Origin of the sequence: Embleya sp. NPDC059237 (genome assembly GCF_042754105.1) — a bacterium.
Lineage (GTDB): Bacteria > Actinomycetota > Actinomycetes > Streptomycetales > Streptomycetaceae > Embleya.
Genome location: NZ_JBHZAE010000002.1, coordinates 377,627 through 435,297 on the forward strand (window position 1 = coordinate 377,627; position 57,671 = coordinate 435,297).

A 57,671-nucleotide genomic window follows, 5' to 3' on the forward strand; every position below is an offset into this window, starting at 1 on the left:
TGGGTCAGCCCCCCCCCCGCCCCCCCGCCTCCGCCCCCCCCCCCGGGGGTCGTTGCAATTATCCGCGGGGCGGGGGGCCCCGGGCGCCCCCCCCCCCCGCCCCCACGTCTCATCCTGTCCCGCTCACTTTTCCACGAATGAGATCACGATCTCGTTGCTCGAATTGTCCGGGCCGATTCCGCTCTGATCATCGGCCGTCGAAAGATAGGCCGTTCCGGCGCCCGTAATGAGATCCTTGGGGCGATGCTCGACCCGGGCGGCCCTGCCGACATCCTCCCCCCTGGCGGGGGCAATGCACTTGTTCTTGTTCTTGTCCGTGAAAACGGCCCAATTGACCAGGCCCAGGTGCTCGCCTTCGAAAGTCACCGGACCGCCCTCCTCCACGTCCGGAGGCTCGACGGTGACAATCTTCGGGATGGTCATACTCTGCTCCTTGCTCGATGACATTCCCACATCCGGGGGAATGCTGATTGCCCGGTCAGACGACCCCGGCGACACGCAACATGTCGGACATGTAGAACGTGCCGGCGGTCCGGCCGAGCGTCGGCTGCCACTTCGGGGCCGCCGAGAAATTGTTCGCGATGTAGGACCCGGGATCGGCCTTGACCATCGCGAAGATCACTTCGCCGACGATGGCGCTTCCGACGGCGCCGAGTTTGAGGCTGCCGACATCGGGATGCCCGGCCTTCACCTCGTCCAGCGCGCCCTCGCCGAGGATGTAGTACCAGAGCGGAACGCTTGCGAAGTCGTTCGTGAAGCCGTCCGCCTTGGTCAGCTTGAAATCCTTCACCGTGTACGGGTCGCGGCTGATCGCGTAGGCGTTGAACACGGCCCGAGCAACGTCTTCCCCTGAAGGAAGCCCCTTGCCCTTCGGCCCGTCGAAGCTGTTCGCTCGCATCAGATTGCGGATGGCGATGGAACACAGCGGGGCGTAGTCCTGGTCCTGGTACGGAGTGGTCTTCGGCAGTGGCTTTCGGTCCGATGAGCTCTCCAGCCAGTTCAACGGGCTGTCGATCGGCGGTGGCATCTGCAGAAATCCGTGGATGATGCGCCGATCGAACCGCTTCGCGTACTGGGTCTCGACGGCGTGGCCCGTTTGATCCTTCGCCCCGGGAACGACGAAGTACCGCCGCCAGTCGATGACCCGACTGGGCCGCAGACGAGAGAACGGCCTGCGCAGGTCGAACAGATGCCCGGCCGTGACGTCGTTCAGGGTGTATTCCTCGACGGGGAGGGAGTGCAGGCGGTAGGCAGCCGCGGTGAACTCGACCGGTAGGTCGACGGGTTTCCCGAACGCGGGGTTGAAAAGCGGGAACGTGGCCTCGCGGTCCTCGGCGGCCTTCTTGAGCTTCTCGTAGACGTCCTTCGCCAGAATCCTCGGTAGCCAGTCGTTGAGGATCATCCACTGGTAGTGCCAGACGACCTGTCGCTTCGCCTCCGTGAACAGGGAGACGTCCGGGACCGATCCCTTCAGCATGTCGACCACGGCGTTGTGGAACTTCATGAACGCCAGGTGCAGTTGGATCGTGATGATCGTATTGTCGTCGCGCGGATCCGCGACCAGTGGTACGTCCTGGGGGTTTCGCGGAACGTCGTACTCACGGTCCGGGTCGATCCAGAACTTCCCCGTGTCGACGTTGTCGTAGAACGCGAACGACTGTGTCTTGGGGCCGAGGCCGTAGACGTGTGAAAGGTCGACCCGGGCATCCCGATAGTTCGTCGTGGTGGCCGGATCGTTCCGGTCGAAGTCGGCGTCGGCCTGGAAGGTGATGTTGTGGTCGAGGAATTGTCCGACGTAGGTGTATCCCGCCGGGATGCCGGCATCCGCCGGGGACGTCTTCGACGGATCAGTCGGCTTGGCGAGGAGAGTGTCCGCGATCCTCTCCCCCGGTTGGGCGCACTTCTTGGTCTTCGGATCGGGGCGGTTGACGTCCATCGGGCCACCGGGGGCGCCGAGTTCCTCGATCGCGTCGTTGGTCGGGGTGTACGGCGCGAGTGTCGGGAAGAGGCGTCTGTACACGCCGGTTTCCACCACCGGCCCGCCCGGACCGGTGCCTCCGACACCCCCCGCGCCGGGACCGGCTCCGTCGAGCGAGGGCAGCCGTAGCGGGCATCCGTGGCTCGTGAAGGTCGGGTCCGCGACCAGGCCGTGTACGAGGCCGAGGGGGGTTCGCCCGTCGCCGTCGCCGTCGCCCAGGAGTTGATCGAGGAGTCGGGTACGTGCCTGCTCACGGAGGGCGGTGCGGTCGTCGGGGGCTTCGGTCGAGATGTCGAGGGCCATCGCAGATGTGCCTTTCGCATGCGGCAGCGCGTGTGCGGCGGGGTGCGTGGGAGAGGGCTCGGCAGTCGTGCGCCGGGCGCCGAGACCTGTTCATCGTCACCCGGGCTTCCCGCGCGGTGTGGCAATGGGAGGCATCACTTCACTACAACGAGTTGGTTGTTTGCGCCGTATGGCGGCCGAAGGTGGCCGCTGGCCCGTTACCCGGCGCAGGCTCGGAACGGTCGCGCCCGCAGCCGGCGCCGCTCGCCCACCCGCACATCGGAGGATCAGATGGCCACGACCCTCGCCGAACCGTCACTCGCGGAGCGGATCGCCCGTCACGTTCTGCGAGACGACGTGAAGGACTGGCAGAAGGAGATCAAGGATCAGCTGCAGTGTGCGATCGAGTTGGAGCTCACCACCATTCCGGCCTACCTCTGCGGTCTTTGGTCGATCAAGAACAAGGACGACAAGAAGAGCAGGCCTGCGTACGACCTGATCAGGAGTGTCGTACTGGAGGAGATGCTCCACATGGCACTGGCCTGCAACATGCTGACCGCCGTCGGAGGGGTGCCGACGATCAAGGCCCCCGTGTATCCGACGGCCCTGCCGGGCGGAGTCGGCGCGGGCCTGAACGTGCGCCTCCAGGGATTGACACGGGAATACGTACAGGGCACCTACATGGCCATCGAAGCCCCGGAGATCCCGTCCCTGCCGCCGCCGACGACCGGCACTCCGGTCACGATCGGGGCCTTCTACGACGTGCTCCTGACCCGACTGCGACGCCACACCCCGGCACTCGTGCGCACGTCCCAACTCGGCGATGTGGGTCTCGGCCTCTTCGAGATCCAGGACTTCGCGGACATCGAGCGGGCGATCGCCGAGATCAAGGCACAGGGCGAGGGCACCACCACCGTCCCCGGCATCTCCGACGACCCCGATGAGCTCGCCCACTACTACAAGTTCGCGCAGATCGTGGCCGGCGGTGAACTCATCAAGAAGGGCACGGGACGGTGGGAGTACAGCAAGGCTCTTCCCGTGCCCTTCCCCGACGTCTGGCCCATGGCCGAAGTGCCCAAGGGCGGCTATGCGAAGGACCCCGGCTCGTACACGGTGAGCGCGGGAGTCCAGAAGCAGCTGACCGCGTTCAACGACGCGTACAAGAAGGTCCTCGAACTCCTGCGCGACGCGTGGTCGCCCACCGGGGGCGGCCGGAAGTCGTTGGGCGCGGCGGTCGTGGCCATGAAGGGTCTGGAGAAGTTGGCGACCCCACTTCTCCAGGAGCAGAACCCCAAGAACACCGCGCAACACTTCGGTCCGGAATTCCTCGCCTCCTGAGCCCCCGCGCTCCCATCGACTGGCGGCGGTTCGCCGTGTGCCGGCACTTGTCACATCACCCCGACGCCAAGGAGCCCGTAGCATGACGACCACATCCCCGCGCAAGACCGCCACCGCCCACACGGACGCCGCGCTCGCCGAGAGTGTCGATCGGGCGGTGGCCCTGGAACGCCTGCGGCGGATCGCCGACCCCGAGGAACGCCTGGTCGCGTATACCCGGATCGTCACCGAGGACGTGTTCAATCTCGGTATCGCGAACAACGTCCTGCTGTTCGACCTGCTGAGCAAGGAGGTCTTCGCCAAGGTGCAACTCACCGAGGCGGACGCCGAGTACGTGTCACCGCCGTACGGGGTGCAGGAACTGCTCGACCCGATCACCACGTTGCTCCGGCGCAGGTTCTCCCCCGGCATCGATCCCGAGTACGACGTGTACGCCACCGCCGGCGGCTCGGGGGCCCTCGAGTCGTTGGCGTTCGCGCTGCTCCACGGCGGCGTGCTGAACCCGGGCGACCAGGTTCTGCTGCCGGCACCCTTCTGGCCCGGCTTCCTGTGGTGCTTCGAACAGCGACCCGGCCTCAAGTGCGTACCCGCACGCCTGGACGGCGATCAGCAGCTCACCCTGACCGTGGACGCACTGAAACGGGCCTACGAAGCCGCACCGGATCCCAAGCCCAAGCTGTTGGTCCTCACCAACCCGCACAACCCACTGGGCGTCAACTATGAGAAGAAGCTGCTCGAGGACGTATGCCGCTGGGCCCTCGACCGGCAGATGCACATCGTCTCCGACGAGATCTACGCGCACTCCCAGAGCACGGGCACCGACGGATTCACCAGCGTCCTGTCCCTGGACGCCTACGCCACCGCCCCCGACCGCATTCACCTCGTGTACGGACTGACCAAGGACTTCGGCCTGTCCGGCTTTCGCATCGGCTTCCTGATCTCCAAGTCGAACGACGTCCGCAAGGTCATGCAGGGCGACGAGACCTGGAAGTCGCTGTCGTGGTTCGGTCCGTTGGACTCGCTCAAGACGGCGTACGTCCGCAAGTTGTTCGGCACCACGACCAAGCCCAGCGACTTCCCGGCGAAGCTGATGAAGGATTACGCCGACCGTCTCAAGGACGCCCACGACAAAGCCGCCGCGAGCCTCGACAAGGCGCAGATCCCCTACGTGGGCAAGGGCGACAGCAAGCGCAACGCCGCCCAGTTCTTCCTGCTCGACCTGAGCAAGTACCTGGACAGCGCCAAGCTCCCCGGGAATCTGCCGCTGTTCAACCACGAGATCGATCCGCGTGAGGCACGCCTGGACGCGTTCATCCGCACGGACGCCAAAGTGCTGCTCCTGCCGGGTGGGGAAATGCACTGCCCCAAGGCCGGGTACTTCCGGCTGTGCTACACCGCCGACACGGTGGACCGAGTCGACAAGGCGATCACCGCCCTGGCGACGTCACTTGCGAAACTCTGAGGACACATCATGAACATTCCCCGAATTCTCGGTTCGTTCCTGACCGCCGCGGCCGTCACGGCCGGGGGTCTCCTGGTCGCCGCGTCACCCGCGGCGGCCACCCCCGACGGGTGCGAGGTGACCAAGTACACCGAGAACCTCGCGCTCGCCGTCGTCGTCGGCGACTGTTACGGACGTCCCCACGACCAGCGATTCCGTGTGGTGGCCCTGTGCAAGCGCATCGACGGCTCGGTGTACGAGGACAAGTCCGCCTGGACGTTCGCCACGAGCAACAACGCCGCGAACTGCCAGGCAGGCGAGGCGCTCGTCGATGGCGACATCGAACTCGGCTGATCACCCGATCGGGCCGCAGGCTGTCCCGGAAAGGGGGGTGGGCAGCCTGCGGCTTCGTGGGTTCTGCCGAAGTACCGGCTCACCCGGGATCCGGCAGATCCATCAGGGCCAGCTTCGCCGGGTCGACCACGGCCCTGATCTCGGTGATGCGGCCGTCGACGACGGTGAACGCGAGGACCGAGAGCGGAGAGCCGTCCTCGTGCCAGGAAACGACCCCGGGGAGGCCGTTGACGAACGCGGGCCGCCCCAGGGCGACCCCGCCCCCGGCCAGTCGCGCACCCGCCGCAACCTGGGTGGCGCCGAGGGTGACGACCGTACCGCCGGGGGTGTCGACAACCAACCGCACCTCGGGGTCGAGCACTCGCAACAACTCCTCGAAGGCGCCGTGGCGAGCCGCCGCCAAAAACGCGTGGACCACCTCGCGCTGCTCCCGGACGCCGTTCGCCGGCCGTTCGGTCTCCTGTACCTTCCTGCGCGCCCGGCTGGCCAGCATCTTGGTGGCGTCGGCGGACTTGCCGAGGATCCGGCCGATCTCCTCGAACGGCACCGCGAACAGGTCGTGCAGCACGAACGCGAGCCGTTCGCTCGGCCGGAGCGATTCGAGCACGACCAGGAGCGCGAGGCCGACCGAGTCGGCGAGCACCGCCTCCTCCTCCGGCGCGCGGCCGTCGTCGATCGTCACGACGAACTCCGGCAACTGCTCGTCGTAGGACGCCTCGGGACGGGCCTGCCGCGAGCGCAGCACGTCCAGGCTGATCCGGCCGACCACCGTGGTCAGCCAGCCGCCGAGGTTGTGGATGGTCGCCGGGTCCTGGCGGGACAGCCGCAGCCAGGCTTCCTGGACCACGTCCTCCGCGTCGGAGTGCGACCCGAGCATGCGATACGCGACCGCGCGCAGGCGGTCGCGCTGGGATTCGAATGCCTCGACCATCGGGTCCGCGGGGCCGGGCCCGGGGTCGGGGTTGGTGCCGGACATGTTGTTACCTTCCTCGAATCCGCTCCGTCATGGGTGATGACGGGCCCGAAGGGGCGCAGGTAACCGATGAAGGAGCAGGACCCATGGAAGCACGGCTGAAGAGCGCGCCGAGCCCCGATCTGACCACCGCTTTCCAACACCTCTTCAAGGCGATCCACGCCGGGGGCGTCGAACCGCGCCTGCTGGCGGTGATCCACCTACGGGTCAGCCAGATCAACAGCTGCAGCCCGTGCGTCTACGCCTCGATCGAGGCGGCGAAGAAGGCCGGCGAGTCGGACGAGCGGCTGCACCACGTGGCCGTCTGGCGCGAGACACCCTTCTTCACCGACGAGGAACGAGCGGCGTTCGCGTTGACCGAGGCCGCCACCCGGATCCAGGACGGCGCGGCGGGCGTCACCGACGAGATCTGGGAGGCCGCCGCCGGCCACTTCACCCAGGAACAACTGGGTGCAATCACCCTGGAGATCGCCCTGACCAACTTCTTCAACCGCATCAACCGCACCACGAACGAGCAGGCCGGCAAGACCTGGTAGCGGAACGGAGCGTCATCCGGGGGGAGGCCCACGCCTCCCCCCGTCGCCGAATCCGGGTTGCCCGTGCGCCGAGAACTGTGCGAGCCTCACGTGTCATCTCTCCACCACGTCCCTGAAAGGGCTGGTCGTGACGCTAGGCATGGTTCTCGGCGACCTCTCCTCTCGCGCTTCGACGCGGGAGCGGTAGCCCTGCCTGCCCCGATACACGCGCCTGTGCCGTCGTAGCACGCGCGTCGTTTTCTCCTGCTCCTCGTCGAAGTGCTCTTCGTGCCCTGCACGTTCGATCACGAGGAGTACGTGGTGTCCACGATCCACTGGACCGAAACCGACACAGTCCGATCCGCCCGTTGGCACTCCGAGAGCGCCGCACCGCTTCCGCGACGCGTCGTCGTCGCGGACGACCGGATGAAAGCCGGTACCGCATATCGCTTGGCCTGCGAAGGCACGGCGATGTTGTGGCGCGGCGACTACCACAACGCACGTCAACTGCTGCGCGCGATGAACCACCGTCTCGACCGAAAGCCTCCCCGTTCGGGTGAGGGTGACAGCCCGGCCGAGTCCTTCCATCTCCACCGCCGCACCCAAGGCCACCGCGCCCGGGTTCTGGGCAAACTCCTCGTACTGCTGGAGGACGACCACTCCCTGGCGCTACGCAGAGCCCCCGACGTCCGTCGCGCATGCACCGAGGCATACGGCCCACCGCACGGCCGGTCGGCGGTCTCACTCACCGAACTGCTGGGCGTGATCGGAGCACGGCAGTGGCGCGAGAAGGGCGTGGAGATTCCGGCGCTCGCCGCCCGGATCCACCCGCACTACGGCGTCTTCTCGCCGATCAGGGGCGAGTACGTCGACCTGGTCGCCCAGGCGCCCCTCCCCGGCAGCGGCCCCGGCCGCACCGCCTTCGACCTCGGCACGGGAACGGGCGTACTCGCCGCGGTCCTGGCCCACCGAGGAGTCGACCACGTGGTGGCCACCGACATCAACCCGCGAGCACTGTCCTGCGCCCGCGAAAACATCCACCGACTCGACCTCACGGCCCGCATCGAAGTAGTCGGCCCCTGCCTCTTCCCGCAAGGCCGCGCCGACCTGATCGTCTGCAACCCACCCTGGATCCCCGCCCACCCGACATCCGCAGTGGAACAGGGCGTCTACGACCCGAACAGCACCATGCTCCGAGCCTTCCTGAACGACCTGCCCTCCCACCTCACACCGAACGGCGAAGCCTGGCTGATCCTGTCGGACCTCGCCGAACACCTGGCCCTCAGAACCCCCCACGAGGTCCCCACCGCCATCAAGGCAGCCGGCCTCAAGGTGCTGGACAGAACCACCACGAAGCCCCGACACCCAAGAGCAGGCGACCCCAAAACCCCACTACACGCAGCCCGCGCCGCAGAAACCACATCCCTATGGCGCCTGACGGGCATCTGACCCCAACTCCCCATCAGCGAACGCCCTTTGTCCCCGATGCGCATCGGGGACAAAGGGCGATTCGCGCCCAGCTGCCAGTCAGCTTTTGAGAGCTTCCGCCAGGCAAGTCCACGCGTCGTGGGGGATAGCGAGAGTGCCGACAGTGCGGTCCTTGCTGTCCCGCACAGCGACGGCGGCTGTGGCCGGCGCGGTCTCGACGCAGTCGCCGTCGTTGTGGCTGTACGAGCTCTTCCGCCAGGCGAGACGGGCCTCAGGGCGAGTGTGACGCAGGGTCATGTCAGTTCTTTCTGATCGTGGCAATCAGTTCACGGCTATCCTCCGGGCTCAGCGCATGTCTGGCCAGGTTCCTGAAGAGCCGAGTGATCCGCCGCACGTCACGGGGATCGTCCATGAACGTGCTCCCGCCGACGCCCTGCCCGAATGCCACGGAGGGCTCGCCTTCACCGTAGGAGAGGATCTGGAAGGGATTCGACTGGGTCCCTCCGGCTCCGGCTGCGAAAGGAATCACCCGCACCTCCACGTGGGGCAACGCAGTCATCTCCAGCAGGTGTCGAAGTTGCGCGTCGTGCTCGGCGCTACCGCCGACTTCGAACTCGAGTACGGCTTGGGTGATCACGGCTTCTATAGCCAAGCGCGGGTCTTCATAGACACGCCGCTGACGGCAAGTACGCACCTCGACCAGGTCGTCTACCTGGTCGGGGTTCAGATCGTTGAACCCAACGGCGGTGACCTCTCGCGCATACGCCTCGGTCTGCAAAAGTGGTGGCATGACAGCAAGTTGGTAGTCTTGACGCAAGGTGGCCCAGTCCTCGTACTCCAGAACCGTGGCGTAGTTGGCCGAGATGACGTCGCCAAAGCGTGACCACCACGGTGGATCCGCGTTCCAGACGGACATCGCCATCAGCTCAAGCGCCTCGCGTTCACCGCCGGCCAACCCGAAGAAGTCGACCAGCGCATAGAACTCTCTTTCCGTGCAGGTTCGATCGCCGGTTTCGGTACGCGTGAGCGTGGACTGGCTGATGCCAATGGCCTTGCCCACGCTCTCCGATGAGCGTCCCATTCGCACGCGGATCTTGCGGAGTCGCGCCCCGAGTTCTCGTCGAGCCTTCAGATTGCCCGGTCCCGTGCCTGCCATCGAGCGCCTTCCATCCGAGGATTTCCACCCCATTGTGCAACCGCGCAGCATCGCTGACGGCGCGAGCCTAGCGGCGGCGCCACTCGTTCGCATGACTTCTGAATAATTCACGCATGTGGCTTGACTCATGCGATGCGGCCCATGCAGTCTCTTTCAAGTCACCGCCTGTGCTTGGAAGATCACCAAGTGCAGCAAGATCGCGATGCCCTGGGCACCACTGACAGTGGGGAGTCGGCGCGCAATGACCCAATTCGCGAATCCGTGCACAGGAGTGCGTCGGATCGATCTTCCTCCCGGTCCAGAAGCAGCCTCTGTGGCAAGGGAGTTCGTTGCCCACTGGAGCACCGGATGCAATCAGGGCAACGTCGTTGATGTGTTGCGGCTCGTGGCGTCCGAGTTGGTGGGGAATGCCGTGCGGCATGCCGGTGGGGCTCGGTCCATCTCATGCGTGGTGGGTGATCAGGGTGTCGTGGTCGAAGTCGTGGATGGTGGTGGGCCGTTCGCGCTCGGGGTGGAGCCTCCCGCCGACGACCGGGACTGCTGCGGGCGGGGGTTGTTTCTGGTGTGGGCCATGGGATGTGGGCTCGGGTCGGGGCCCGTTCGTGGCGGAGGCAAGTGGGTTCGGGCCGTGATCTCGGGCGAACTTGTCGCGCATGACACTGAGTTCGGCTCAGCCGGCCCGCCGGGCTGAACCGCCGTTCCTCACCGCTCGATTCGATTCCATCGAAACGGAGTTGTCGTGTCCGAAAGCCAACCCTGTTCCACCGGCAGCCACTTGATGTCACCCGAAAGAGTGGTCGGGTTGCTTCAGACCTTCGAGACCGCTCGTACCTTCCTGAAATGCCTCCGCCTGGCCGACGTCCACCTCCTCCCGAGCGTCCCGGGCGGCCACACGACCCTGGCCTGGAGCGCCCCCGGTACGCCCGTCCCCCGCGCGTTCGACGACGAACGAAACCTGGTCGGCTGGTTCGAGGAAGTCCCGGAGTACCTGGGCCGGATCGACGCGATCATGCACGTCTCGCCCGTCGGCGCCCACCACGACGGGGACTTGGAGGCAGCCGCGCCGAACGGCACGTCCGCGACCTTCCGACGCCCGAACGAACACCCTTCCGCACACGACCGCCCCATGACGATCGGCGTGGTCACCGACGACGACTCCGGCCTCACCCTCACCGACCGGGGCGTCTGGCACACCCTGCTCCCGCAACCGATAGACCTCGTACCGCTCGGCGCCAACCTCGGCACCTACCTGGCCGGCCTGGCCCCGGCCGGCGAAGTCCTCCCCTACCGGTGGTGCCTGCGCGCCCTCCGCCATTACTGGATCGGCATCGTCTTCGTCCTCGACCGACGAGCCGCCCTCTACTGCCCCTGCGGCCGGGACACCATGCACCATCACCCCTCGTGGGAAGACCTCCGCGAGCCCCGGCCCTGATCGCACCCGGGCACAGGGTCGACCGGAACGGATCGGCGCGCGGGGCCGACCCGAACGGGCGACGAGTCGAGCACGACCGCCGCCGCCCGCACCTCGCGCGTCCAACGCCCTTCGTCCAACTCCGGGATGTACTCCACACAACACGCGCACTGCGGCATCAACGAGACGAACTCCCGCCTCGGTACTGGTGGGCTCGCGTATTCAACTGTCGTCGCGAGTAGCCCTCTGTAGTCAGTCGCTCGGGCTGAGAGAGCGGGGCGGGGGCGGGGACTTCGCCGGTCTGGCTCAGACGCGGTCTTTCGCAACGCCCGGCATGGGACCGTCGCAGCCGTAGGCTCCGCTTCATTCGAACGGGGAATGTTCCGGAGCCACGGTGGCAGCGGCTGCCGAGCTGCGAGACGATGATTTTGGGGCTCAACACACTCATCACCGGGAAACGAGCCATGAAGACCAAGCCCGCATGTGGGCCGCAGCGCGACCCCGAATTCTTTGAAGAGATCGACAAATTGTTCGCCAAGTACCCCGAGGCTGCCGGCAGGTACGCGGTGAGCTGTCTGCGGTTGGAGACCGTAGTCCTGAAGATCGACTTCGAAAGACAAGTCGGCGTCTCACGCGTTGAGGACGGCCGGATCATTACCGAGTTCCACGACCGCGAAGACGACATCGTTCGCCTATATCGTCACACCAGCTGCTGCCAGTACGTACACGGCTACGAGTGCGTGAGGCTGTGCCCGGTAGACCTATAACAGGATCCGCTTCGCGCCCCTTGTCGATGGACTCGACGCCTCCGGCTGCGAGCGGCTCCCACTGCTCACCCGCTCCGAGGCGGCTGCCGTGATGGCGCTTCTTGGGGTCCTGGTTGACGACGCCGAGGAGGAGGCCCGACCGCTGATCGCCGAGGTGCGGAGATACCGGCCACCCCCAGCGCCACCTGAGCCCACGGCGGTCGACGGTCGATCGAGACGTGAGGCCGAGGAGGCCAGGAGGAACCGGTGCCCCTCGCCCTCCTCGGCACGCCGGGCATCCTCGACCTCCTGGACGCGGTCCACGCGATGGCCCTCGCCTACGCGGCCGGCCCGAGCGCGGACCCGACCACCATGGCGGTGCGGATCGACCCGACCAGGCCGCGCAGGTACAGGGCGACACCCGGTTTCCGGGCCGGACTTCGCCGATGCCGACGCCATGCTGCTCGCGCACCTCCGAATCCGGGTGCGTGAGCTGCGGACGAGCGCTGGTCACGGCTTCGGCTGGTTCCGGAACGAGCGTGTGTAGCAGCATCCGTCCACGTCGACCCAGAGGACCGCGCCGTCCGGGGCGGGGCCGGCCGTCAGGCGCTCCGGCAGCCGGGGGTCGGCTCCGATGCGGAACGTCTCGGCGTCGAGCGGGACGAGTTCCGGTTCGTCGTAGGGCGCTTCCACGCCGGTCGCGGCGGTCATGTGCAGGCGTCCCGCCCGCTGCACGATGTCGAAAGCCGGATACCAGGGGGTGTAGCTCCGGTAGCGACCCACGAGTGCGTGCGGTGGGGCGCTCGGCGCAGCCGGGTCGGGGCCCAGTGACTCGGGGCCGTAGAGCCAGCGTCCGTCCCGGGAGTGGTGGTAGGCGGACCACTCCGGGTGATCGCACACCAGCCGCCCGTCCCCCGCGTCGTACAGCTTGCCGGTCACCCCCTCCGAGGTGAGCGTGAGGCGGTCGTCCCCCGCGGACTCGACGCGGATCCGACGCGGCGCCGTTCCGTGGACCCCGACGTAGCGCCGGGCGTCGGGGATCCGCTCCGGGTCGAACAGTGCCGGGTCCGCCGGGGCTCCCTGGACGACGGCGAGCACATGGCGGGCGAAACGGTCGATGATGCGACACTCGCCGGGTGCGTTGGTCAGCACGGCGACACCGTGCCCGCCGTCGATGTCCACGGCGAGGTACGAGCGGTATCCGACCATCCCGCCGGCGTGCGTCAGCCAGGTGCGGCCGTCGATCACTTCCACGCCCACGCCGCACGCGTAGCCGCGGCCGACCGTGTCGGCGGGCACCGTGAGGAGCTGCCGAAAACGCTCCGGCCCGAGGATCGTGGTGCCGTCCAGGGCGCCCCGGCCCAGCAACATGCGGGCGAACAGGCCCAGGTCGGAAGCGGTCGCCAGGACGTTCCCGTCGGCCGACGAATACTCGAAGAAGCCGGCCGGCGCGAGGGGGGTCGACGGCAGCGGCGGGCGGTCGTCGCGCAGGAACCGGTACCCGGTGGCGAGTTCGGCGATGTCCTCGTGGGTGATCCGCGCCGCCGAGTCGCGCATGCCCAGGGGGCGCAGCAGCCGTTCGGTCATGGCGTCCGCCAACGATTGCCCCGTCACCTGCTCCACGATCAACCCCAGCAGGTTGTAGCCCTCGTTGGAGTAATGGAACAGCTCACCCGGTTCGACCCAGGTCCTCGCATCGCGCAGCGCGTAGCCGCGGGCGGCGGCATCGGGCAGCGTGTCGGCCCCGGTCACCAAGCCGGAGGTGTGCTGCAGAAGGTGCCGGATGGTAATCGCGCGCGAGCCGCCGTTCGGCGCGAACCAGGGCAGGTAATCGGCGACCGCCGCGTCGAGGTCCACCTTCCCCTCGTCCGCCAGTACGCCGAACAGGAAGGCGGTGAAGGTCTTGCTGATGGAACCGATCTCGAAGCGCGTGCGACGCGAGATCGGCGCCCCGGACTCCGCGTTCGCGAACCCCGCGGTGACGAACGTCGACTCGCCGGTCCCATCGACGACGCTGATCGCGATCCCCGGCACCGGCCACCCGCTTCGCAGCCCCTCCGCAAGCCCCGAGAGCACCTGTTGCACGTCCGGTTTCACATGCGTGCGCTCGCCCGTCCCGGGCGCCGACCGCGTGATCTCCGACGGGATCCGTTCGCTCATCCTGGGCTCCACTCTCCGTTCGCGCCTGGTCGGCACAACGTACGGGGGAGCACCGGGGCTGTCCTCGTCGCGCGCGTCAAAGCCGCGGCCCCTCGGTTGTCGCCGCCGCCAAGGCCGAGCCGAGGTCACCCGGGGTAACCAACATCAAGCCGTCAATCGGTCGGCTGGTTGGCCGTGAGCAGGGCGTCGATTCGAGCGCGGTGGGCTGTCTCCCAGTCGGTCGGGGTTTCGGCGGCTTCCTTGGCCGATTTGTGTTGGGCGTCGTGGAGTACCTGCGCTCGGCGTGCGCTCGGGACGACCACGATGCCCTCCTCGTCGGCGACCACGATGTCGCCGGGGTCCACGTCGACGCCGCCGCAGCGCACCCGGGTGTTCAGCGGTGTCACGGCCGCCTTCGTGCCGGGGATGGGTATCACGCCCCGGGCGAAGACGGGGAAGCCCATCTCCCGTACCTCCGCCAGGTCCCGGATCACCCCGTCGGCCACGAATGCCGCGATCCCGCGCCGCCGCGCAACGGCGCATACGTTGCCGCCGGCCAAGGCGTAGTCCACATCGCCGGATTCGACCACGACGATCGAGCCGGGCTCGGCGCGATGGATGGCCGCGTGCAGCATGAGGTTGTCCCCCGGCGGACACCGCACGGTGAACGCGGGGCCGGCGACGCGCGGCATCGGGCCCCACAGCGGCCGGATGCCGATGTCCATCACCTGCGCGCGTCCGAGCAGGTCGGCGAGGGTGGTCGGCGATGTGTCCGCGAAACCGGCACCGTCGTTCATCGGCTCATCCTTTGTTCGCATCGGGCGACGAGACGGCGCGACACTACCGAACAGGCCATCCGCTCCTGCCGGTTGCACTCTTTCGAGTGGCCCGATCCGCGTCGTCGCCGATCCCGTCCCGTCAGTCGCTACAACAGGACCGCGAACCTGATCACGACGACTCCGGGGCGACACGATGACGATGACTCAGATGACGGTGACGAGGACCAGGACGATGACCACTGGGCGCCGGATGGCCTCCCTGGTGGTGGCGGCAACGAGCATCGGCGCGCTGCTGTTCACGCCGAGCACGGCTGTGGCGGCGCCGGCCGCGGGGGCAACGGCGCCGGCCGCGGGGGCGACGGCGTCGGCCACGCGCATTCCGCTGCACGACGCGATCGCCAATCTTCGGGTCGCGGAGGAGGATCGTTCCGGCTATGACCGCGCCGCGTTCCGGCACTGGATCGACGCGGACAAGAACGGTTGCACGACCCGCGCGGAGGTACTGATCGACGAGGCCGTGCTTCCGCCCGAGATCGGCGCCAAGTGCGCTCTTGCCGGGGGGCGTTGGTATTCCTACTACGAAGATGCCTACGTCGACGGCGCGGCCGGGCTGGACATCGACCACATGGTGCCGTTGGCCGAGGCGTGGGACTCGGGCGCGTCCGCGTGGACTTCGAAGCAGCGCGAGGCGTATGCCAACGACCTCGACCAGCCTCGGGCGTTGGTGGCCGTGACGGCGAAGTACAACCGCTCCAAGGCCGATCAGGACCCGAGCACGTGGCTGCCGCCGTATGAGGGGGCGCGCTGTACGTACCTCACGGACTGGGTGATCGTGAAGACCAAGTACGACTTGGCGGTCGACCCGACCGAGCTCGACACGCTCCAGCGGCTGGGCGCGCAATGCCCCAACGTGCCGATCGAGCCCGGCACGCCCTGAGGGTCCTCAAGCGCCGGACGGGCTGGGATGGGTCGCGTTCAGCGAAGCAGGCTGCCGTTCACGGGTGCCTGCGCAGGCGTCCTCAAACGCCGGACCGGCTGAAACGGGTCGCGTTCAGCGGACCCGGATGCCGTTCACGGGAGCTTGCGTGGGCGTCCTCAAACGCCGGACGGGCTGAATTGCGTTCGGCGAACCAAGCTGCCGTTCGCGGATGCCCGCGCAGGCGTCCTCAAACGCCGGACCGGCTGAAGGGTGGCGCTCACGCCGGAGCTCTCCAGATACGGATGGTGCGGTCGTCGCCTCCGCCGGCCAGGGTCGTCCCGTCGGGGCTGAACGCGACCGACTTCACCGTGTCCGTATGGCCGGTGAGTGTGGCGACCCGGGTGCGCCGGGCGACGTCCCACAGCCGGATGTCGTTGTCGTTGCCCGCGGTCGCCAACCTTCGGCCGTCGGGGCTGAACGCGAGCGATTCCGCGTACTTGTGTTTGAGAACGCCGAGCGGGGACCGTGTGGCGACGTCCCACAGCGTCACGGCGTGGGCGGCGGTTGCCAGGATCTTGCCGTCCGGGCTGAACGCCACTCCGGATACCCCCGTGGTGTCGTGGCCGGTGAGCGTGGCGGTGATCGTGCGTGAGGCGAAGTTCCAGATCCGCACGGCTTCGGCCGCGCCGCCGGTCGCCAGCAGCCTGCCGTCGGGGCTGAACGCCAGCGTGTAGAGCGAGTTGTCGTAGGCGTCGTGTCCGTACATGATGCCTGCGTCGGCATAGCCGGCCGTGTCCCACAGCCGCACGCCGTAGCCGTCGGCTCCGGCCAGGAACGCCCCGGAAGGGCTGTAGGCCACCGAGCATGTGTTGTCGAAGCCGCCGGAGCTCAGGGCGAAGGTCGTGTCGACCGTGCCGGCGCGTACGTCCCACACCCGCACCGTCTTGCCGTAGTCGACGCCGGCCAGCGTCCTCCCGTCCGGGCTGAACACCACGGAACGGAGCATCTTCGCGGTCGGCTCGGGCAGTGTCGCGGCCAGGCCGCGGTCGGTGAGGTTCCACAGCCGCACGACCGTGTCGCCCGCGGCAGGATCCTCGAACTTGGCCATCCCCCCGCCGCCGGCCAGTGTCCGGCCGTCCGGGCTGAAGGCCACGGTGTTCACCGCGTTGCCGTACCCCGTCAACCGGAACAGGGACTTGTCCTCGTAGCCGTCGCCGCCGCGGGACCAGGCGACGGCGCCGCCTGCCGCACCCGCCAGGGCGGCGACACCGCCGCCGATGAGCAGGGTGCGGCGGCTCGGCCGGCGGGGTGCGACCGGTTGTCCTGACCCGGCATCCGCTTCGGGCGGCGATGCGGTGGGAGGCGTGCCGGCGGCGGACCGGGTCGGGGCGTCGTGGATCCGGGGATTGACGATCGTCACGGCCGGCGGCGGTTGTTCGCGCGGCGCGGGCACGTCGCGCAGACGCTGCGCGGTGGTCGGCGCGTCGGGGCGCTGCCGGGGGTCCTTGGCCAGCAGTGTGGGCAGGACGGCGGCCAGCGGGCCCGCGTGCGGGGCGTCCGGCGGCGTGCCGGTGAGTACGGCGGTGATGACCGCGGTCAACGTCGGCCCGTCGAACGGCGGTCGGCCCTCCACGACGGCGAAGAGCGTGGCCCCCAGGGCCCACATGTCGGCCGCACCCTCGGCCTGCCGGCCCTCCAGTTGCTCGGGGGCCATGTAGTGCGGCGTGCCGATGACGGTGTGTGTGCTGGTCAGTTGCATGACGTCGTCGAGGATGCGGGCGATGCCGAAGTCGGTGACGACCGCGCGGTGTTCGGTGACCAGGACGTTGTCGGGCTTCAGATCGCGGTGCACCACGCCCGCGGCGTGCGCGTGCGCGAGAGCGTCGGCCAGGTCCGCGCCGAGCACCGCGGCGCGCTGCCACGGCCAGGGGCCGTGCTCGGCCAGTTCGGCGGCGAGCGAGCGGCCACGGACGAGCTCCATGACGATCCACGGGGTGCCGCCGTGCTCCGTGACGTCGAACACGGTGACGATGCCCGGGTGTTGGAGCCGGGCCGTGGCGCGGGCCTCGCGCTGGGTGCGGGCGATCAGCTGGTCGCGGGTCACGTCGGGGATGCCCGGGGGCAGCAGGATTTCCTTGACCGCGACATCGCGGTCGAGGACGTCGTCATGACCGCGCCACACGCGCCCCATGCCGCCCTGCCCGATGGGTGCGACCAACCGGTAGCGGCCCCCGACCAGCAACCCTGCAGTCCCCGTCACGGCGATCACTTTAACCAGCACTCCGGGGACCCTCCCCATCAGCCCGTGATCATCCCGCACCGATGCGGGTTCGGGTTTGCGGGGGCCGCCTGGGCGGGGCCGAGGGCCGGGGGCTACCTGGCGGAGCGGGCTCGCCAGCGTTGCATGACTCCGACGAATTCTTCCTGGAGGAAGGCGAAGAAGTCGGCGGATTCGAGGGCTCGGGCGCCTGCCGGGGTGTCCGGGCCCAGGGTTTGGGCGCCGTCTCGAAGGATTGTCTCGAAGCGGCTGAGGAGTTTGTCGCGCTCTCCGTAGGTCTCGTACCAGAGTTCGTCGTGCAGGCAGTAGCGGTCCCGGCGCGAACCCGGCTCGCGTTCGCGGTGGACCATGCGTACCTGGGTGAGGTAGCCGATCGCCGAGGACACCGCCGCCGGGCTGATCCGCAGCGACTCGGCGAGTTCGGCCGAGGTCATGCTCGCCGAGTCGGCCGCCAGGAGGGCGGCGAACACGCGCGCGCCCATCCGCTGCATGCCGGCATCCGTCAGCTCGCCCGCGAAGCGCTCGACGTAGCGGGCGACGGCCGCCTCGTCCCGCTTCGCCACCGACTCTTCTTCTCGCATCCGGCTCACCTTACGACCACCCTCCGGGCACCCACGAAGCACGCTGCCGCTTCGTCTTCATGATTCTTGACTTTTCTTAACTTCACAACTTTCTGAAGGACGCGTATGTTCTGAAACATGAACACGGCGATCAGCGTCTCCGGTCTGCACAAGTCCTTCGGGCGCACGCACGCCCTCGACGGCCTGGATCTCGAGGTCGCGACCGGCGAGGTACACGGCTTCCTCGGCCCCAACGGCGCCGGCAAGTCCACGACCATCCGCGTGCTCCTCGGCCTGATCCGCGCCGACCGGGGCGACGTCACCCTCCTCGGCGGCGACCCGTGGCGCGACGCGGTGGCCCTGCATCGCCGGGTCGCCTACGTACCCGGCGACGTCACCCTCTGGCGCAACCTCAGCGGCGGCGAGGTGATCGACCTGTACGGCCGGCTGCGCGGCGGCCTGAACCCGGCCCGGCGCGCCGACCTGCTGGACCGGTTCGAACTCGACCCGACCAAGAAGGGCCGCGCCTACTCGAAGGGAAACCGGCAAAAGGTGGCCCTGGTCGCCGCGTTCGCCTCCGACGTGGACGTCCTGATCCTGGACGAGCCCACCTCCGGCCTGGACCCGCTGATGGAGGAGGTCTTCCGCGCCTGCGTCGCCGAGGAACGCGACCGCGGCCGCACCGTGCTGCTGTCCAGCCACATCCTGGCCGAGGTCGAGGCGCTGTGCGATCGGGTCAGCATCATCCGCAACGGACGTACCGTCGAGTCCGGTTCGCTGGCCGACCTGCGCCACCTGAGCCGGACCACGGTACGGGTCCAACTCACCGGCCCGGCCGACGGCCTGGCCGACGGCCTGGCCGACCTCCCGGGCGTGCACGACCTGCGCGGCGACTGCGACCACACCGTGCTCCAGGTGGACAACGAGCACCTGAACCCGGTGCTGCGCCGGCTGGCCGAGATCGGCGTACGCGGCCTGACCAGCAGCCCGCCCACCCTGGAGGAGCTGTTCCTGCGCCACTACCGCACCGAGGACACCCACCCCGTGGTGGTGTCCCGATGACCGCCACCGCCATCACCCCCGCCCCCACCGCGTCGGCCCGCCACCTCGCCGGCACCCCCACCCTCATCCGCCTCGCCCTGCGCCGCGACCGCGTGTTGATCCCGGTCTGGGTGGTGGCCCTGGTCGGCACCCTCTTCAGCACCGAACGCTCCCTCGAAAAGCTGTACGACACCGCCGCCGAACGCGCCGACGTCGCGCACGACATGAACGCCAACGGTTCGTTCCGGGCCCTGTACGGTGCGGTCTACGCCGACTCCTACGGCGCCCTCACCGTCTGGCGCGTCGGCGCCACCGTCGCCCTCCTCGCCGGCCTGATGAGCCTGCTCGTGGTGATCCGGCACACCCGCGACGAAGAGGAGACGGGTCGTCAGGAGGCGCTGTCCGCCGCGACGGTCGGCCGCCGGGCGCCCCTGACCGCGGCCCTGGCCGGCGCCGCCCTGGCCAACCTCGCGCTGCTGCTCCTGTGTACCGCCGTCCTGCGCGGCGCCGGCCAATCCACCGCCGGCTCCCTCGCGTTCGGCACCGCCGTGGCGCTGACCGGCATGGTCTTCGCCGGCATCGCGGCGGTGTCCGCGCAACTGACCGAGAACACCCGCCTCGCCCGCGGCATCGCCGTCGCCGTCCTGGGCGTCGCCTTCGTCCTGCGCGCGGCGGGCGACGCGGCGCGACCCGCGGCCGACGAAGGCAGCCATCCACTCGTGTGGGTGACCCCCCTCGGCTGGGCCGAAAACGTCCGCCCCTTCGCCGGCGACCGCTGGTGGGCCCTGCTCCCCTCCGCCGCCCTCGCCACCGGGTGCGCCGTGCTCGCGTACGCCCTCGCCGGTCGGCGCGACATCGGCGCCGGCTTCATCCGCCCACGCCCCGGACCGGCCCACGCCCCCGCGTCGTTGGCCGGCGCATACGGCCTGGCCTGGCGCCTCCAACGCGGCACCCTCGCGGCCTGGGCGATCGGCCTCGCCTTCGGCGGCGCGGTGTTCGGCGGCATCGCCGACGGCGCCAAGGACATCGTCGGCGACAACGACGGCACCCGTGACCTGGTCCGCCGCATGGGCGGCCACATCGACCTGACCGACGCGTTCCTGTCCACCCTGATCGGCCTGCTCGGCCTGATCTGCGTGGTGTTCGCGGCCGGTGCGATCCTGCGCCTGCGCGACGAGGAGACCGCCGCCCGGGCCGAACCGCTGCTCGCCAACGCGGTCGGCCGACTGCGCTGGGCCGGCGGACACCTGGTGGTCGCCTACCTCGGCACGGCCGCCGTCCTGGCCGCCGGCGGCCTCGCGATGGGCCTGTCGTACGGGATCACCGTGGGGGATGTTTCCGGCCAACTCCCGCGCGTCCTGCTCGCCACCCTGGCCCAGACGCCCGCCGTGTGGGTGATGACCGGCCTGGCCGTCCTGATCGTCGGCGCCCTGCCCCGCCTCACCCCGGCGGTCTGGGGCCTGGTCGGCCTGGTGATCGCGCTCGGCTGGCTCGGCCCGGCCCTGAAGCTGCCGCAGGCGCTCCTGGACGTATCACCGTTCGCCCACCTGCCGAAGCTGCCCGGCGCCGACGTCACCGCCACGCCGTACGCCTGCCTGCTCACCCTCGCCGCCATCCTGCCCATCACGGGCCTGACCGGCCTCCGCCACCGAGACCTCGGCTGAACCCGAGCGCAAGCCCAAGCCCCACAGCCCAGCCCCAGTCCCAGCCCCACAGCCGAGCCCCGGCCCAAGCTCGACGAAACCACCGACCCCCGGCCGGTCGGGCCGACCGACCGGCCGCCCCACCTTCACCCCATCTCCTCCAACGTCTTGCCCTTCGTCTCCGGCACGAACTTCACCACGAACGGAATCGACAACACCGCAAAGCACGCGTACATCACATACGTGGCCGACAGATTCCAGTCCGACAACGTCGGAAACGACACCGTGATCACCCAGTTCGCGATCCACTGCGCCGACGCCGCCACCCCCAGCGCCGCCGCGCGGATCCGGTTCGGGAACATCTCGCCGAGGAAGACCCACACCACCACGCCCCACGACAGCGCGAAGAACAGCACGAACGAGTGGGCCGCGATCAGCGCGACGGTGCCCTCGGTGTCCGGAAGTTTGATGTTTTTGCCCTTCCCGGTGCGGGCCGAGAAGGCCCACGCGACCAGGCCGAGCGAGATCGCCATGCCCGTCGAACCGACCAGCGCGAGCGGCTTGCGGCCCACCCGGTCGACCAGCGAGATGGCGATGATCGTGCCGATGATGTTGATGATCGAGGTGGTGAAGGAGTACAGGAACGAGCTGTTCGGGTCGATGCCCACCGACTGCCACAACGACGCCGAGTAGTAGAAGATCACGTTGATCCCGACGAGCTGCTGGAACACCGACAGCCCGATGCCGATCCACACGATCGGCAGGAACACGAACCCGCCACCGCCCAACAGGTCCTTGAACGTGGACTTGTGCTCGCGCCGCATCGCCGCCCGGATCTCCGCCACCCGCGCGTCCAGGTCGACGTCGTCGGACTCCACCTCGGCGAGCACCTTCCGCGCCTGCGCCTCCCGCCCGACCGAAAGCAGGAAGCGCGGCGACTCGGGGATGGTGAAGGTGAACAGGCCGTACAGCACGGCCGGCAGCACCATCACGCCGAGCATCACCTGCCACGCCTCGAGGCCGAAGATCAGCTTGCCGCGCTGGTCGCCGTCGGCCAGGTTGAGGATGCCCCAGTTGACCAACTGCGAGACCGCGATGCCGGTGACGATGGCGGCCTGCTGGAACGAGCCGAGCCGGCCGCGATAGGCCGGCGGCGCGACCTCGGCGATGTACGCCGGACCGATCACCGAGGCCATCCCGATCGCCGTGCCGCCCAGGACCCGCCACAGCGCCAGGTCCCACAGCGCGAACGGCAGCGCGGATCCCACCGCGCTGGCCGCGAACAGCACGGCGGCGATCTGCATCACCCGGATGCGCCCGATCCGGTCGGCGATCCGGCCCGCGATCGCGGCCCCGATCGCACACCCGACCAGCGCGGCGGCGACCACTTGGGCAAGCAGGCTGGAACCGGGCGAGAACTTGCCCCGGATGCCCTCGACCGCGCCGTTGATCACCGAACTGTCGTAGCCGAAGAGGAATCCGCCCATGGCGGCGGCGGCCGTGATGAAGATGACGTGGCCGAGGTTCTCCGAATAGCCGCCGCCGGAACCACCGCCCGGGGTCCCGTCGCCACCGCCGCTCGACTGCCCGGTCGTCGCTGTGCTGCCGGCCAACGTCGCCTCCTGGGTCCGTACGTCCGTGCGGGTCGGTGCGCCCCGCACGGTTCGGTACGCCCCGCCCCGGTCCGGTGCGCCCGTCCGGTCCGGGTCGGTCCGTACGGTGTTCCGGATCCGACCCGGTTGCCGGATCTTGAGAGTTGCCCGATATTTCACCGCTAATCATCGGCAGGCGACCGGAAGGCGTCGTCCGTCACCCGGATCCGTCATCCGGATGCATCGCCCGAATCCCTCATCCGGACCCGTCGCCCCGACCCGTCAAACGGGCCCCGTCGTCCGGGATTCCGTTCGGCCCCGAGCATTTGCCAGAACTAGCCGATCGCCGCCGAGCGCTTCTCCGCCACCCCACACCCGTGTGAGTGTTTCGCTCGCTCGGGCACGTACCCGGCCTGCACGGTCGCCCGTGTCGCTCCCCAGCGCCGCGGTGCACGTCGGCGACGTGGTCGAGGCATGTCCCCTCCCAAGGAGCCTCGATGAATCGCAGAACGACCACGGCCGGGACCGTGCTCGCCCTGATCGCCGGCCTGGCGATCGGCGCGGTCGGCCCGTCCTCGGCCGGTACCAACGAACCGTCCTCCCCTCCCCCCGCAAGCTCGCAGGACAAGGCGGTATCCGCCGCCGACCGGGCAGTCGCGAACGGTCTGGACGCCCTCGCGAAGGGCCCGGACGAGAAGTTCGAACGTCAGCTCGTCACCCCCTGGATCAACGACCTGTACTCGGTCGCCTACCAGCGCACCTACCGCGGCCTGCCGGTCGTCGGCGGCGACGCGGTGGTCATGGCCGACGGTCAGGGCCGGGTCCGCGGGACCCAGGCCGCGACCAGCGCGCAGATATCCGTCCCGACCCGGGCAACCGTGGCCGCCGGCACCGCCGAGGCCACCTCCAAGGCCCAGCTTCCGGTCGTGGACAAGGTCGAATCGCACCGCCTCGTCGTCCACGTCCTCGACGGCAACAGCAACCTGGCGTGGGAAACGGTGGTCACCGGCCGTACCGACACCGCCCCCAGTCGACTGCACGTGTTCGTCGACGCGAGCACCGGCCAGGTCCTCGACAAGGTCGACGACGTCAAGGCCGGCACCGGCAACAGCCAGTGGAACGGCCCCAATCCGCTGACCATCCAGACCAGCGGCTCGGCCGGTTCCTACTCCCTCCGCGACTCCACCCGTCCCGGTCTGAGCTGCGCCGACAACGCCACCGGCCAGGTCTTCACGAAGTCCACCGACTCGTGGGGCAACGGCCAGGCGTCGAGCAAGGAGACCGGCTGCGTCGACGTCATGTGGGCGGCGCAAAACGAGTGGAACATGCTCCGCGACTGGCTCGGTCGCAATGGCCACAACGGCACCGGCGGCAGCTGGCCGGTCAAGGTCGGCATCAGCGACATCAACGCCTTCTGGGACGGCTCGTCCGTCTCCATCGGCCACAACCAGGCCAACCAGTGGATCGGCTCGATGGACGTCGTCGGCCACGAATTCGGCCACGGCATCGACCAGTTCACCCCCGGCGGCACCAGCCGCGAAGCCGGACTCGGCGAGGGCACCGGCGACATCTTCGGCGCGCTGACCGAGGCGTACACCAACGAGCCCACCTCCTTCGACTCGCCGGACTACACGGTGGGCGAGACGGTCAACCTGGTCGGCCAGGGCCCGATCCGCTACATGTACAAGCCGTCCACCAACGGCGACCCCGACTGCTACAGCTCCTCGATCCCGAACACCGAGGTGCACAAGGCGGCCGGACCGCTGAACCACTGGTTCTACCTGCTCGCCGAGGGCACCGCCCCGGCAGGCAACGGCAAGCCCGGCAGCCCGACCTGCAACAACACCACGCTGGCCGGCGTCGGCATCCAGAACGCGGGCAAGGTCTTCTATGGCGGCATGCTGCTCAAGACCAGCGGCATGACCTACAAGAAGTACCGCACCACGACGCTGACCGCGGCGAAGAGCCTCGACCCGACCTGCGCGCTGTTCAACAAGACCAAGGCCGCCTGGGACGCCGTCAGCCTGCCCGCCCAGACCGGCGACCCGACCTGTGTCGGCAACCCGGACGACTTCTCCCTCTCGCTCAACCCGACCTCGGGCAGCGTGCAGCCCGGCGGTGACGTCACCACCTCCGTCGCCACCGCGACCACGGGCGGCAACGCACAGCAGCTCACCCTGACCACCGGGACCCTGCCCAGCGGCGTGACCGCCGTGTTCACCCCGGGTACCGTGCAGTCGGGCAACAGCTCGTCGCTGAAGTTCACGGCGAGCGCGGGTGCGGCCCAGGGGACGTTCCCGATCACGGTCACCGCCACCGGTACGGCCACCACGCACAGCGCGCAGTACCAGCTGACGGTCGGTTCCGGTCCGGGCAACCCCGACTTCTCCCTCTCGCTCAACCCGACCCAGGGCACCGTGACGCCCGGCGGGGATGTCACCACGTCGCTGACCACGGCGACCATCAGCGGCACCCCGCAGCAGCTCACGCTGGCCACCGGGACCCTGCCCACCGGCGTGACCGCGGTGTTCACTCCCGGCACCGTCCAGTCCGGCGCGTCGTCGTCGCTGAAGTTGTCCGCGAGTTCCACGGCGACGCCGGGGACGTACACGGTGACGGTCACCGCCACCGGTACCTCCACCACGCACAGCGTGGACTACCGGCTGACGGTCGGCACCGGTCCGGGCAACTGCTCCGCGCCGCCGTGGGACGCGAACACCGTCTACGTGGGCGGCAACACGGTCTCGTACCAGGGGCACACCTACCGCGCCAAGTGGTGGACCCAGGGCGAGACCCCCGGAACCACCGGACAGTGGGGGGTGTGGCTCGACCTCGGACCGTGCTGAGGATGCCGGCTCGCGCGGGGTCCGCGCGAAGTCGAGGCCGCCGGTGGGTATTTCGGGTCGGTAGTACCCACCGGTAGCAGTCGTCCGTAGCTCCACCCACAATCCTGTTTCTTCGATCGTGCTGCCCGGCAGGCCCGCAGATGGGCCCGCCGGGCAGCCGCACGTCGGCCCCGCGCCGGCTCCGGCGGACGGACTCCCTTGTCGGGCAAGGCGAACGACCTTGCCGGACACCCTTGACAGTGCCGAGAGAGCGGGCCTAATTTCCTCTACAACTCTTAGGAAGGTTTCCTAACAGTGGCGAAAGGGAGACCGCTCATGGCCGGGAGCACCGAGCGCGGCGCGACAGCGTCCGGGCGGGAGCAGGCCGGGCGGCCGAGCCTTTTGCGGGCCATCAACGACCGGGCCGCGCTCGAACTCCTCTTGCGGCACGGGCGGCTGTCCCGGGGTCAGATCGGCTCGATGACCGGTTTGTCGAAGCCGACCGCCTCTCAGCTGCTCTCCCGCCTGGAGGCGGCGGGCCTGGTCGTCGGGGTCGGTACCACCGAGGGCGGCCGGGGGCCCGGCGCCCAGCTGTACGAGATCAACCCGGCGGCGGGACACGTCGCGGGCCTGGACGTCACGCCCGCCCGGATCCGGGTGGCCATCGCCGATCTGACCGGACGCGTGGTGGGCGAGCACGAACTGGCCACCCCGCGCCGGGAGTCGGCCGATACGCCGGGCCGGATCCGGGAGGCGGTCCGGGCCGCCGCCAAGCCGGCCGGGCTCGACCTCGCCGATCTCGCGCACATGGTGATCGGCATCCCGGGCGCGTTCGACCCGACCACCGAGCAGTTCCGCTACGGCCGCCACCTCGCGGGCTGGCACTCCCCCGGGGTGCTGGACCAGATCCGCGAGGCGCTGGGCCTGACGGTGGACGTGGAGAACGACGTCAACCTCGCCGCGCTCGCCGAGCAGCGGGACGGATCGGCCCGCGACGCGGGGGACTTCGTGCTGCTGTGGGTCGACGAGGGAATCGGCTGCGCGATCGTGATCGGCGGCCGACTGCACCGAGGCTCGACCGGCGGCGCGGGCGAGGTCGGCTACATGCCGATGCCCGGCGCGCCGCTGCCGCACGACGTCAGCCGGCGCAACACCGGCGGCTTCCAGCAACTCGCGGGCGCGCCCGCGGTGTTGTCCCTGGCCCGTGCCTACGGCGTGGGCAGTCGTACCGCGCCGCAGGCCGTCGCCCGGGCGGTGCGGGCGACCGAACCGCGCGGCGGCGCCTTCCTCGACGAGCTGGCGAACCGGCTGGCGGTGGGGATCGCGGTGATCGTCTCGGTCCTGGATCCGGGACTCGTCGTGTTGTCGGGGGCCATCCCGATGGCCGGCGGCGAAGCGTTGCGCTCACGTGTGGTGGACGAGTTGCACCGCCTCGCGATCCCGCGCCCACGCGTCGTGCTCGGCGACGTGCCCGCCAACCCCGTGCTCACCGGCGCCGTGCACGCGGCGCTCGACGTCGCGCGCGACGTCGTCTTCACCACGACCTGACGCACCACGCACACCCCATAGGCCCACCCGGTACACCCACCTCGTACACGCACGCCCGTCCTCGTACGCCCATCCCCGTACGCGCGCCACCCGACGCCGTCCACCGCCGCGACCCGTCGGCACCCGGGCGTACCCCGCCCCGGGCCCACCCTCGCCCGGGCACACCCCCGTCCAGGCACACCCAGCGCCACCGGCAGCACCCGTACCACCGCCAGGACCACGGCGCCGCTCGTCCCGGCCGCGCCGCCGCCATCTCCGGAGGAGGACCCAGTGCACAGACTCCCACGGCTCCGTCGTTCCCTCACGACCCTCGCGTGCGCCGCCACGCTCGCTCTGATGGCCTCCGCGTGCGCCGGCGACGACGGCGGCTCGGGGTCCGGCACCGGCGCCTCGGAGGCGCCCGACAAGAAGGTCACCATCACCTTCTGGCACGGCTGGAGCGCCGAGAGCGAGACCAAGGCGGTCAAGGACCTGGTCGCCAAGTTCAACGCGTCGCACCCGAACATCACGGTCAAGATCGTCTCCAACGTGACGGACGACAAGATCACCCAGGGCATCCGCTCGGGCAAGGGCCCGGACGTGGTGTCCTCGTTCACCACGGACAACGTCGGCCAGTTCTGTTCGTCGGGCTCGTGGCTCGACCTCGCGCCGTGGCTGGCCCAGTCCAACATCGATCCCACCACCACCTTCCCGAAGGCGGTGATGGACTACACCCAGTTCCAGGGCAAGCGGTGTGCGCTGCCCCTGCTCGCGGATTCCTACGGGCTCTACTACAACAAGGACATGTTCGCCGCGGCGGGCATCGCGGGCCCGCCGAAGACGATGAGCGAACTCATCGCGACGGCCAAGAAGCTCAACCAGCTCAACGGCGACGGCACCTTCAAGGTCGCGGGCTTCCTGCCCACCTTCCACGCCTACGAGTTCACCCCGGCGCACGTGCTCGCCCAGTACGGTCCGACCTACCAGACGCCCGACGGCAAGTCGGCCCTGGCCAAGGACCCGGGTGTCCCGCAGTTCCTCAACTGGCAGAGGCAATTCGTGGAGAGCCAGGGCGGGTTCGACAAGCTGGAGAAGTTCCGCACCACCTTCGGTGAGGAGTTCTCCGCGGAGAACCCGTTCATGAGCGGCAAGCTCGCGATGACCATGGACGGCGAGTGGCGCACCGCGATGATCGCGAAGGACGCGCCGAACCTGAACTACGGCACCGCGCCGTTCCCGGTCCCGGACGACCAGCTGGACAAGTACGGCCGCAGCTACCTGACCGGCACCACCATCGGCATCGCCAAGTCCAGCCACCACCAGCGCGCCGCCTGGGAGTTCGTCAAGTTCGTGACGACCGACACCGACGCGCTGAACCAGCTCGCCGGGGCGATCCACAACGTGCCGACCACCAACGCCGCGCTGGCCGCGTCGCCGCTGGCAAACGACGAGCACTTCAAGCCGTTCATCGACGCGTTCAAGCACCCCGCGAGCAACACCACGCCCGCCAGCCCCAACGGCGGCAAGTACCAGGTGACCTTCCAGGAGTTCGCGTACAAGTGGGAGGCCGGCGGGGGTGGCGACCCGAGCAAGGGTCTGGCCGATCTGGACAAGCAGATCGACACCGACGTGGCCCAGGTCCAGTGATCCGATGACCACGACCGCCCCCGCGGCGGCGAAGGTCCCGGCGGCGCTGCGCAGGCAGCGCCGCCGGCGGAACCTGCGCACGCTCGCGTTCCTGTCCCCGTGGCTGATCGGCTTCTCGGTCTTCTTCGCGTATCCGCTCGGCGCGACCGTGTACTACTCGTTCACGCGCTACGACCTGATCAACCCGCCCGTGTGGGTGGGCACCCGCAACTGGAACTACGTCTTCAACGACTACCCGGCGCTGTGGCAGGCGTTGCGCAACACGTTGTGGCTGGTCGTGGTGATGGTCACCCTGCGGGTGATCTTCGGGCTCGCTCTGGGCATGCTGGCGATCCGGCTCAAGCGCGGATCCGGGCTGTTCCGCACGCTGTCCTATCTGCCGTATCTGGCGCCGCCGGTGGCCGCCACGATCGGCTTCGCGTTCCTGCTCAACCCCGGTACCGGGCCGGTGAACAACCTGCTCGGCGACGCCGGACTGCCGCAGCCGGGCTGGTTCACCGACCCGGACTGGTCCAAGCCCGCGCTCACCCTGCTCGCCCTGTGGGGCATCGGCGACCTGCTGGTGATCTTCACCGCGTCACTGCTCGACGTGCCGCGCGAGCAGTACGAGGCGGCCGAGTTGGACGGCGTCGGGCCCTGGCAGAAGTTCCGCTACGTCACGTGGCCGGCGATCACGCCGGTGGTGCTGTTCGCGGTGGTCACCGGGGTGATCCAAACGATGCAGTACTACACGCAGGCGATGGTCGCCGGGAAGGTCGCCAGCGGCATCATCGGCAACTCCGGTCAGCCGTTCGAGCCGGGCTATCCGCAGGGCACCACCCTGACGCTGCCGCAACTCGTGTACCAGGAAGGGTTCTCCACCTTCAACACCGGTGCGGCGTGCGTGATCTCGCTGATCCTGTTCGCCATCGCGATGGCATTCACCTTCGTGCTGCTTCGGCGGCGGTCGGGGTTGTTGGACGACGACTGAGCGCGGCGGCGGCCGGCGCCGCCGAAGGCGCCACGACCGCCCCGCCCGTCCTCGAACCTCCCTGCCGAAAACCCGAGTTCGACGATCCACCGTGCCCAGAAGGGATCGGTTACATGGCCCAGACCGTCACGGCCGAGGCGGCCGGCGTCGTGCCGCCGCCCGCGCCCGCCCGGACACCGGCGCAGCCGCATCGGCGCAAGCGTGTACTGAGCTGGATCGGCGTGCACACGCTCGCCGTCACCGCCGTGCTGTTCTTCATCCTTCCGTTCGTGTTCCTGTTCCTGACCTCGGTGATGTCCGACAAACAGGCGCTGACCAGCCATCTGTGGCCCACGTCGTGGGAGTGGGGCAACTACACCGAGGTGATGAAGACCCCCGGCTTCGGCACGTGGTGGCGCAACACGCTGATGTACGCCGGGCTCGGCACCCTGTTCACCGTGGTCTCCAGCCTGCCGGTGGCCTACGCGCTGGCCAAGTTCCGGTTCCGCTTCCGGGGCGTGGCGCTGATGCTGGTGATCTCGTCGATGATGTTGCCGCCCCAGGTGATCGTCATCCCGATGTACATCTTCTGGGCCAAGCAGATGCACCTGACCGGAACGTTGTGGCCGCTGATCATCCCGATGGCCTTCGGCGACGCGTTCACCATCTTCCTGCTGCGCCAGTTCCTGCTCACCATCCCGTCCGAATACCTGGACGCGGCCCGGGTGGACGGGTGCGGCGAGCTGCGCATCCTGATCTCGATCGTGTTGCCGATGATCCGGCCGGCGATCGCGGCGGTGGCGCTGTTCCAGTTCTTCTACTGCTGGAACGACTACTTCGGTCCACAGGTGTACGCCTCGGAGAATCCGGGCGCGTGGACGTTGTCGTACGGCCTGGAGTCGTTCAAGGGCGCGCATCAGGTCAATTGGAATCTCATGATGGCCGCCACCCTCTTGGTGATGGCGCCGGTGATCCTCGTGTTCTTCTTCGCGCAGAAGGCGTTCATCGAGGGCGTGACATTGACGGGAGTAAAGGGTTGAAGCTTGCGGTGGTGGGCGGTGGGTCCACCTACACTCCCGAACTCGCGGACGGCCTCGGCCGGTTGCGCGAGACCCTGCCGGTCGACGAACTCGTGCTCGTGGACCCGGTGGTGCAACGCCTGGAGTCGGTCGGCGCGGTGGTCCGCCGAATCCTGGCCCGCTACGGACACCCGGCCCGGGTGGTGCTGACCGACGACCTGGACGCGGGAGCGGAGGGCGCCGACGCGGTGCTCTTCCAGCTCCGGGTGGGCGGTCAGCAGGCCCGGGCGCAGGACGAGGCGTGGCCGCTGGACTGCGGCTGCGTGGGGCAGGAGACCACCGGGGCGGGCGGTTTGGCCAAGGCGCTGCGCACGGTGCCGGTGGTGCTGGACGCGGCCGAGCGGGTCCGCCGGGTCGCCCCCGACGCGTGGATCGTGGACTTCACCAACCCGGTGGGCATCGTCACCCGGGCGCTGCTCGACGCGGGCCATCGTGCGGTGGGGCTGTGCAACGTCGCGATCACCTTCCAGCGGCGGTTCGCCGCGTTGTTGGACGTCGCGCCGGATCGGCTGCGCCTGGACCATGTCGGGCTCAACCACCTGACCTGGGAGCGGGGCATCCACGTGCTGGACGACCTGGGCGCGCCCGGGCCGGACCTGCTGCCGCGTCTGCTGGCCGAGCACGGGGCCACGATCGCGGCGGACATCGAATTGCCGGTGGATCTGATGTACCGGCAGAACACGGTGCCCTCCTACTACCTGCGCTACTTCTACGCGCACGACGCGGTGGTCTCCGCGCAGCGGCACACCGGTTCGCGGGCCGAGGAGGTGGCCGCGATCGAGCGCGAACTGCTCGAGCTGTACAAGGATCCGACCCTGGACACCAAGCCGGAGCTGTTGGAGCGCCGGGGCGGGGCGTACTACTCGGAGGCGGCGGTGGCGCTGGTCGCCGCGCTGATGGGCAAGGGCGCCGACGAGGCGTCCCGGATCCAGGTCGCCGACGTGCGCAACAACGGCATCCTGCCGTTTTTGCCGGACGACGCGGTGATCGAGGTGCAGTCCCGGGTCGACGCGAACGGGGCGACGCCGCTGCCGGTGGCGCCGGTGGGGCCGTTGCAGGCCGGGCTGATCGCGCATGTCGCGGCGTACGAGGAGTTGGCCCTGGACGCGGCGCTGCGCGGCGGGCGGGACCGGGTGTTCACCGCGTTGTTGGCGCACCCGCTGGTCGGGCAGTACGACATCGCCGAGTCGCTCACCGATCGGCTCCTTGCCGCGGGCAAGGAGCACCTTCCGTGGGCGCGGTGACCGGGGGCGCCTCGCCCGGGCCGGCCCCGGCCGTGCTCGCGATCGACGCGGGCAATTCGAAGACCGATGTCGCGGTGGTCGACGCGGACGGTCGGGTCTGGGGCAGGGCGCGCGGGCCGGGCTACAAGCCGTACGTGCTCGGCCACGACGCGGCGGCGGAGGCGGTTGCCGAACTGGTCGAGGAGGTGCTGCGCGCGGCGGCTGGGGTCGGGCCGGTGGAGCATGTCGCGGCCTATCTGGCCAACATCGACCTGCCGGTGGAGGAGTTGCGGCTGCGCAAGGAGTTCGAGGATCGGGGGTGGAGCCGCACGGTCACCGTCGGGAACGACACGTTCGCGGTGCTGCGTTCGGGCACGAACGCGCCGCGCGGGGTCGCGGTGGTGTGCGGCGCGGGGATCAACTGCGTGGGCCTGCTGCCGGACGGGCGTACCGCGCGCTTCCCGGCGCTCGGGCGGATGACCGGCGACTGGGGCGGCGGGATCGGCCTGATGGAGGAGGTGATGTGGTCGTCGGTGCGGGCCGAGGACGGTCGGGGGCCGGCCACGGCGCTGGCCGCGGCCACGTCCGAGCACTTCGGTCTGCCGTCGGCGACCGCGGTGGCCGAGGCGGTGCACCTCGGTGAGCTGCCGGCCGAGCGGCTGCACGAGCTGGTTCCGTTGTTGTTCCGGGTGGCCGCGGCGGGCGATCCGGTGGCGGGCGAGGTGGTCGAGCGGCAGGCGGCCGAGATCGCGGTACTGGCGGTGACGGCGCTGGGTCGGCTGGACCTGCTGGGCGAGGCGGCCGATGTGGTCCTCGGCGGCGGCGTGCTGGCCGCGGAGCCGCCGCTGTTGATGGCGGCGGTGGCGCGGCGGGTGCTGGAGGTCGCGCCGAGGGCGGTCCTGAAGGTCGCGTCGGACCCCCCGGTGGTGGGTGCGGCCCTGCTCGGGCTCGATCGCCTGCGCGGCGAGGGGCGAGCGCCGGTGGACGAGGGCGGGGCGGCGGAACGACGCCTGCGTGAGGGGTGGTCGGCGGGGGTGGGCTGAGCGGGCGGTCGGTGTCGGGGGGATGGGCGGGACCGGGGGAGGACGGGGCGGGGGGACGGGGCGGGGGGACGGGGGTGGACGGTCCGGGTCGGGCCGTCCGGGGGCGGCCGGGGCGTCGGGCGGGCGTCGCACCGGCCGGCTTCGGAGCGCGGGGGCGTGACCGTGCGGCCCGGGTCCGGGTTCTGTGGTCGTTTGGGCATCGGGTGTTCATGTGGATCGCATACGATCCGGGCGGGGCGGGTTCATCCGCGACGGGGCCCACACGATGCGGATGGGGACGACTGTGGGCGATCTCGCGTGATCGACGGCTCCGCGCCGGGGCTGGTCCGCGACCGGGCGACCTGGTCGCTGTACCTGCACATGGCCGCGTTCGGCTACTTCCTGTACTGCTTCGGCCCCTCCGTCACGCTGCTCGGCGACGAACTGGGCGTGAGCAACGCCGTGGCCGCGCTGCACAGTACGGCCTATGCGGCGGCAGGCGTGTTGATCGCCCTGCTCGGCGACCGGCCGATGCGCCGCTTCGGGCGTGGGCGCACGTTGTGGACCGGGTGTGTGGTGCTGTGTCTGGGGGTGCTCGCGTACTGCGCGGCGGATACCCCGGCCGTGTCGTTGAGCGCGGCGCTGCTGTGCGGGTTCGGTGCGTTCCTGGTGGTGAACGTGGCGGGTACGGCGCTGGCCGACCACCACGGCCCGATCGCCGGGCCGAGCGCGCTCAGCGAGGCCAACGGCCTGGCCGCCGGCGTGGGTACGGCCGCCCCGCTGCTGATCGGTGTGATGGACTCCTCCGGCCCCGGCTGGCGCTGGGCCATGGTCGTGGTCCCGGTGCTCTTCGCCGCCCTGGCCCTGGTGTACGGCCGAACCCCGATCCCGGATCCGCACCCGCCGGCCCGCCCGGCACCGGACCACCGGGAGACAGCGACCGAGGACGAACGGCCGCCGGCCCGGGGCCTGCCGGCCGCCTACTGGTGGGCCTGGTTGTTGACGGTGTGCTCGGTGGCGGTGGAGTTCTCGTTGTCGTTGTGGGCCTCCACGCTGTTGCGCGATCGCACCGGGATGTCGGAGAGCGCCGCCGCCACCGCGATGACCGCCGTGGTGGCCGGCCTGTGTCTGGGTCGACTGGCGGGCGGGCGGCTGGTGTTGCGGGTGCCGCTGGATCGGCTGTACGGCGGGGCCGTCGCGGTCAACCTGGTCGGCTTCGTGGTGTTCTGGACGGCCTCGGTGCCGTGGCTCGGCTATACCGGCCTGTTCCTGTCCGGCCTGGGCCTGTCCGTACAGTTCCCCCTCGCCACCGCGACGGCGATCCGCGCGGCGGGCGGCCGCACCGACCTGGCCGTCTCCCGGCTCGCCGGGGCCACCACCCTGGCCGCCGGAGGTGCGCCGTTCCTGCTCGGCGTGGCCACCGACCTGATGCCGGTCCGTACCGCGTTCCTGCTCCTGCCGATCCTGCTCCTGGCCTCGCTGCCCATCCTGCGCCTGGCCACCACCACGCGCCCGTGACGCGGCGGCCCGGTCAGGCCCGCGCCATCGTCGCCGCGTCGACGGCGCACTCCAGGACCGCCCTGCTCCGCGACCACGGCAACGGCGATGCCGCGCCGCCCGCCATGGCCAGGATCGTGCGCATCGTGGCGCGGTAGCCCAGCGCCTCCTGCCAGTCGGGAGCGCCGCCGAGGCGGGTGGTGTGTACCCCGTCCTCGGTCTGCACCGCCACCTCGTACACCTCCTCGCCGCCCGCCCCGGACACCTCGATCGTGCCCGGCCGCCCGTCCGGCCAGCCGACCAGGATCGTGCCCGTGTCCTCGGAGCGGGTGGCCGGATGCACCAGCACCGACCGGCTCGCCGCCACCGCCCGCGCACCCGGACCGGCCACCGCGTCGAGGAGTTCGGCGCCGTGCAGGCCGAGCGAGACCAGCGTGCCGCCGCCCTCGGCCGGATCGTCCTGCCAGGCCCGCTCCGGCGTCAGGAAGCCCGCGATGTCGTGCCGGACCAACGCCCGCGCCCCGAGCACCCGTCGCCCCGCCAGGCGTTCGGCCAGGTCCACCACGGCGGGCGCGAAGCGCAACACGGACGAGGTCAGGAAGCGCTCCTCGTGCCCCGCCACGGCCCGGTCCAACTCGGCCAGCGCACTCGCCGAGGCAGCAGCCGGCTTGTTCACGAAGCAGGGCAGCCCGGCCCGCAACACCCGCGCCACGGTCGCCGCGATCAGACCCGGCCGCACCGTCACCACCACCGCGTCCGGCCGGCGGGCGATCAATTCGGCAAGCGATGCGGCCGGCTCACACGCATGCAGCTCCCGAAACGCCGCAAACCGCCCGGCCTCACCACCGTCCCACCCGTCGATCCCACCCACCCCCAGATCCCGAGCCACCCCGGCATCGGTGAACGGATGACTGTGGGCGAACCCGGCAAACGCAAGACGCACGACCCAAACATCCCTTCCAGGCAACGACCAAGGCGAACCGACCCTACGACCCACCCCACGCCGCCCCGGGCCCGGACCCCGTCGGCGCGCTCACCCCTCACGGCAGATACGGCCACACCTCGATCCACGGCGTCTCGAACCGGATCACATCCCCCACGGCCAACTCCTCGCCCCCGCACGCCACATCGATCGACATCAGCCCGAGCCCGAGCCGCATCACCACCAACGAAGCCCCCGGCTCGACCCGCTCCAGCACCCCGGACACGGCCACCCCGCCTCCGTCCACCGGCGCAAATCCCGTCACGTCACCCGCCGGCACCCGGGTCCACGCGAGCACCTCGTCCGCCGGATCGACCTCGACGTCGTACCACTCGCCCACCATCGGCACCTGATCCGGAAAGTCCGGCCCGACATTCCAGTAGCCGACCCCACCACCGACATCCGACCCGAACACGACCCGCCGAGGCTCCCCCGCGTCCCGCTCCACCACCCGAATCCGCACAGTCCCCCCGACCTAGACGCCCGCGCCCGCCGCCCGTGCGTGTGGGTAGTCGGTCGCGCGGTTTTGGAAGGTCAGGATCTTCGGGTTTCGGATCACGCCGTCGCGCATTTCGATCGCGTTGGTGATGGTCGCGTCCGCGTCCCACGCGGTCGGGCCGGCCATGACCGTGCCGAGGTAGGGGATGAGGGCCTCGCTGATCTCCCACGTGGCGGAGTCCCACAGGTAGGACGGGCTGTGGTCGACCGCGTAGTAGTGGCAGTTGTCCCCGACCGTGAAGGCGGGTGCGTCGAAGGTGGTCGGGTGGGCCCATTCGAAGCCCATGCCGTCGTCGCAGGAGACGTCGATGAAGAACGAACCGGGCCGATACTCCGGCAGATCCTCGTTCAGTACGAACGTCAACGGCGCGTCGGTGTCCTGCCGAATGCAGTTCACCACGATGTCGTAGCCGGCGAGGTGGCTGCCCAACGGCACCGGCCCGTCCTCGGTGAGCGCCTCCAGACGCGACGGGTCGTCCTCGCCGAAACGGAAATGGCTCATCACGACCGAGGGCATCGGCGACGCCACCGCGACCGCGTCCCGCGCCGTCAACACCGTGACGTCCGAGATACCCATCGCCTCCAGAGCTATCACCGCGCCGCGCGCCGTCGCGCCGAAGCTGAGCACCGCCGCACGCATCCGGCGGCCGTAGCTGCCGGTCGCGCCGCCGAGCGCGAGAGCATGCAACACCGAGCAGTAGCCCGCGAGTTCGTTGTTCTTGTGGAACACGTGGACACTGAACGCGCCGGTCGCGGTCCAGTGATTCATCTCCTCCCACGCGATCATCGTCAGCCTACGATCGATGCCCAGCTGGGTCATGATCGGATCCTGCACACAGTGCGGCCAGCCCCACAACACCTGGCCGTCGCGCATCGCGGCCACGTCCTCGTGGGTCGGTTTCGGCAACAGCACCACGTCACTCTCCGCGAGCAGGCGTTTACGCGAAAGCAGGCCGGCCACGTGCCGCACGAGTTCCGCGTCGGCTACGCCGAAACGCTCGCCGTAGCCCTCCTCCAGGAACAGGTGTTCGCGGACGTCCGGCGCAATCCGCTCGACGTGCAGCGGGTGGACCGGCAATCGGTGCTCGTTCTCCTTGAGTGAGGAGCCGAGAATGCCGAGAGTCATGCGGGTCCTGCGAATCATGAGATTCCTTAGGTAGACCCCCAGTATCCCCCCACACGCCCGACTACCCCTTTCGCTGTACGCGGGCCTCCCACGGTTGCAGCGTCGTCGGGTCGATCGACGTGCCCACGTTGCCGAGGACGAGCGGGGCCGTTGCCCACTCGGTCGCGAGCGCCGCCGGGAGCTCGACCGGCTCGCCGGTGAAGTTGGCCAGCGTCAGCAGTGTGGTGTCGCGATAGCGCCGGGTGAACGCGTACAGCCGTTCGTCGTCCGCCAACAGCATCGTGAAGTCGCCGTGTACGACGCTCGGTTCACTGTGCCGCAGGGCGATCAGTCGGCGGTAGTGGTGGTACACCGACTCCGGGTCGGCCCGCGCCGCCGCCGCGTTGATCGTGGTGTGGTTCGGGTTGACCGGCAACCACGGTGTGCCCGTGGTGAATCCGGCATGTCCGGACGTGTCCCACTGCATCGGCGTACGCGCGTTGTCCCGCCCCCGCGCACGCAGTCCGTCCAGCACCCGCTCCGGGTCCTCGCCGGCCCGGATCGCCTGCCGGTAATGGCCCAGCGCCTCGATGTCCCGCACGTCCTCGACCGAGGCGAACGGCGCGTTGGTCATGCCCAGTTCCTCGCCCTGGTAGATGTAGGGCGTGCCCCGATGCAGGTGCAGCACGGTGGCCAGCATCGTCGCCGAACGCACCCGGTATCGCGGCCCGTCGTCGCCGAACCTGGACACCACCCGGGGCTGGTCGTGGTTGTTCCAGTACAGGCTGTTCCAGCCCACCTCGGCCAGGCCCGTCTGCCAGCGGCCCAACGACTCCTTGAGCGCGGTCAGCCGCAGCGGCTGCACGTCGAACTTGTGCCGCCCGAAGTCCAGCCCCACGTGCTCGAACTGGAAGACCATGTCCACCTCGCCGCGCGCCGGGTCGGTGAACAGCCGCGCGTCCTCCAGCGTCACCCCCGGCATCTCGCCCACGGTGAGCACCCGTTCCGGCCGATCGGCGAATACCTCACGGTGCATCTCCGCGAGGTATTCGTGCACCCGGGGCCCGCACACGTAGTACGGCGACCCGTCGCCGTACAGCCCGTCGCCCGTCGACTCGCCGTCCGGCAGGTCCGGATGCTTCGAGATCAGGTTGATCACATCCATCCGGAACCCGTCCACCCCGCGGTCGAGCCACCAGCGCATCATCGCGTAAATCGCCTGGCGAACCTCCGGGTTCTCCCAGTTCAGGTCGGCCTGCTTCGGCGAAAACAGATGGAGGTAGTACTCCCCGCTCGTGTCGTCGTACTGCCACGCCGACCCGGAGAAGAACGACCCCCAGTTGTTCGGCGCCGCCGACTCCTCCCCCACGACCCCGCGCTCCGGCCGCCCCGGGCGCCACCAATACCATTCCCGTTTGGCGCTGTTCGGCCCCTCGCGCGATTCCCGGAACCACGCGTGCTCATCCGAGGTGTGGTTGACCACGAGGTCCATCACCAGCCGCATCCCACGCTCGTGTACCGCCGCCGTCAGCCGGTCGAAGTCGGCCAACGTACCGAACATCGGCTCGATGCCCTGGTAGTCGCTGATGTCGTACCCGTTGTCATCCTGCGGCGAGGGATACACCGGCGACAACCACAAGACGTCCACCCCGAGCCCGACCAGATGATCGAGCCGAGCCAGGATCCCGCCCAGATCCCCGATTCCGTCCCCGTCGGAGTCCGCGAAACTCCGCGGATAGATCTGATAGACCACCGCCGACTTCCACCAGGGCTCCTCCACCCGCTCCCCTTCACCACTCGCCACGACCCACCAACCCCTCTCCCGCAGCACACGAAGCACCCAAAGCGCCCGGAGCACCCGAAGCACCCCGGCCCCTCCACTGTCACCCGCCGGCCGCCCCCACGTCCGCGAACCCCGGATTTCGAGCGCGGCATGGGAGGATGCCCCGTCGCGGCGAGCAGGATGGGGCGGAGCACTCGATGGGATCGGCCGAACCGGCAGCCGGCGCACCGGCCGGCGGCAGACGCGCGCGGGAAGTGCTGGCCGCGGCGGAGGCGTTGTACACCGCCGCTCGAACCGTCACCGCCGACCAGGCCGGGGCGCTCGACGCGGTGCGCTCGGCGTTGTCCCCGCTCCGCGCCGAGTTGGTGGCCGCCGCGCTGGCCCGCATCCCGATCGACCAGCTCCGCGAGGCCACCGACGGGCGACTGCGCCTGGGCGCCCTGGAGGCGGCCGGATTTGCGACGGTCGGCGCCGTGTACGACGCGCCGCCGTACCGACTGCGCCAGGTGCCGGGCGTCGGCGAGCAGACCGCCGCCCAAGCCGTCGGCGCCGCACGGCGGATCGCCCGCGCGGTCGAGGACACCGTCACGGTCCGCATCGACCCCGACCGGCCCACGGAGCAGACCACCGCGCTGGTCCGGGCGCTGTACACCCTGGTCGCGGCCGACCCGGAGGCCCGCAGGACGGCGGCGATCGCCGAGGACCTCACCGGGCGCCTGGTCGCCCCGCGCACCGCCGCCGGCCCGGGTCGCAGTCGGCTGCGGATGTGGTTCGCCCGAACCGACAAGCGGGAACGGGTCGCCGCGGCCCTCGCCGAACTGCACACGCTGATCTCGGACGCGGCCGAGCGCGAACTGCCGCTGCTGTTCGCCCAAGCCTCGACCGACCTGTTGCGCGTCCCCGGTTCGGACTTCGAGGCGTGGTGCGACTTCGAGCAGCGCCCTGCGGACTACTACGCCCTGCTCGACACGATCGCCGGCCGGGTACCGGACCGGGACGCGGCCGAGGGATTCATCCCCGCGGAGATCGCCGAACGGGTCAACGCCCAACCGTTGGACGAGTCCCTTCTGCTCGCCTCACTGCGCGGATACCAGTCCTTCGGGGCTCGGTTCGCGCTCAGGCAGCGTCGGTCGATCCTCGGTGACGAGATGGGGCTCGGCAAGACCGTCCAGGCGATCGCGGCACTCGCCCACCTCGCCGCCGGCGGTCACCACCGTTTCCTGGTGGTGTGCCCGAGCAGCGTGCTGATCAACTGGGAACGCGAGGTGCGCAAGCACAGCAAGCTACGTCCCATAGTCGTGCACGGCCGGACCCGGGTGGAGGCGTTCGGTCACTGGCAGGAGTCCGGCGGTGTCGCGATCACCACCTTCGACGGACTCAAGACGCTCCCCGCGCCCACCGCCGAAGCGGCCGTGGGGATGCTCGTGGTGGACGAGGCGCACTATGTGAAGAATCCCGACACCGGACGCTCCCGGGCGCTGGCCGGCTGGACCGAGCACGCCGGGCACGTCCTGTTCCTGACCGGCACCCCGATGGAGAACCGGGTCGCCGAATTCCGGTCCCTCGTCCAGCGGTTGCAACCCGACCTGGTCCCCGGGATCCACGGTCGGGACGCGCTCGCGGGATCCCGTGCGTTTCGCATGGCCGTGGCGCCCGCGTACCTGCGGCGCAACCAGGAGGACGTACTCACCGAACTCCCCGCACTGTTGCGTGTCGAGGAGTGGGAGGAGTTCAGCGCCGCCGATCGAAACGCCTACCGCGACGCGGTGGCCGCCGGGAACTTCATGCGGATGCGCCGGGCCGCGTACGTCTGTGCCGACGACTCGGCCAAGCTGGAGCGGCTGCGCGAACTGGTCTCGGAAGCCGCCGAGATCGACCTGAAGGTAGTGGTGTTCTCCTTCTTCCGGGACGTGCTGGCCACGGTGGGCGCCGCCCTCGACGGTCCACGCTGCTTCGGGCCGATCACCGGCGCGGTGGCCGCGGCACACCGGCAGAAGATGGTCGACGAGTTCTCCGCGGTGTCCGGCCACGCGGTGCTGCTCGCACAGATCCAGGCCGGCGGAGTCGGGCTGAACCTGCAGGCGGCCTCGGTCGTGGTGATCTGCGAGCCGCAGGTCAAGCCCACGACGGAGCAGCAGGCCGAGGCGCGGGTCAATCGGATGGGCCAGGTCCGGGCGGTCCAGGTGCATCGCCTGTTGTCCCCGGACAGTGTCGATCAGCGCATGCTCGACATCCTGGCCGAGAAGTCCGCGCTGTTCGACGCGTACGCGCGGCGCAGCGACCTGGCGGAGGCTAGTCCGGACGCGGTCGACGTGTCGGACGAGACGACGGTGCGGCGGATCGTCGAGGACGAGCAGCGCAGGTGGGGAGCGACGGGCTGAGGCCGCACCCCCGCCTGCGGCGCGGCGGCCCCTGGCGATAATCCGTTGGTGGGTGGCACCGTTGCCACTCGTGCCGATCATGGGCGAGTTTTAGCCTCGGCTGGTGACCAAGTTTCTGCTTGCCGTACATGTGCTTGCCGCGATTTTGGCGGTCGGACCGGTGACCGTTGCCGCGAGTATGTTCCCGCCCGCAGTCCGGAAGGCGCGGGCCCACCCGGAGGACGAGCAGGCCGCGGCGGTGGTGCGCGCGCTGCATCGGACCTGTCGGGTCTACGCGGTCGTCGGCGTGGTGGTACCGGTCTTCGGGTTGGGGGTCGCCCTGCAGATGGACGTGGTGGGCGACGCGTGGCTGATCGTGTCGATGGCGTTGACCGCGATCGCCGCCGCGGTTCTCGGGTTGGCGGTGCTGCCCCGACAGAGCGCGCTGCTGGCCGACATCGGGACGGCGGACGGCGGGGCCCGCGGCGCCACGGCCGTGGCCCCCGATCCGTTGTCCCCTTTCCACCGCGCCACGGTGCGCCTGGGCATGCTCACGGGTGTGTTCAACCTGCTCTGGGCCACCGTGACCGTGTTGATGATCGTCCGGCCGGGGTCCTCCACCGGCGCCTGATCCGCCGCCGCTCGGCAGGTGCAAAGATCGCCGTTTCGGGCAAGTATCGGTCCTCGCACGATGTCCGGCCCGCCGCCGGCGGGCTCGGCGCGATGGGCACGATGGGGACGGTGTGGTGAAGCGACACGAGGGGGCCGGCGCCGGGTCGGGGGCGCCGGGGGCCGCAACGCGGCGGCACACCTGGGACACCAGGCGTTGGCTGCTTGTCGGAGTCTCCACGACGCTGGTCGTATCGGCCCTGCTGGCCGCGCTCGGCGCGTGGGTGTTCACCCATTCCACATCGGTGAACGGGCGGCTGGTGGACTACAGTTCGCCGGCGCTGATCGCCGCCGTGCGCCTGGAGACGGCGTACGCCGACCAGGACGCCGCGGTGCGCGGCTACGTGTGGACCGGCGACGCCTCGCTTCTGGAGGGCTACGCGACGGGCCGCGCCGCCGAGCAGGAACAGGCGGCCGTACTGCGCGAGTTGTTGCGCGACGACCCGACCGCGAGCAACGAACTGCGGGTGGTGCAGGAGCGGGCGCAGGCGTGGCAGGAGCGGGTGGTCCGGCCCGTGCTGGCCGTCCCGCCCGGGAGCGAGCCGCCGGCGGAGGTACGCGCGGCCGTCGCCGACACCTCCGCCTACCCGGCGCTGCGCACCGCCACCCGCGAGCAGCTGCACCGCCTCCAACGGCAGCGCGACAACGCCAGGGCCGACCTCCAGGACGTCCGCGACCTGCGCACATGGGTGTTCAGCGGGATAGCCCTGGTGGTCGTGGGAGGTGCGATCATGGTGTTCGCGGGGTTGCGGCACGGCGTGACCCGGCCGATGAGCCGACTGGTGGCGGACGCCAATGCGGTGGCAGGGGGCGACTTTCGACATGAGATCACCCCCACCGGCCCCGCCGACCTGCGCGCGTTGGCCGACGCGATGGAGGCGATGCGCCGCCGCCTCGCCGACGAGTTGGCGTTCTCCCACGACGCCCGGCACCGGCTGGACGAGCAGGCCACCGAACTACGCCGCTCCAACTCCGACCTGGAGCAGTTCGCCTACGTCGCCTCGCACGACCTCCAGGAGCCATTGCGCAAGATCGCGAGCTTTTGCCGTCTGCTGGACAAGCGGTACCACGGGCGACTCGACGAGCGGGCCGACCGCTATCTGGACTTCGCGGTGGACGGCGCGGTGCGGATGCAGACCCTGATCGACGACCTGCTCGCCTTCTCCCGGGTGGGCCGAGGTCCGGCGACCGACGCGGCGGTGGACCTGAACGCCGTGTACGAGACGGTGGTCGGCGATCTGGATCTGGCCATCCGGGACGCGGGCGCCGAGGTCCGGCACGATCCGCTGCCCACCGTGCGCGGCGACCGCTCCCAGCTCTCCCTGGTCGTGCAGAACCTGATCGCCAACGCGGTGAAGTTCCGCAAGCCGGACCGGCCGGTCCGGGTCGCGGTCGAGGCCGAGGCGGTGGACGGTATGTGGCGGATCTCGGTGACCGACGACGGCATCGGTATCGATCCGGCCCAGGCCGACCGGATCTTCGTGATCTTCCAGCGCCTGCACACCCGCGAGGCCTATCCGGGCAACGGCATGGGCCTGGCGATGTGCAAGAAGATCGTCGAATTCCACGGCGGCACGATCGGGCTGGACCCCGAGTACACCGGCGGTACCCGCATCGTGTTCACCCTCCCGTCGGCCGAACGGCCCGACACCGACGGGAAACCCCCGTCACTCGCCGAAGTGCCCCCTCCCCAGCCCTGATCCGGCTTCCACCACCCGGTCCGGGGTGATCGGCAACGTGCGCACCCGCACCCCCGTCGCGTGGAAGACCGCGTTGGCGATCGCCGCCGCCGCGCCGACCACGCCGATCTCGCCCGCGCCGCGCGCGCCGACGTCGCCGATGTGCGGGTCCGGGACATCCGTGAACAGCACGTCGAGCACACCGACATCGGCGTTCGCCGGCAGGTGATACCCCGCCAGATGCGGTTCGACCACGTGTCCCCGGCGCGGGTCGATCGTGGTCGCCTCCATCAACGCCTGGGCCAGACCGAAGGTCATCCCGCCGATGAGTTGGCTGCGCGCCGTGCGCGGATTGATCACCCGGCCGATGTCGAACGCGCCGACCATCCGCCGCACCCGCACCGTCCCGGTCAGCGCGTCCACCGCGACCTCGGCGAACTGGGCACCGAACGAGTGCACGGCGTAGGGCGATCCGGCGTCCGGATGGGCGTGGCCGATCGCCGAGATCGACGGCGAGCCGATCCGGGACAGCTCGCCCACGAAGGTGTCGGGGCCGAAGTCGATCGTGCCGATCTCCCGCCGATACAGCGGCGATTCCGGATCGCCCAGGGCACCGGCCAGCAGGTCGTCGCGCACCGCCTCGCAGGCCCGCCGGATCGCCGGGCCGACGTAGGCCACGGTCAGCGAGCCGATCGAGGGCGGTGCCTCGGGCAGTTCGGTGTCGCCGAGCCGGACGAAGATGCGCTCCGGCCCGACGCCCAGCACGTCGGCGGCGATCTGCGCGAAGACGGTGTACGTCCCGGTGCCGATCTCGTGCGAGGCGACGCCCACCACGGCGGTGCCGTCGACTCGCAGTTCGGCGTAGGCCGCGGCCCGTCCCGGGTCCATCTCGTGGGTCGCGCTCGCCATCCCGCTGCCGATCAGCACGTCGCCGTCGCGACGGGTGCCGGGCGTGCGGTCGTTCGGATCCCAGCCGAACCGCTCGGCGCCCAGGCGGTAACACTCGCGCAGGTGTTTGCTCGACCACGGCCGCCCCGACGAGGGATCGGTGTCGGCGTGGTTGAGCAGCCGCAACTCCACCGGGTCGACGCCCAGTTCGTGGGCCAACTCATCCAGGGCCGACTCCAGCGCGAACGATCCCGGGGCCCGGCCCGGCGCCCGCTGGAAGGTCGGCGGCTGCATGTCGAGCCGCGCAATGCGCTGACGGATCGTCACGTTCGGGCAGGCGTACAACATCGCGGTCGTCGCGCCGGTGTTCTCCACCACGTTCTCCCCGAAGGACGTCGCCGTGGTGCCGTCGTGGGCGATCGCGGTCAACCGGCCGTCCCGTCGCGCGCCGAGCACCACCCGCTGCCGGGTGGGCGGGCGCACGCCGCAGGAGGTGAACATCTGCGGCCGGGTGAGCGCGAGGCGCACCGGTCGGCCGACCAGCCGCGCCGCCGCCGCGGCGAGCAATACGTGCGGCCACACCGTGCCCTTGCTGCCGAAGCCGCCGCCGACGAACCCGGACAACACCCGCACGTCCTCGGGCCGCAGCCCGAATGCCTCGGCCAGCGCCGCGCGTACCCCGAAGACGTACTGCGTCGAGTCGTGGACGGTAAGCCGATTGCCCGTCCAGCGCGCGGTGGTGGTGCACGGCTCCATCGCGTTCATGTGCTGCGGCGGTGTCTCGTAGTACGCCTCGATCGTCGCGTCGGCCACCGCCAGGCCCGTGGTCAGGTCGCCCCGGACCACATCCTCGCGGCCCGGCGGGGTCTGCGGGATGGCGTCCTCGATCCGCGCCAGTGGCGCCTGTTCGCGATAGCGCACCCGGATCAGCTCGGCGCCGGCCCACGCCTGCTCCCGGGACTCCGCGACCACCATCGCGACATGCTGCCCGTGGTGGTGGATCACCGGGTCGGACAGCGGTGTCCGGCCGTCACCCATCGGCCCGTTGTCCGCCGAATAGAAGGACGCCACCGGGCCGATGCCCAGCGAGCCGTCGGAGGCGCACACGGCCAGCACACCAGGCGCGTGCTCGGCGGCGACGACGTCCATGTCGAGGATCCGGCCCTTGGCGATGGTGCTCTGCAGCAGCACGGCGTGGGCGAGATCGGGCAGGGCCACGTCGCCGGTGTACATCGCGGTACCGGTGACCTTGACCGGACCGTCGACCCGCGTCTGGGGTCGGCCGATCCACGGCTGCTCCGGGCTCATCCGCGGTCCCCTTCCACGGCGGTCAGCGTGGTCAGCGCCCGGGCGACGACGCGACGGATGAGTTCGACCTTGTATCCGTTGTCGCGCAGCGGCCGGGCGCCCTCGGTGGCCGCCTCCCCCGCCCGGGCGAACGCGGCGGTGCTCGGCGGCGCGCCGATCAGCGCCGTCTCGGCCGCGCCCGCCCGCCACGGCGTGGTCGCCACGCCGCCGAGCACGATCCGAGCGTCGTGAACCGTGTCCTCGCGGACGTCCAGGGCGACCGCCACCGAGCACATCGCGAACGCGAACGAGGCCCGCTCGCGCACCTTGAGGTAGTACGAATGGGCACCCAGTGCCGTCAGCGGCACCTCGACCCCGGTGATCAACTCGCCGTGCGCGAGTGTGGTCTCCCGCTCGGGGGTGTCCCCCGGCGGCAGATGGAAGGTGTCGATCGGCTCCACGCGCGGACCGCCGGGTCCGTCGATCCGCACCCGGGCACCCAGCGCGAGCAGCGCCACCGCGAGGTCGGACGGGTGGGTGGCGATGCACCGCTCGCTCGTCCCGAGCACCGCATGGCCGCGGTGGTCGCCGTCCAGCGCCGCGCAGCCGCTCTCCGGCAGCCGCTTGTTGCACGGCATCGACGGGTCGCGGAAGTAGCCGCACCGGGTGCGCTGCATCAGGTTGCCGCCGAGTGTGGCGAGGTTGCGCAGTTGTGGCGAGGCGCCGGCGAGCAGGGCCTGGGCGAGCACGGGCAGGCGCTCGGACACCACCGGGTGCCCGGCCAGGTCGCTGTTGCGAACGAGGGCGCCGATCCGGAGCGTGTCGCCGTCGGGCCCGATCCCGCCCAGCGGCAGTCCGCCGATGTCGACCAGTCGGGCGGGGTCGGCCACGCCGCACTTCATCAGGTCGACGAGGTTGGTGCCGCCGGCGATGTACATCGCGTCCGGGCCCAGCTCGGCCCAGGCGTGCGCGGGTTCGTCCGGACGGGTGTAGGTGAAGGGGCGCATGGCGGTCACCGCCCGGCCGCGGCGGCGATCGCCGTGACGATGTTCGGGTACGCGGCGCAGCGGCACAGGTTGCCGCTCATCCATTCGCGGATCTCGTCGTCGTCCCCGGTGTGACCCTCGGCGAGCAGCGCGACCGCGGCCATGATCTGCCCGGGGGTGCAGAAGCCGCACTGGAACGCGTCGTGGTCGACGAACGCCCGCTGTACGGGGTGCAACTCCCCTTCGGGGTCACCGCCCAGGCCCTCGATCGTGGTCACCTCGCGCCCGTCGTGCATCACCGCGAAGGTCAGGCACGAGGTGATCCGGCGCCCGTCGAGCAGCACGGTACAACTGCCGCACTGGCCCAGGTCGCAGCCCTTCTTCGGGCCGGTCAGCCCGAACTCGTCGCGCAGCGCGTCCAGCAGGGTGATGCGCGGGTCGACGCGGATCCGGCGCGGGTCCCCGTTGACCCGCAGTTCGACTTCGTCGGCGGCGGGCTCGATCGACATGGTCCCTCCGGGGTGGGCGCACCCGGGCCGTGCCGACCCGGGATCAGCGCTGCTACCCACCCGCCGGGCGCGCTACACGGCCGACTCCCTCGGCGCGGGCAACGTGGGGATCGCCGCGAGCAGGTCGCGGGTGTACGCATGGCTCGGGCTGCCCAGGACCCGCGCCGTGGGGCCGGCCTCGACGGCTTCGCCCGCCTTCAGGACCAGGACCTCGTCGCACAGGTGTTGCACCACGCCGAGGTCGTGCGAGACCAGCACGAGGGACAGGCCGAGCCGGGTCCTGAGGTCGCCGAGCAGGTCCAGGATCTGCGCCCGGACGGACACGTCGAGCGCGCTGACCGGCTCGTCGGCGACCAGTACGCGCGGGTCCGGGGCGAGGGCTCGGGCGATGGCGACACGCTGCCGTTGGCCGCCGGAGAACTCGTGCGGGTAGCGGCCCCGGGTGTCGGGGTCGAGGCCGACGGCGGCCAGTACCTCGTCCACGCGCGCGTTGTGGTCGCCGGCGACGCCCAGGCATTCGAGCGGTTCGGCCACGATGTCGCGCACGCACGCGCGAGGGTCGAGCGAGCTCATCGGGTCCTGGAGCACGATCTGCACCTCGCGCCGGAACCAGGCCAGGGTGCGGGCGGGTCCGGGACGGACCTCGCGGTCGCGGTAGTGGACCGTGCCGCCGTCGGCCCGGTCCAGGCCGAGCAGCAGCCGGATCAGGGTGGATTTGCCCGCGCCGGACTCGCCGACCACGCCGAGCGCGCCGCCTTCGGCCAGCGCCAGATCCACCCCGCGCAGCGCGTACCGCCGCCCGGGTGGGGCCCACAACGAACGACGCGGCAGCCGGTAGGTCCGGGTCAGCCCCTCGGCGCGCAGCAGTACGGCGGGCGTGGTCACGACGCGGCCTCCACGGAATCGGTGACGATCTCGGTCGGCGTCTCGATCGGCACGAACGCCGTCGCCCGCGCGGCGGCGAGCAGCGCGCGCGTGTAGGGCGCGCGCGGGTCGTGCAGGATCGTCTCCAGCGGGCCCTGTTCGACCGTGCGCCCGCCGCGCAGCACCGCGATGCGATCGCTCACCGAGGACACCACCGCGAGGTCGTGTGTGATGAACAGCAGCGCGGTGCCCTGCTCCCGGGCCTGCTCGTCGAGCAGCGCGAGGATGTCCCGCTGCACGGTCACGTCCAGCGCGGTGGTCGGCTCGTCCGCGATCAGCAGCGCCGGTCGGCAGGCCAGGGCAATCGCGATGCCCACCCGCTGGCGCTGCCCGCCGGAGAGCTGGTGCGGCCGGGCCCGGACCAGGTCGGCCGGATCCGGCAGGCCCACCCGCGCGGCCAGCTCGATCGCCGCCTCGTCGGCCCGACGGCGGGTCATGCCCCGGTGCAGACGCAGCGGTTCGGCGATCTGCCGGCCGATACGCATGGTCGGGTCGAGCGCGGTGAGCGGTTCCTGGAAGACCATGGCGACCCGATCGCCGCGGATGCGGGCGAGTTCGCGCTCGGAGCGGCCGAGCAGTTCGGCGCCGTCGAGCCGGATGCTGCCGGTGACCTGGGCGCCCTCGGGCAGCAGGCCGAGCACGGCCAGCGCGGTGAGCGACTTGCCGGACCCGGACTCGCCGATCAGGCCGAGCCGTTCGCCGGGCGCGAGGGTCAGGTCGACGCCGTCCACCACGGTGCGGCCGGCGATCCGGATGGTGAGGTCGGTGATCTCCAGGAGCGCGCCGTCGACCTCGGCGAGCGTGCGCATCGCCCGCACCGCGCGCTCGCCCTCGTCCTTGGCGAGCGGCCCCGGTCCCCCGTGCCGCAGGCGCGGATCGGTCGCGTCCCGTAGCGCGTCGCCGAGCAGGTTGAAGCCCAGCACGGTCAGTGCGACGGCGAGTCCGGGCCAGACCACGAGCAACGGCCGGGCCGCGATGTAGGGCTGTTGGTCGTGCAGGATCCGGCCCCAGGACACGGCGGGCGCGGGGCTGCCGTATCCGAGGTAGGACAGCGCGGCCTCGGTCAGCGAGGCCACCGCCATCACCAGCGAGAGCTGGACGAGCAGGGTCGGCGCGATGTTCGGCAGGATGTGCCGCCGGATGGTGCGCCACGTGCTCGATCCGCTCGCGGCGGCGGCCAGGACGTAGTCGGTGCCGGCCACCCGCTCGATCTCGGCCCGGGCGATCCTGGCCAGGTGTACCCCGAACGCGACGCCGATCGCGCTCGCGGCGGTCCATACCGATCCGCCGAACACGGCGGCCAGGATCATCGCGGTGAGCAGCGCCGGGAACGCGATGGCCACGTCGACCAGTTGCACCACCCCGGCCGCGACCCGGCGCGGCCCGAGCGCCGCCGCCAGCGCCAGCGGCACGCCGAGCGCGGCGGCGATCGCCGCCGAGACGAGCGCGATCACCAGCGTCTCCCGGGAGCCGACCAGGATCAGGCTGAACTGGTCCCGCCCGAGCATGTCGGTCCCCAGCACGTGCCCGTGCGAAAACGGGAGCAGCCAGGGCGAGTTCGGGTCGACGGCGGTCGGGTCGTACGGGGTCCACACCAGCGACAGCAGCACCGCGCCGACCAGGATCGCGATCAACGTGCCGCCGATCAGGCCGTTACGGTCGCGCAGCAGCGCACGCAAAGCCGCGCCGACGGCGATGCGCGCCCTCATCCGGACACCTCCCGGACCCGAACGTCCGCCAGGCGCGGGTCGATCAGCCGCTGGGCGATGTCCACCAGGAAGCCGACGAACAGCACGATCGCCACCAGGAGCATCACCTCGCCCTGCACCTTGACCAGGTCCCGGTTGCCCACGTCGGCGACCAGCATCGAGCCGACGCCGGGGAGGGTGAACACCTTCTCCACCACGATCGCGCCGACCAGGAGGGCGGCGACCTGTACGCCGAGCATGGACAACACCGGCCCGGCCGCGTTGCGCAGCCCGTGCCGAAGCAACGCGCCGGTGCGGGTGCGCCCGGCGGCGCGCGCGGTACGCAGGTAGTCCCGGTGCAGCACGTCGAGCGTGGCCGAGCGGACGAAGCGCAGCAGCACCGCGCCCTCGGACAGGGCGAGGGTCAGCGTCGGCAACACCAGGCTGCGGCTCGCCTCGCCGGGATCCGTCCAACCGTCCACGGGGAAGCCCTGGGCGGGCAGCAGCGGGGTCTGCACGGCGAACAGCAGGATCAGCAACAGGCCCACCCACAACGTGGGCAGCGCAATCCCGAGCTGGCTCGCCACGCTGATCGCGGTACCGTCGCGCCGCTCTCGGCGCACGGCCGCAAGCATCCCCAGCGGTACCGCGAAGGCGAGCGCCAGGAGCAGCGCGCCGAGCACGAGCGGGCCGGTGACCCGTAGTTTCTCGCCGAGTTCGCCGGTCACCGAGGAGCCGTTGAGCTGTGAGTGGCCGAGGTCGCCGGTGGGCACCTCGGTAAGCCAGGTCCAGTACTGCACGATCAGCGGTCGATCCAGGCCCAAGTCGTGCCGGATGGCCCGGAGTTGTGCCTTGTCGGCGGTGATGCCGCCGACCGAGGCGGCGGCATCACCGGGGAGCAGTCGCAGCAGGGCGAAGGTCAGGATGCTCGCGCCGAGCAGGGACAGCGCGAGCAGTCCGAGCCGGCGCACGACGAACACGGTCATGCCCGACCCCGATCCGGCCGGTGCCGCGACGACCCGTCGTGCGACGGCCCCCGACGCGAGGTCACTTGCCGATCCCGATGCCGGCGAGGTTGAGTCGGCTGCTGGTGTGGTGCTGGGGTGCGCCGCTGACGCCCTTGCGCACCACGGTCAGCGTCTGGGCCTGGAACAGCCAGTCGGCGCCGGCGTCCTCGGCGACCTGGCGGCCGACCCGGGCGAGCAGGTCGGTGCGGGTGCGCTCGTCGGGCGCGGCCACGGCCTGCGTGTACCAGTCGCGCACCTGCGCGTTGTCGTAGCCGAAGTAGTAGCCGGGGGTGGCGAAGTTGCCGACGTCGTGCGGCTCCGCGTGGTTGACCAGGCTCAGGTCGTAGTCCCTCGCGGTGTAGACCTCGCTCAGCCAGGCGGTGAACTCCTGTTGCTTGACCGTGAGTTCGATGCCGGCGTCCTTGAGGTTGGAGACCAGGACGTCACCGATCGCGGCGGGGTAGATGTTGGGGATCTTCAGGGTGAGCTTGAGATCGGTGACCCCGGCGTCGGCGAGTGCCTTCTTCGCCGCCGCCGCGTCGTGCGGGTCGATCGTGGTCAGATCCTGATAGCCCGGGTCGGAGGTGGGTATCGGGCCGCCGAGCCGAACTCCCGCCCCGCCGAGGGACTTGATCAGCGCGTCCTTGTCGATCGCGCGCCGGATGGCGTGCCGCACGGCCGGGTTGTTCAGCGGCGCCTTGGCGTTGTTGATCGCCAGCGTGTACTTGTCGGTGGTGGTGCCGCGCAGCACGGTGAACTTGTCATTGCCCGTGAAGGGTTGGAGCAGTGTGGCCTCGGCGGCGGTCTCGATGTCGGTCTGGCCGGTGGCCTGCGCGTTGTTCGCGGCGTTGCGGTCGGGGATGTAGCTGAGCACGACCTTGGCCACCTTCGCCTTGGCGCCCTTGTACGCGTCGTTGCGCACGAGGGTGATCGCCGAGCCGCGTTGCCAGCCGTCCAGCTTGAACGGGCCGGTGCCGTTCTCCGTGGTGTCCAGCTTGGCGAAGTCGGTGCCCTTCTTGTAGATCACGCCCTGACGCTGGGTGAGCGCCCAGGTGAGGTTGGTGTCGCGCTGCTTGAGGGTGATCACCACGGTGGCTGGGTCGGGTGCGGCGACGCCCGCGATCGTGGCCAGGGTCTTGGCGTTCGGCTGCTTGGAGCCGGGCGCGAGCACCTGTTGGAGCGACCAGACGGCGTCCTCCGCGGTAACCGGCGAGCCGTCGTGGAAGGCGGCGCCGGGGGCGAGGTGGAAGGTGTAGGTGAGGCCGTCGGGGGACGTCTCGAAGCCGGAGGCCAGGGCGGGCACGATCTTGTTGTCGGCGTTGGTGTCGACCCCGAGCAGGCCCTGGTAGACGTTGTCGAGCAGGACCTGTTCCAGCGCGACGCCGGCGGTGGTGGTCAGGTTGAGGCTGGTGGGTTCCAGGACCAGCCGCACCCGGGCCGTGGCGTTCGGGTCGAGCGCGCTGTCCGCGGGCGCCGGGGCCTGGGTGTTGGCGCCGTTGGCGGCGGGGTTCGGGGTGCCGCCGGAGCCGCACGCGGCGAGGACCGGTCCGGCCAGGGCGAGGACGGCGGCGATGCGGAGCGCGGAGCGGCGCATGGTGGATCGATCTCCTTGCGGGTGGGGTGGTGCGGGGTGACGTGACGTGGCGGGGGCGTACAGCCCTCGGAGTCGGACCGAGGGCTCAGCCGCGAGCTGCGGTCAGCACGAACTCGGCGATTTCGTCGTGTACTTGGTCGCTGTCGCGTTCGGCGAGCACGTTGTGCAGGTCGCCGGGGAAGATCCGGGCCCGGGCGTCGGGCAGTGTCTCGGCGGCGGCGCGGACCGCGCTCGCGGGCGCGAGGTCGTCGGCCTCGCCGTGGACGAAGAGCACCGGACGGGTGATCGTGCCGCCGGCGATCAGTGCGGCGATCCGCTCGCCGCCGGCTTCCAGTGCGTCCAGCGTCTCGGGGCGCAGGCCGCCGGACCAGACCAGCGGGTCGTTGCGCAACCGTTCGGCGTACTCGGCGTTTCCGCACAGCTCGCTCGGGTCCTTGCGCAGCGACATCGGGTCGATGTCGTGTTCGGCGAGCAGCGCGCGCAGACCGCTCTCGCCCGCCGACAACCCGGTCCCGGCGCCGGCCAGGACCAGCGCGCGGGCGGACCCGGCGGCGACCCGCTCGCCCGCGAGCAGGAGGGTGACGGCCGCGCCGAGCGAGTGGCCGGCCAGGATCAGCGGTACGCCGGGGCGGCCCGCCGTGATCCGCGCCAGGACCAGTTCGGCGTCGTCGGCGAGCGCGTCCAGGCTCTCGACCAGGACCCGGGTGCCGTCGCTGAGGCCGTGGCCGATCTGGTCGGGGGCCCACACCTCGATCCCGTCGGCGTTGAGTCGATGTGCCAACGGCTCGTGCAGGCCGGCGTGTTCGCCGAGTCCGTGCAGGAAGAGCACGACCGCGACGGGTTCACCCTCGACGGGCCACACGCGCAGGTGGAACTCGCCGCGGGCACCGCGGATCCGGCTCTCGTGAACGGCCTGACGGGTGGTCATCGGGTGCCCTCCGCGAAGGTGTCGGTGCCGGCCGCCGCGGCCGACAACCCGCCTTCCAAGTCGGCGAGCAGGTCGTCGATACCCTCCAGGCCGACGGACAACCGGACCAGACCGGGGGTGACCCCCGCGTGGAGCCGCTGCTCGGGGTCCAGTTGTGCGTGGGTGGTGGACGCGGGGTGGATCGCCAGGCTGCGCGCGTCGCCGATGTTGGCCAGGTGGCTGAACAGCCGCAGTCCCTCGACGAAGCGCCGCCCGGCCGGCAGGCCGCCGGCCAGGTCCACCGACAACACCGCCCCCGCGCCGCGCGGCAGATAGCGCCGAGCCGCCGCGTGCCACGGGCTGGTGGGCAGGCTCGGGTGGTCCACCCGCACCACCTCGGGGCGCGCGGCGAGCCAGGCCGCCACCCGCTCGGCGTTGGCGGTGTGCCGGTCCAGGCGCAGCGACAACGTCTCGATGCCCTGGAGCAGCAGGAAGCTGTTCAGCGGCGACACCGCCGGGCCGAGGTCGCGCAACAGCCGTACCCGCAGGCGCAGCGCGTAGGCGATCCGGTCCGGGCCGAACCGCTCCCAGAAGGAGAGGCCCTGATAGGTCGGGTCGGGCGCGACCAGGCCCGGGTAGCGGTCGGCGTGCGCGCCGAAGTCGAAGGTGCCGCCGTCAACCACGATCCCGCCGATCGCGGTGCCGTGACCGCCGAGGAACTTGGTGGTGGAGTGCACGACGATGTCGGCGCCGTGCTCGATCGGGCGGAGCAGGTAGGGCGTGGGCACCGTGTTGTCGACCACGAACGGGACACCCGCGGTGTGCGCGATCTCCGCGACGGCGGCCAGGTCGAGCACGTTGCCGCGCGGGTTGCCGACGCTCTCGCCGAACAGCGCCTTCGTGGCCGGTCGGATCGCGGCGCGCCAGGCGTCGAGGTCGTCCGGGTCGTCGACGAAGGTCACCTCGATACCCAGGTCGGCGAAGGTGTGTTCGAGCAGGGTGCGGGTGCCGCCGTACAGGGACGCCGCCGCGACGAGGTGGTCGCCGGCGCGGGCCAGGTTGAGCAGCGCGAGGGTGGTGGCGGCCTGACCGCTGCCCACGGCCACCGCGGCGGTGCCGCCTTCCAGTGCGGCTATGCGCTCCTCCACCACGGCGGTGGTGGGGTTGGACAGCCGGGTGTACGCGTGTGTCTCCAGGTCGGTGAGCGCAAACGTGTCGGCCGCGTGCGCCGCGTCGCGGAAGACGTAACTGCTGGTCAGGTAGATCGGCACGGCGCGGGCGCCGGTGGCCGGGTCGGGGCGGGCCCCGGCATGCACCTGGAGGGTTTCGAAGGCCGGTCGGGGGTTGGTCGGTTCGGCGGCGTCCGGAAGCAGGTCCGACCACCACCGCTCGACCACGCGCGGATGCGACCGCAGCCACCCGATCAGCGCGTTCTCCCCGTAGGCGGGCTTGAGCGGATTGGTGGGATCCTCGGTGACCCCGTCGGCCTCGGCGGCCAACTCGGCGGGCAGGTCCAGCGGTTCGACCACGGCGTCCAGGCGTGGGCCGAGGAAGAACGGCAACGAGTAGCGGTCGACGCCCGGTTGCGGGGCGACCACCCGGTGCCGGGTGGCCCGTAGGTAGCCGCGCGTGGCGATTTCCAGCATCTCGCCGATGTTGAACACGAACGCGTCCGGCAGCGGCGTCGCGTCGATCCAGGAACCGTCCCGGGCCTGCACCTGGAGGCCGCCGATCTCGTCCTGCTGGAGCAGCGCAAGGTAGCCGTAGTCCTTGTGCGCGCCCACTCCCTGGTCGACGTCGGCGCTGGGCCGCCCCGGATAGTGCACCACCTTGACGTGGACCGCGGCCTCCTCGTCGAACCACTCGTCGAAGTAGCCGCTGTCCTGGCCGAGCGCGGCGGCCAGCGCCCGCAGCACCTCGCGGCTGACCCGCAACGCCTCGGCCTGCCAGGCGAGTACGGTCTCGCGCAGTTCGGGCAGCGCGGCCGGCCACTGGTTGGGGCCGATCAGCCGCAGGTAGGCGGGATCGTCCGGGCCGAGGTCCAGCGCCGCCCGCTCGGGGCCGATGTCCAGTTGTTCGCGCCAGTCCGGGCCGCCCTCGGTGTACTCGGTGCCGGTGCGGGTGTATCCGCGAAACTGCGGCGAGTTGATGTTCTCCACCGCGAGTCGGTCCGCCTCGGGCAGGGCGAAGAAGCGCTTCGAGACCGCCAGGGCGCGGGCCCGCAGCTCCGGGTCGACGCCGTGGCCGATCACATAGAAGAAGCCGATCTCCCGTGCGGCATAGCGGAGTTCGGCCAGGAAGGCGGCCGGGTCCGCGGCGGGGTCGCGGAATCGGGAGATGTCGATCACGGGCAGGGTGGTGGGCGGTGCGCTGGTTGCCATGACTGGGGTCCTCGGTACAGCCTCGGGCACGCCGGGCCGGACGCCGGCCCGGGACGGGGCCGAACGCGGCACGGCGGACCCGCGGCGGGTGGGGCGAGATCGGGTACGAATGGGCGCGCCGACCCGGAGGGCGGCGACGCGGAACGCGGGCGGGCCGGCGCGCGGCGGACCGGCATCGGTCACGCGGGGGCGGGCACACACCTGCTCGGCGGCGCGAAAGCGCACCGCACGAGCGCAGGGGTCAGCGACAGATCTGGTCGAAGTGGTCGGCTCGTCGACCCACCCAGAAGGGGTCGAGCAGCGCGGAAGCGACCTGACGCGGAGACATGGCCGTGATGTAAGCACGAGGAAGGCGTGTTGGTCCAGCGGACTTTCCGTCACATCCGGTCGACGACGCGTAAGGGTACGGGTCGGACATCGCGCCGGTCGGCGGCCGATGCGCGGGTCCGGGACCGACCGACGGCGGGCGTCGGGCGGTACCCCGTGGCGCAAACCGCTTCGGGCCGCCTACACTCGCGGCCATGTCCTGCCCCATGCTCGTCAGTCGCCGCCACGTGGATCTCGTGCGCGTGACCAGCATGGCCTGTCGTATGTCCCGCTGAACCACGGTGACCGTTCCGGTCCCGGTGGTTCGCGCGGTGTGTGAGCCCGGGCGCTGACCCGCCGGCTCCGCCGCGTCCCACGTTTTCCCGCTTCCCGCATTCCGCTCCCCCGTGTCCGGGCACCTTTCGGCCCGGGCCTTCGGGTGGCCGAACCACGCCCGTCTCGCGGCCACTTCGCCGCGTGCCGTGCGGTCGGTGCGGTACGCCCGTTCGCCGCCCGCCCGGGGGCGTGGTCCCGCGTACCCGCAATCGGCCCGGCTCCACCCACCGTTGCCCGTGCCCACCGCCGACACCCCTACCCCGCAAGGAGTTTCCCGATGACTCTCGAAGCCACCGACACGCCGCCCGTCGTCGAAGCCGAACCCGTGGGCACCGACGGCCCCGTACGTACCGACGACCCCGCTTCGTGGTCCTTCGAGACCCGGCAGGTCCACGCCGGCGCCGAGCCCGATCCGACCACCGGGGCCCGTGCGGTGCCGATCTACCAGACCACCTCGTTCGTCTTCCGGGACACCGACCACGCGGCCGGACTGTTCGACCTGTCCGAGGAAGGCCACATCTACACCCGGATCCACAACCCCACCACCGACGCGCTGGAGCGGCGCGTGGCGGCGCTCGAAGGCGGCGTGGCGGCGGTCGCGACGGCCTCCGGGCAGGCGGCGACCACGCTGGCGGTGCTCAACCTCGCCGCGGCGGGCGACCACATCGTCTCCAGTGCGTCGCTCTACGGCGGCACGTACAACCTGTTCCACTGGACGCTGCCGAAGCTCGGCGTGGAGGTCACCTTCGTCGACGACCCGGACGACCTGGACGCCTGGCGGGCCGCGATCCGGCCGCAGACGAAGTTGCTGTTCGCCGAGACGCTGGGCAATCCGCGCGCCAACGTGCTGGACGTGGCGGCGGTCGCCGATGTCGCGCACGCCGCGGGTGTACCGCTGGTGGTGGACAACACGGTGCCCACGCCGTATCTGCTGCGGCCGATCGAGCACGGCGCGGACGTCGTGGTGCACTCGGCGACCAAGTTCCTGGGCGGGCACGGCACCGCGATCGGCGGGGTCGTGGTGGACGGCGGCACCTTCGACTTCGGCGCGCACGCCGAACGATTCCCCGGCTTCGCCGAGCCCGACGCGAGCTACAACGGGCTGCGCTACTGGCCGGATCTGGGCCCGGGCGCGTACGCGGCGAAGTTGCGCGTACAACTGCTGCGCGACGTGGGCGCCTCGATCGCGCCGCTGACCAGCTTCCTGATCCTCCAGGGCCTGGAGACGTTGTCGCTGCGGGTCGAGCGGCACGTGGCGAACGCGAGTGCGCTGGCCGCGTGGTTGCAGAGCCGGGAGGAGGTGGAGACCGTGCACTACGCGGGTCTGCCGAGCAGCCGGTGGTACACCGCCGGCAAGCGCTATCTGCCGCGCGGCGCCGGCGCCATCGTGGCGTTCGAGTTGAAGGGCGGGGTCGAGGCGGGCCGCCGGTTCGTGAACGC

48 protein-coding genes and 1 pseudogene (1 of these 49 cut by a window edge) are annotated in these 57,671 nt (G+C 70.5%); 25 read left to right on the forward strand and 24 right to left on the reverse strand.

The genetic code is table 11. From position 1 onward, the window contains the following. Window positions 1-123 precede the first annotated feature (123 nt). On the reverse strand, window positions 124-423 hold the full coding sequence (locus tag ACFXKZ_RS08550) for a hypothetical protein (protein ID WP_379997872.1): 300 nt from the start codon (window positions 421-423) through the stop codon (window positions 124-126). Window positions 424-478: 55 nt separating this feature from the next. Then, window positions 479-2,281 carry a peroxidase family protein gene (locus ACFXKZ_RS08555; RefSeq protein WP_379997874.1) on the reverse strand — a complete coding sequence of 601 codons (1,803 nt, stop codon included), beginning with the start codon at window positions 2,279-2,281 and terminating at the stop codon, window positions 479-481. Window positions 2,282-2,551: 270 nt separating this feature from the next. Here ACFXKZ_RS08555 and ACFXKZ_RS08560 point away from each other — a divergent pair, with 270 nt between their 5' ends. From ACFXKZ_RS08560 to ACFXKZ_RS08570, 3 genes are all read left to right on the forward strand, one after another. Then, window positions 2,552-3,598 carry a ferritin-like protein gene (locus tag ACFXKZ_RS08560; RefSeq protein ID WP_379997876.1) on the forward strand — a complete coding sequence of 349 codons (1,047 nt, stop codon included), beginning with the start codon at window positions 2,552-2,554 and terminating at the stop codon, window positions 3,596-3,598. Between the two features lie 82 nt (window positions 3,599-3,680). Then, window positions 3,681-5,060 carry an aminotransferase class I/II-fold pyridoxal phosphate-dependent enzyme gene (locus ACFXKZ_RS08565; RefSeq protein WP_379997878.1) on the forward strand — a complete coding sequence of 460 codons (1,380 nt, stop codon included), beginning with the start codon at window positions 3,681-3,683 and terminating at the stop codon, window positions 5,058-5,060. Window positions 5,061-5,069: 9 nt separating this feature from the next. After that, entirely contained in the window at window positions 5,070-5,393 is a 324-nt protein-coding gene (locus ACFXKZ_RS08570) for a hypothetical protein (protein WP_379997880.1), read from the forward strand. Between the two features lie 79 nt (window positions 5,394-5,472). On the opposite strand, the gene ACFXKZ_RS08575 is transcribed toward ACFXKZ_RS08570, so the two are convergent. Then, window positions 5,473-6,369 carry a sigma-70 family RNA polymerase sigma factor gene (locus ACFXKZ_RS08575; protein ID WP_379997882.1) on the reverse strand — a complete coding sequence of 299 codons (897 nt, stop codon included), beginning with the start codon at window positions 6,367-6,369 and terminating at the stop codon, window positions 5,473-5,475. 83 nt (window positions 6,370-6,452) lie between these two features. Here ACFXKZ_RS08575 and ACFXKZ_RS08580 point away from each other — a divergent pair, with 83 nt between their 5' ends. Together ACFXKZ_RS08580 and ACFXKZ_RS08585 are read left to right on the forward strand one after the other, a co-directional pair. Beyond that, window positions 6,453-6,902, forward strand: coding sequence for a carboxymuconolactone decarboxylase family protein (locus ACFXKZ_RS08580; protein ID WP_379997884.1), 450 nt, complete (start codon window positions 6,453-6,455; stop codon window positions 6,900-6,902). Window positions 6,903-7,202: 300 nt separating this feature from the next. Then, on the forward strand, window positions 7,203-8,330 hold the full coding sequence (locus tag ACFXKZ_RS08585) for a methyltransferase (protein ID WP_379998674.1): 1,128 nt from the start codon (window positions 7,203-7,205) through the stop codon (window positions 8,328-8,330). Between the two features lie 78 nt (window positions 8,331-8,408). On the opposite strand, the gene ACFXKZ_RS08590 is transcribed toward ACFXKZ_RS08585, so the two are convergent. After that, window positions 8,409-8,606, reverse strand: coding sequence for a DUF397 domain-containing protein (locus tag ACFXKZ_RS08590; protein WP_379997886.1), 198 nt, complete (start codon window positions 8,604-8,606; stop codon window positions 8,409-8,411). A gap of 1 nt (window position 8,607) precedes the next feature. Further along, window positions 8,608-9,465 carry a helix-turn-helix domain-containing protein gene (locus ACFXKZ_RS08595; protein ID WP_379997888.1) on the reverse strand — a complete coding sequence of 286 codons (858 nt, stop codon included), beginning with the start codon at window positions 9,463-9,465 and terminating at the stop codon, window positions 8,608-8,610. A 241-nt stretch (window positions 9,466-9,706) separates the two neighbouring features. Here ACFXKZ_RS08595 and ACFXKZ_RS08600 point away from each other — a divergent pair, with 241 nt between their 5' ends. The 4 genes from ACFXKZ_RS08600 to ACFXKZ_RS08615 all read left to right on the forward strand — a co-directional run bounded on the left by ACFXKZ_RS08600 (window position 9,707) and on the right by ACFXKZ_RS08615 (window position 12,114). Then, window positions 9,707-10,156, forward strand: a complete 450-nt coding sequence (locus ACFXKZ_RS08600; protein ID WP_379997890.1) for an ATP-binding protein — start codon at window positions 9,707-9,709, stop codon at window positions 10,154-10,156. A 111-nt stretch (window positions 10,157-10,267) separates the two neighbouring features. Continuing rightward, window positions 10,268-10,897: a hypothetical protein gene (locus ACFXKZ_RS08605; RefSeq protein ID WP_379997892.1), complete on the forward strand. Its 630-nt coding sequence runs from the start codon at window positions 10,268-10,270 to the stop codon at window positions 10,895-10,897. A 443-nt stretch (window positions 10,898-11,340) separates the two neighbouring features. After that, window positions 11,341-11,643, forward strand: a complete 303-nt coding sequence (locus ACFXKZ_RS08610; protein ID WP_379997894.1) for a hypothetical protein — start codon at window positions 11,341-11,343, stop codon at window positions 11,641-11,643. Between the two features lie 246 nt (window positions 11,644-11,889). Next, window positions 11,890-12,114, forward strand: coding sequence for a hypothetical protein (locus ACFXKZ_RS08615; RefSeq protein ID WP_379997896.1), 225 nt, complete (start codon window positions 11,890-11,892; stop codon window positions 12,112-12,114). A gap of 18 nt (window positions 12,115-12,132) precedes the next feature. Here ACFXKZ_RS08615 and ACFXKZ_RS08620 read toward each other — a convergent pair whose 3' ends face one another. Continuing rightward, window positions 12,133-13,782 carry a serine hydrolase domain-containing protein gene (locus ACFXKZ_RS08620; protein WP_379997898.1) on the reverse strand — a complete coding sequence of 550 codons (1,650 nt, stop codon included), beginning with the start codon at window positions 13,780-13,782 and terminating at the stop codon, window positions 12,133-12,135. 152 nt (window positions 13,783-13,934) lie between these two features. Next, window positions 13,935-14,558, reverse strand: coding sequence for an RraA family protein (locus ACFXKZ_RS08625; RefSeq protein WP_379997900.1), 624 nt, complete (start codon window positions 14,556-14,558; stop codon window positions 13,935-13,937). 214 nt (window positions 14,559-14,772) lie between these two features. Here ACFXKZ_RS08625 and ACFXKZ_RS08630 point away from each other — a divergent pair, with 214 nt between their 5' ends. Continuing rightward, window positions 14,773-15,477 (forward strand): HNH endonuclease family protein, encoded by a 705-nt coding sequence (locus ACFXKZ_RS08630; RefSeq protein ID WP_379997902.1) that lies wholly within the window; start codon window positions 14,773-14,775, stop codon window positions 15,475-15,477. A gap of 259 nt (window positions 15,478-15,736) precedes the next feature. Here ACFXKZ_RS08630 and ACFXKZ_RS08635 read toward each other — a convergent pair whose 3' ends face one another. Next, the gene (locus tag ACFXKZ_RS08635) at window positions 15,737-17,719 is read right to left on the reverse strand and encodes a protein kinase (RefSeq protein WP_379997904.1); all 1,983 of its coding nucleotides are present in this window, start codon (window positions 17,717-17,719) and stop codon (window positions 15,737-15,739) included. 113 nt (window positions 17,720-17,832) lie between these two features. Next, on the reverse strand, window positions 17,833-18,318 hold the full coding sequence (locus ACFXKZ_RS08640) for a GbsR/MarR family transcriptional regulator (protein WP_379997906.1): 486 nt from the start codon (window positions 18,316-18,318) through the stop codon (window positions 17,833-17,835). 117 nt (window positions 18,319-18,435) lie between these two features. On the opposite strand from ACFXKZ_RS08640, the gene ACFXKZ_RS08645 reads away from it, so the two are divergent. Both ACFXKZ_RS08645 and ACFXKZ_RS08650 read left to right on the forward strand, forming a co-directional pair. Continuing rightward, a complete protein-coding gene (locus ACFXKZ_RS08645) occupies window positions 18,436-19,359 on the forward strand; it encodes an ATP-binding cassette domain-containing protein (RefSeq protein ID WP_379997908.1) in 924 nt (307 codons plus the stop codon). After that, a complete protein-coding gene (locus tag ACFXKZ_RS08650) occupies window positions 19,356-21,002 on the forward strand; it encodes an ABC transporter permease (protein WP_379997910.1) in 1,647 nt (548 codons plus the stop codon). The genes ACFXKZ_RS08645 and ACFXKZ_RS08650 overlap by 4 nt, the downstream gene beginning before the upstream one ends. Window positions 21,003-21,127: 125 nt before the next feature. Here ACFXKZ_RS08650 and ACFXKZ_RS08655 read toward each other — a convergent pair whose 3' ends face one another. Beyond that, on the reverse strand, window positions 21,128-22,594 hold the full coding sequence (locus ACFXKZ_RS08655; RefSeq protein ID WP_379997912.1) for a sugar porter family MFS transporter: 1,467 nt from the start codon (window positions 22,592-22,594) through the stop codon (window positions 21,128-21,130). A gap of 476 nt (window positions 22,595-23,070) precedes the next feature. Here ACFXKZ_RS08655 and ACFXKZ_RS08660 point away from each other — a divergent pair, with 476 nt between their 5' ends. The 8 genes from ACFXKZ_RS08660 (at window position 23,071) to ACFXKZ_RS08695 (ending at window position 34,363) form a co-directional block, all read left to right on the forward strand. Continuing rightward, window positions 23,071-25,419 carry a M4 family metallopeptidase gene (locus tag ACFXKZ_RS08660; RefSeq protein WP_379997914.1) on the forward strand — a complete coding sequence of 783 codons (2,349 nt, stop codon included), beginning with the start codon at window positions 23,071-23,073 and terminating at the stop codon, window positions 25,417-25,419. Between the two features lie 315 nt (window positions 25,420-25,734). Then, window positions 25,735-26,946, forward strand: a complete 1,212-nt coding sequence (locus tag ACFXKZ_RS08665) for an ROK family protein (RefSeq protein WP_379997916.1) — start codon at window positions 25,735-25,737, stop codon at window positions 26,944-26,946. Between the two features lie 336 nt (window positions 26,947-27,282). Beyond that, a complete protein-coding gene (locus ACFXKZ_RS08670; protein WP_379997918.1) occupies window positions 27,283-28,572 on the forward strand; it encodes an ABC transporter substrate-binding protein in 1,290 nt (429 codons plus the stop codon). Window positions 28,573-28,576: 4 nt separating this feature from the next. Next, entirely contained in the window at window positions 28,577-29,542 is a 966-nt protein-coding gene (locus ACFXKZ_RS08675) for a carbohydrate ABC transporter permease (protein ID WP_379997920.1), read from the forward strand. Window positions 29,543-29,655: 113 nt separating this feature from the next. Then, the gene (locus ACFXKZ_RS08680; protein WP_379997922.1) at window positions 29,656-30,561 is read left to right on the forward strand and encodes a carbohydrate ABC transporter permease; all 906 of its coding nucleotides are present in this window, start codon (window positions 29,656-29,658) and stop codon (window positions 30,559-30,561) included. Next, window positions 30,558-31,844, forward strand: coding sequence for a 6-phospho-beta-glucosidase (locus tag ACFXKZ_RS08685; RefSeq protein WP_379997925.1), 1,287 nt, complete (start codon window positions 30,558-30,560; stop codon window positions 31,842-31,844). The genes ACFXKZ_RS08680 and ACFXKZ_RS08685 overlap by 4 nt, the downstream gene beginning before the upstream one ends. Further along, window positions 31,832-32,866 carry an N-acetylglucosamine kinase gene (locus tag ACFXKZ_RS08690; protein ID WP_379997927.1) on the forward strand — a complete coding sequence of 345 codons (1,035 nt, stop codon included), beginning with the start codon at window positions 31,832-31,834 and terminating at the stop codon, window positions 32,864-32,866. The genes ACFXKZ_RS08685 and ACFXKZ_RS08690 overlap by 13 nt, the downstream gene beginning before the upstream one ends. Window positions 32,867-33,163: 297 nt before the next feature. Continuing rightward, a complete protein-coding gene (locus ACFXKZ_RS08695) occupies window positions 33,164-34,363 on the forward strand; it encodes an MFS transporter (RefSeq protein ID WP_379997929.1) in 1,200 nt (399 codons plus the stop codon). 13 nt (window positions 34,364-34,376) lie between these two features. On the opposite strand, the gene ACFXKZ_RS08700 is transcribed toward ACFXKZ_RS08695, so the two are convergent. From ACFXKZ_RS08700 to ACFXKZ_RS08715, 4 genes are all read right to left on the reverse strand, one after another. After that, the gene (locus tag ACFXKZ_RS08700) at window positions 34,377-35,285 is read right to left on the reverse strand and encodes a Gfo/Idh/MocA family protein (protein ID WP_379997930.1); all 909 of its coding nucleotides are present in this window, start codon (window positions 35,283-35,285) and stop codon (window positions 34,377-34,379) included. Between the two features lie 97 nt (window positions 35,286-35,382). Further along, window positions 35,383-35,739, reverse strand: coding sequence for a hypothetical protein (locus tag ACFXKZ_RS08705; RefSeq protein ID WP_379997932.1), 357 nt, complete (start codon window positions 35,737-35,739; stop codon window positions 35,383-35,385). Between the two features lie 60 nt (window positions 35,740-35,799). Beyond that, window positions 35,800-36,948, reverse strand: a complete 1,149-nt coding sequence (locus tag ACFXKZ_RS08710) for a N(5)-(carboxyethyl)ornithine synthase (protein WP_379997934.1) — start codon at window positions 36,946-36,948, stop codon at window positions 35,800-35,802. Window positions 36,949-37,009: 61 nt separating this feature from the next. Further along, window positions 37,010-38,707 (reverse strand): alpha-glucosidase, encoded by a 1,698-nt coding sequence (locus tag ACFXKZ_RS08715; protein ID WP_379997936.1) that lies wholly within the window; start codon window positions 38,705-38,707, stop codon window positions 37,010-37,012. Between the two features lie 200 nt (window positions 38,708-38,907). Here ACFXKZ_RS08715 and ACFXKZ_RS08720 point away from each other — a divergent pair, with 200 nt between their 5' ends. The 3 genes from ACFXKZ_RS08720 to ACFXKZ_RS08730 all read left to right on the forward strand — a co-directional run bounded on the left by ACFXKZ_RS08720 (window position 38,908) and on the right by ACFXKZ_RS08730 (window position 43,439). After that, window positions 38,908-41,091 carry a DEAD/DEAH box helicase gene (locus ACFXKZ_RS08720; RefSeq protein WP_379997938.1) on the forward strand — a complete coding sequence of 728 codons (2,184 nt, stop codon included), beginning with the start codon at window positions 38,908-38,910 and terminating at the stop codon, window positions 41,089-41,091. A 103-nt stretch (window positions 41,092-41,194) separates the two neighbouring features. Then, window positions 41,195-41,701, forward strand: coding sequence for a DUF2269 family protein (locus ACFXKZ_RS08725; RefSeq protein ID WP_379997941.1), 507 nt, complete (start codon window positions 41,195-41,197; stop codon window positions 41,699-41,701). 115 nt (window positions 41,702-41,816) lie between these two features. Next, window positions 41,817-43,439, forward strand: coding sequence for an ATP-binding protein (locus ACFXKZ_RS08730; RefSeq protein WP_379997943.1), 1,623 nt, complete (start codon window positions 41,817-41,819; stop codon window positions 43,437-43,439). Here the strand turns inward: ACFXKZ_RS08730 and ACFXKZ_RS08735 are convergent. The 10 genes and pseudogenes from ACFXKZ_RS08735 to ACFXKZ_RS08780 form a co-directional block, all read right to left on the reverse strand. Beyond that, window positions 43,407-45,614: a xanthine dehydrogenase family protein molybdopterin-binding subunit gene (locus ACFXKZ_RS08735; RefSeq protein WP_379997945.1), complete on the reverse strand. Its 2,208-nt coding sequence runs from the start codon at window positions 45,612-45,614 to the stop codon at window positions 43,407-43,409. The two genes, ACFXKZ_RS08730 and ACFXKZ_RS08735, sit on opposite strands and share 33 nt — an antisense overlap. Beyond that, window positions 45,611-46,600, reverse strand: coding sequence for an FAD binding domain-containing protein (locus ACFXKZ_RS08740; RefSeq protein ID WP_379997947.1), 990 nt, complete (start codon window positions 46,598-46,600; stop codon window positions 45,611-45,613). The genes ACFXKZ_RS08735 and ACFXKZ_RS08740 overlap by 4 nt, the downstream gene beginning before the upstream one ends. Before the next feature lie 5 nt (window positions 46,601-46,605). Continuing rightward, window positions 46,606-47,088 carry a (2Fe-2S)-binding protein gene (locus ACFXKZ_RS08745; RefSeq protein WP_379997949.1) on the reverse strand — a complete coding sequence of 161 codons (483 nt, stop codon included), beginning with the start codon at window positions 47,086-47,088 and terminating at the stop codon, window positions 46,606-46,608. 72 nt (window positions 47,089-47,160) lie between these two features. Then, window positions 47,161-47,973 (reverse strand): ABC transporter ATP-binding protein, encoded by an 813-nt coding sequence (locus ACFXKZ_RS08750; RefSeq protein ID WP_379997951.1) that lies wholly within the window; start codon window positions 47,971-47,973, stop codon window positions 47,161-47,163. After that, entirely contained in the window at window positions 47,970-49,721 is a 1,752-nt protein-coding gene (locus tag ACFXKZ_RS08755; RefSeq protein ID WP_379997954.1) for a dipeptide/oligopeptide/nickel ABC transporter permease/ATP-binding protein, read from the reverse strand. Before ACFXKZ_RS08755 ends, ACFXKZ_RS08750 begins: the two co-directional genes overlap by 4 nt. After that, window positions 49,718-50,686, reverse strand: coding sequence for an ABC transporter permease (locus ACFXKZ_RS08760; protein WP_379997956.1), 969 nt, complete (start codon window positions 50,684-50,686; stop codon window positions 49,718-49,720). The genes ACFXKZ_RS08755 and ACFXKZ_RS08760 overlap by 4 nt, the downstream gene beginning before the upstream one ends. 61 nt (window positions 50,687-50,747) lie before the next feature. After that, window positions 50,748-52,301, reverse strand: coding sequence for an ABC transporter substrate-binding protein (locus tag ACFXKZ_RS08765; protein WP_379997958.1), 1,554 nt, complete (start codon window positions 52,299-52,301; stop codon window positions 50,748-50,750). 85 nt (window positions 52,302-52,386) lie between these two features. Further along, window positions 52,387-53,229, reverse strand: coding sequence for an alpha/beta fold hydrolase (locus tag ACFXKZ_RS08770; protein WP_379997960.1), 843 nt, complete (start codon window positions 53,227-53,229; stop codon window positions 52,387-52,389). Beyond that, window positions 53,226-54,581: an O-acetylhomoserine aminocarboxypropyltransferase/cysteine synthase family protein gene (locus tag ACFXKZ_RS08775; protein ID WP_379998676.1), complete on the reverse strand. Its 1,356-nt coding sequence runs from the start codon at window positions 54,579-54,581 to the stop codon at window positions 53,226-53,228. Before ACFXKZ_RS08775 ends, ACFXKZ_RS08770 begins: the two co-directional genes overlap by 4 nt. 180 nt (window positions 54,582-54,761) lie before the next feature. After that, window positions 54,762-55,589: pseudogene (locus ACFXKZ_RS08780) on the reverse strand (isopenicillin N synthase family dioxygenase); the annotation flags it as partial. Window positions 55,590-56,110: 521 nt separating this feature from the next. Here ACFXKZ_RS08780 and ACFXKZ_RS08785 point away from each other — a divergent pair. After that, window positions 56,111-56,191, forward strand: coding sequence for a putative leader peptide (locus ACFXKZ_RS08785; RefSeq protein ID WP_379998678.1), 81 nt, complete (start codon window positions 56,111-56,113; stop codon window positions 56,189-56,191). Window positions 56,192-56,508: 317 nt separating this feature from the next. Continuing rightward, window positions 56,509-57,671: the 5' portion of a bifunctional o-acetylhomoserine/o-acetylserine sulfhydrylase gene (locus ACFXKZ_RS08790; RefSeq protein ID WP_379997962.1), read on the forward strand. Its footprint extends 214 nt past the window's final position; the window shows 1,163 of its 1,377 coding nt (coding positions 1-1,163); the start codon lies at window positions 56,509-56,511; its stop codon lies off the right edge, out of view.

Bases quoted from the DNA above. Each gene is read 5' to 3' on its own strand.
- ACFXKZ_RS08710 (WP_379997934.1), bottom strand. From the start codon at position 36,948: ATGACTCTCGGCATTCTCGGCTCCTCACTCAAGGAGAACGAGCACCGA.
- ACFXKZ_RS08625 (WP_379997900.1), bottom strand. From the start codon at position 14,558: ATGAACGACGGTGCCGGTTTCGCGGACACATCGCCGACCACCCTCGCC.
- ACFXKZ_RS08770 (WP_379997960.1), bottom strand. From the start codon at position 53,229: ATGACCACCCGTCAGGCCGTTCACGAGAGCCGGATCCGCGGTGCCCGC.
- ACFXKZ_RS08590 (WP_379997886.1), bottom strand. From the start codon at position 8,606: ATGACCCTGCGTCACACTCGCCCTGAGGCCCGTCTCGCCTGGCGGAAG.
- ACFXKZ_RS08650 (WP_379997910.1), top strand. From the start codon at position 19,356: ATGACCGCCACCGCCATCACCCCCGCCCCCACCGCGTCGGCCCGCCAC.
- ACFXKZ_RS08610 (WP_379997894.1), top strand. From the start codon at position 11,341: ATGAAGACCAAGCCCGCATGTGGGCCGCAGCGCGACCCCGAATTCTTT.
- ACFXKZ_RS08735 (WP_379997945.1), bottom strand. From the start codon at position 45,614: ATGAGCCCGGAGCAGCCGTGGATCGGCCGACCCCAGACGCGGGTCGAC.
- ACFXKZ_RS08680 (WP_379997922.1), top strand. From the start codon at position 29,656: ATGGCCCAGACCGTCACGGCCGAGGCGGCCGGCGTCGTGCCGCCGCCC.
- ACFXKZ_RS08665 (WP_379997916.1), top strand. From the start codon at position 25,735: ATGGCCGGGAGCACCGAGCGCGGCGCGACAGCGTCCGGGCGGGAGCAG.
- ACFXKZ_RS08660 (WP_379997914.1), top strand. From the start codon at position 23,071: ATGAATCGCAGAACGACCACGGCCGGGACCGTGCTCGCCCTGATCGCC.
- ACFXKZ_RS08600 (WP_379997890.1), top strand. From the start codon at position 9,707: ATGACCCAATTCGCGAATCCGTGCACAGGAGTGCGTCGGATCGATCTT.
- ACFXKZ_RS08630 (WP_379997902.1), top strand. From the start codon at position 14,773: ATGACCACTGGGCGCCGGATGGCCTCCCTGGTGGTGGCGGCAACGAGC.
- ACFXKZ_RS08645 (WP_379997908.1), top strand. From the start codon at position 18,436: ATGAACACGGCGATCAGCGTCTCCGGTCTGCACAAGTCCTTCGGGCGC.
- ACFXKZ_RS08550 (WP_379997872.1), bottom strand. From the start codon at position 423: ATGACCATCCCGAAGATTGTCACCGTCGAGCCTCCGGACGTGGAGGAG.
- ACFXKZ_RS08580 (WP_379997884.1), top strand. From the start codon at position 6,453: ATGGAAGCACGGCTGAAGAGCGCGCCGAGCCCCGATCTGACCACCGCT.
- ACFXKZ_RS08745 (WP_379997949.1), bottom strand. From the start codon at position 47,088: ATGTCGATCGAGCCCGCCGCCGACGAAGTCGAACTGCGGGTCAACGGG.
- ACFXKZ_RS08755 (WP_379997954.1), bottom strand. From the start codon at position 49,721: ATGAGGGCGCGCATCGCCGTCGGCGCGGCTTTGCGTGCGCTGCTGCGC.
- ACFXKZ_RS08760 (WP_379997956.1), bottom strand. From the start codon at position 50,686: ATGACCGTGTTCGTCGTGCGCCGGCTCGGACTGCTCGCGCTGTCCCTG.
- ACFXKZ_RS08575 (WP_379997882.1), bottom strand. From the start codon at position 6,369: ATGTCCGGCACCAACCCCGACCCCGGGCCCGGCCCCGCGGACCCGATG.
- ACFXKZ_RS08785 (WP_379998678.1), top strand. From the start codon at position 56,111: ATGTCCTGCCCCATGCTCGTCAGTCGCCGCCACGTGGATCTCGTGCGC.
- ACFXKZ_RS08565 (WP_379997878.1), top strand. From the start codon at position 3,681: ATGACGACCACATCCCCGCGCAAGACCGCCACCGCCCACACGGACGCC.
- ACFXKZ_RS08620 (WP_379997898.1), bottom strand. From the start codon at position 13,782: ATGAGCGAACGGATCCCGTCGGAGATCACGCGGTCGGCGCCCGGGACG.
- ACFXKZ_RS08555 (WP_379997874.1), bottom strand. From the start codon at position 2,281: ATGGCCCTCGACATCTCGACCGAAGCCCCCGACGACCGCACCGCCCTC.
- ACFXKZ_RS08675 (WP_379997920.1), top strand. From the start codon at position 28,577: ATGACCACGACCGCCCCCGCGGCGGCGAAGGTCCCGGCGGCGCTGCGC.
- ACFXKZ_RS08765 (WP_379997958.1), bottom strand. From the start codon at position 52,301: ATGCGCCGCTCCGCGCTCCGCATCGCCGCCGTCCTCGCCCTGGCCGGA.
- ACFXKZ_RS08720 (WP_379997938.1), top strand. From the start codon at position 38,908: ATGGGATCGGCCGAACCGGCAGCCGGCGCACCGGCCGGCGGCAGACGC.
- ACFXKZ_RS08595 (WP_379997888.1), bottom strand. From the start codon at position 9,465: ATGGCAGGCACGGGACCGGGCAATCTGAAGGCTCGACGAGAACTCGGG.
- ACFXKZ_RS08740 (WP_379997947.1), bottom strand. From the start codon at position 46,600: ATGCGCCCCTTCACCTACACCCGTCCGGACGAACCCGCGCACGCCTGG.
- ACFXKZ_RS08570 (WP_379997880.1), top strand. From the start codon at position 5,070: ATGAACATTCCCCGAATTCTCGGTTCGTTCCTGACCGCCGCGGCCGTC.
- ACFXKZ_RS08640 (WP_379997906.1), bottom strand. From the start codon at position 18,318: ATGCGAGAAGAAGAGTCGGTGGCGAAGCGGGACGAGGCGGCCGTCGCC.
- ACFXKZ_RS08670 (WP_379997918.1), top strand. From the start codon at position 27,283: ATGGCCTCCGCGTGCGCCGGCGACGACGGCGGCTCGGGGTCCGGCACC.
- ACFXKZ_RS08560 (WP_379997876.1), top strand. From the start codon at position 2,552: ATGGCCACGACCCTCGCCGAACCGTCACTCGCGGAGCGGATCGCCCGT.